We start from the raw sequence: 42,164 nt of genomic DNA on the forward strand, positions 1-42,164 counted from the left end.
TCGTGGAGAGGTCCAGCCTGGAAGGCTCAATGGTTACTAGCCAGTATTAAGGATGACATCGGTTTAACTGCTCCGAATTATCTGTATTCTAAAAACTACCCTTATGGAAAACACCCATCAAACGACTTGTTGCTACTGCGGCGTGGGTTGCGGTATTGTGGTGAAAACCGAAGCTTCGGGACAGCTTTCCGTACAGGGCGATCCGCAACACCCTTCCAACCGGGGCCTGCTTTGCTCGAAGGGCATGAACCTGCACTATACAGTGATGGATCAGTCCGACCGCTTGCTCTACCCGCAGATGCGATACGGACGTTCGGCTCCCCTCGAACGCGTCAGCTGGGACGCAGCTTTGGAGCGTACCGCGGCGGTGTTTAAAACGTTCATTCAGAAATATGGTCCTGATTCCGTTGCGTTTTACGTGTCGGGTCAGTGCCTGACGGAGGAATATTACCTCGTCAATAAGTTAATCAAAGGCTTTATTGGTTCGAATAACATCGATACCAACTCGCGGTTGTGCATGAGTTCGGCCGTCGTAGGGTATAAACTTTCATTGGGCGAAGATTCCGTACCCGTTTGTTACGATGATATTGAAGAAGCCGATGTGTTCTACGTGCAGGGAGCCAATCCGGCCTGGTGTCATCCCATCCTATGGCGTCGGATTGAAGCTCACAAAGCCGCGAATCCGCAGGTAAAAATCATTTGCGTCGATCCACGAATCACGGATACCGCCCGTTCCGCTGACCTGCATCTGCCTTTGCGACCGGGTACGGACATTGTGCTGAACCACGCCATTGGCCGTTTATTGATTGAACAGGAGAAAATCGATACCAATTTCATTCTGGATCATACTGATGGGTTTGAAGCCTATCGGGAAAGCGTTTTTCAACGCAGTATCGCCGAAGCCGCTGAGCTGTGTGGCGTAACGGAAGCCGCCATTCGTCAGGCGGCGGAATGGATTGGTTCTTCCAAAGGCTTCCTGTCTTTGTGGACGATGGGGCTGAATCAGTCGGTCGTGGGGGTTAATAAAAACCTCTCGCTTATTAATCTCCACCTCATTACGGGTCGGATCGGCAAACCCGGCAATGGACCGTTTTCACTCACGGGTCAGCCCAATGCCATGGGCGGTCGGGAAGTGGGCGGACTGGCCAATGCCCTACCCGCTCACCGGGAAGTAACCAATGCCCACCATCGGCAGGAAGTAGAAGAATTTTGGCAGTCGCCCGTGAAAATTGCCGATAAACCCGGCCTGACGGCGACTGAATTAATGGAAGCACTGGCGGATGATCGGCTGAAAGCCATCTGGATTATCAATACCAATCCGATGGTGAGCATGCCGGATCTGAACGCCGCTGAAAAAGCCCTGACTAACGCCCGTTTTGTGGTGGTACAGGACATTTCCAGCCGGGCCGACACGCTGGCGTTTGCCGATGTGGTATTACCCGCCGCGGGCTGGCTGGAAAAGGAAGGCACGATGACCAACGCCGAACGCCGCATTACCTACCTGCCCCAGATTCGGACCGCTCCCGGTGAAGCCCTTCCCGATGTGGAGATCATCTGGCGATTTGCCCGTAAAATGGGCTTTGAACGGGCGTTCCCCTACGAAAAAGCCGAGGAAGTTTATCGCGAATACACCCAGCTTACCGCCGGTACTAACGTCGATGTAACGGGCGTAACGTATGACTTACTCCGTCAAAAACGCAGTATTCAATGGCCCTACCCGGCAAATGCTGACGATTCAACCCAGCGATTATTTACAAATCATCGTTTCTATACGTCCAACCAACGAGCTCAGATTCAGGCCGTACCGGACGGCAATGCTTCTGAACCCACGGATGAAGAATTTCCGTTGGTACTCACGACGGGGCGAATCCGTGATCAGTGGCATACCATGACCAAAACGGGTCGGGTGGCGAAGCTCAACCAGCACCTCCCCCAGCCTTTTCTGCAAATGCATCCCGCCGATGCGGAAGCCCGGCAGGTACGTGACGGCCAACTGGTTGAAATCCGGGGCCGTCGGGGCACAGTACGCGTCAAGGTTCAGCTCACCACGGATGTACGTCACGGCCTTTGTTTTCTGCCCATGCACTGGGGGAAAATCGGCACTGGATCGCTGGGACGGGCTAACAACCTGACCAGTACCCTGATTGACCCCAAATCGAAGGAGCCTGATTTCAAATTTTCAGCGGTACAGGTACAGGCATACGTGAAACCGCAGGAAAAGATCCTTATTGTAGGAGCGGGATCGGCGGCCCTTGGGTTTATTCAGTCGTACCGGGCATTGAATCAAAGTGATGAAATTGAGGTCTTTTCGCAGGAAAAATATCCGTTTTACAACCGGGTACTCCTCCCCGACTACATCAGTGGCGAACAATCCTGGTCGCAACTGGTCAAGTTGTCGCCCGATCAGTTTGCGGAAAACCGCATCCGGGTACATACCGAAACCAGCATTGTTCATATCGACCGCGTGCATAAAGTCGTGACTGACAGTACCGGAGCCGAACATACGTACGACAAGCTGATTCTGGCCACGGGCAGCCGGGCTTTTATGCCCAAAGGTGTACCGCCGCTGTCCGGCATTTTCAATATGCGTTCCCGCGTGGATGCGGATACGCTACGCCCCTACCTGCGTACACCCAATGCCCGAATCGTAGTAGTCGGCGGTGGTTTGCTGGGGCTGGAACTGGCGGCTTCACTGCGGCACCTGGCTTGTTGGTCACCGTCATTCAACGTTCCGGACGATTCATGGAACGGCAACTCGCGCCCGAGCCAGCGAAATGCTCTATCAGGATCTGCGGGACCGGGGTATTGATATTTATTTCAACGAAGAAATTCAAACGTTTCACGGGACCGCTTCCGTAGAAGGCATCCGGCTCAAATCGGGACGAACGATTGATTGTCAGGCTGTTATTTTAGCCATTGGTACTACTCCTAACCTGGAATTAGCCAGGGCGTGTGGGCTGGAATGCGGTCGCGGCGTAGTCGTGAATGACTACCTGCAAACCTCCGATCCGGACATTTTTGCCGCCGGAGAAATTGCCCAGTGGCGGGACCAGATCTGGGGTATCACACTAGCCGCCGAACAACAGGCCGAAGCCGCAGCCCGCTTTCTGAGCGGTGATGGTACCCAGCCGTATCGCGGCAGTGTTTCGATGAACATTTTGAAAATGGAAGGTTTGCACCTCTGTAGTATCGGACTGGCTGAAGCTCCGGATGCTTCCTACGAAGAAATTGTCTTTCTGGATGCGGCCAAACGCTATTACAAAAAATGCATCGTACATCAGGACAAGCTGGTCGGGGCCATTCTGGTGGGTGATAAAAATGAATTTCAGGAGTTTCGGGACCTGATCGCTCAGGGTACGGAGCTTTCCGAAAAACGACTTCAGGTGTTACGCAGCAGTCAAAAAGCCGATCCGCTGGAGGGCAAGCTGGTATGTTCCTGTAACAGTGTCGGACAAGGCAATCTCGAACGGGCCATTCAGGCGGGTTGTACTGATTTTCAGCAATTGTGTCAGAAAACCGGGGCTGGTACGGGTTGCGGCTCCTGCCGTCCCGAAGTACGTAGTATTCTCCAATCGTTTTTAGTAAGCGTGTAAAGCCATGCGGGATTATTATACTCTGAAAATCAACGCTCCGGGCGGTATTCTTTCCCCCGGAACATTCCGACACGTCCTGGCACTGGCCCAGGAAGCGGGGGTTCGAGACATACGTTTTGGTAGCCGTCAGCAGGTCTTGATGACGGTTCACTACGAACAGTTACCGGCTCTGGAAAAATCGCTGAAAACGACTCCCATTACGTACGAAATTACCACGGATCAGCAGCCGAATATCATTAGTTCGTACTGCGGCGAAGACGTATTCCGGAGCGGCGACTGGCTGCGGGAAAGTGAGTACCATACCATTCTGGATCAGTTGACGTTTCAGCCTCGACTTAAAATTAACCTTTCCGATGCGGGACAGAGCTTTACGCCTTTTTTTACGGGTCACCTCAACTTCATTGCTTCGCCCGAACCCCATTTCTGGTACGTCTACCTACGCAAGCCGAAAACCAATGCGATTTTCCGCTGGCCTGAATTACTTTATACGAACGAAATTGGCCGTTTCGCCCAGCAAATGGAAGAACGGCTGACGGCCGACGCAGATGTTTCGTTTCTGTACGAAAGGATGGACACTTCGTTCATCACGCGTCCGGCTACGCAGGAAGTGGAACTACCCGAATTTTCACTCCCCTATTACGAAGGTTTCAACCGGTACGGCTCGCGTAGCTGGCTGGGACTGTATAGCCGGGAAGACTGGTTTTCCGTCGCTTTTTTACGGGAAGTTTGTGAGTTATGCCTGCGAACCCGCATTGGCGAGATTTGCACCACTCCCTGGAAATCACTGATTATCAAAGGCATTGAAGAAAAAGACCGTTCGAACTGGTCCTACTTACTGGGGAAGTATGCCATTAATGTACGCCACGCTGCCCACGAACTGGCCTGGCAAACGGAGGATCATACGACGGAAGGAACGACGCTGAAAAACTACATCCGTCGCCATTTTGAGAAACTGGATATCCGCACCTTCGGACTCTGCTTCGGCATTCAGACCCGTCCCAAGTCCGAGGTATTTGGTTCGGTACTCATTCGGAAACGTTCCTGGTTGCAGTGGGGGCTGTTCTCACTGGGAACGGTCTATGATATCTACGTGACGGAGCAGTATAATCCCAACAGCCGACAGCTGATTCGGGTTGAAAAAGGGATTTTTAAAATGCACGTCCCGCATCAGGTAGAACGCATTTGCCGCCAGTACACGAGCAAACGACACCAGCCCAGCCCAATTGCCCTGACATTGGCCGAAGACCGTCCTGCCGTGCCCGATCCTACAGTATATGAATGTCCGCACTGCCTGACGCACTACGATGAGCGGTACGGCGACGCCCGACAGAACATTGCGGCAGGCACTTTGTTTCAGGCTCTTCCCGCCCACTACGTATGTCCAACCTGTGAAGCTCCCAAAACCGAATTACAAGCGATTACTAAAATGGCTTCCGCGTAAAATCGCTTCTCAACTAGTTAACACCGAACGTTTTAGCCGTGTAGCTACCAATATTTTTGATTTCGTTGTTAGCCGCCCGTACCTCGATGTCGTACAGGGTTTTGTTGATGCGTTCGATGGTAAACGATTCCAGAATCTCTTCTGCCTGATCCTGCCGTAGTTTGAAACGATTGATGAGGCGGTCCATAATGGGCGTTACGTCAATCGCACTCGATTTGCTGGCGTAGGCTACTTCAAACACAACCCGCTCCACGGGTTTACGCCCCCGACCGGCTTTTTCGCCGTATACAGGCGTGTAGGTGAACGTTAAATCCGTATTGCCATTAATTTCCCGCATGGCGATTTCCAGCACTTCCCGGTTGAAATGTGTCCATTTGGGGTATTTATCTTTTCCCGTTTTTGCATCGATAATGGCCAGCATGGACTTTAGTTCCACCACACTGCGACTGAAGGTTTTATTCTTCATGTTTTGTACATACACAGCAATTCGTAAATGCGTTTGGCGTGTATGGACTGCAGCATCATCGCTGCCTGTAACTGAATTTTGGTAAACTTCTCCTTAAGTTCGACGTAAAAGGGGCGGATTTTTCGGGAAAGTTCGATTTCAATGATTCCCGTTCCTTTTTTGTACGTTGCTGAAGCAGCGAAGGTGGTTTGGAGAAAGTCTCCGTTGGGCAAGTACCCTTCCACCAGACGCGTCACAATCTTAGCCGTGGCTTTTTTGTAAGCGTCGTAATAGATTTCTTCACTTCCCATCACGGAAGCAATCTCTTTAATCGATACCTGATAGATTTTATTGAGGGGATCGTCCGGACGTACCTGCGAAATCACCATGTACATGATATTCCGCTCCGTTTCCGTCATTTCATAGCGAGCTTCCGTAATAAAGTTATCCTGATACAGTTCAATCTGTTTTTTCATAAAGCCATAGGTTGCTGACAGTGAGACAAATATAGGAGTCTGATTTAATTTGTTGTACAATATTTTACAAAACACAACTTTTTACCGATTAAAACACAACTTTTTACCCCCATTCTACCGATCAAAACACAACTTTTTACCCCTCTTTCACCGATGAAAGCTCAACTTTTTACCGATCAAAACACAACTTTTATAAGTTATCCACAGGATAATTTACTGGTTATCAATTGTTTATTTTTTAAAAATTTCCTTTCAAGAGAATAACAAGAGTAATTGAAAAACCCAATTACTTGATTATAGCGTTTATAGGGCTGTTGTAACGTCCTCCCTCCCCCGCTTCTTTCTTCTTTTAAAGCGAGTAAAAAACAATAAAAATCAAAAAGCAAAGCGGGCAGGAAAAGAAAAAAGAAGTCCGGCGTGAACTAAATATTTAGTTTTAAAATACTAGCGACTTTTGAATTTCAGAATATAGACAAATGTATGCCGTCCTATAGCCTTCTCTGTAGCTTAAGCTGATACCGGACGTCATTAGTAGGTACGATCGCCTCTCTACGCAGGTTTTGAAAGGCTTCTGGGCTATTTTCGGTTGCCGTTGACATTACTGCTTTTACTCAATCATCTTTCTTTGGGAGTCCGTTTACGAATACACACCGATCAAAACACAACTTATTATTGCCTGAAAGCTTTTTGCCAGAGTACGGTACTTTTCCCTGGTTTACTGGCTGCGAAACCTACCGATGAAACCACAACTTTTAAAACCACCGATCAAAACACAACTTTTAAGGTAGATCCAGTAGCCGGATGTTCGTATAAAGCCAAGCCTAAAGGGAAGCCCGATCTTGTTCTAAAAACCGCCAATTGAAGTACAACTTATTCAGCCCTACAGCGTGTATTCACCGATCAAAACACAACTTATTCGTACCTTTTTTCACTGCTCAACCCGCTGATTTACAAGTATTCCTTCTTGGCTTGAAATTTGCTCGAATTAACTACCGGAATCAACCCGAATGCACCGATCAAAACACAACTTTTAAAACGGATCTGATTACTTACGGTAAGTTCATAACGAAATTATCACTCTGTTTTTCAATAGATTATGTATGATCACAAGCGTTGTATCTGACCGATTAAAACACAACTTATTCATTATTGCTATACACTCCATATCACCTCATCGGTAAGTACTATTCCAAGTTCACCGATCAAAACACAACTTTTTAAATATTGCAATCCTTTTTTCATCTTTCCTGTATTTGAAAACCCAAACGTAACTATCGGAAATGTCTGTTACTCAGAACGCCATGCCTATGTTACCAAGAAAACGCTATACAATGGTCTATAAACGGCGAGAGCGGTGAAATTCACCGCTCTCGTTTACTTTTTACTTTTTAACTGCCTCGCGATTCGTATAATCGAATTGAGGAGTTCGTCATTGGGTTCACTCAGTCGGGTTAGCTGACTTAACTTCTTCCGTAACTGATTCATCAATACCTCAGGATCGTCTTTTATTTCGGTTTTCTCCTCCACAGCTGGTTTGGCCAAGGCCTGACTTACGGCATCCAGCGTGGGTAATGATTCGACGGGTAAAGAAGCCAATTGCTGAATATCTCCCTTACTGATTTTTACCTTACCACTCAGTACATCCTTTTTCAACTCCGGAGTTAGCTTATCGATTCCCTGAGAGAATTCCGCGTCGCGTTTGATTGTCTTTTCACTAACATTGAAACGTTCCGCCAAACGCCCGGAAGTAGTACCTTTTTCATAAGGGACATTTTGACCTTTATGATCGAGCTGACCTTCTTCACTGGCATAAGGGTCAAATTGTCCCTTATGGTTTTCGAGTTCTTCTGTAGCATAAAGGTCATTTTGACCCTTATGTCCGGAACGGTCATATTTACCCTTCGCCTGACGTTCCGTGCGATACCGCAAGCCCCGCAAATACGAAGCCTGTTCCGGCGTAAGATTTCGTCTACCCAACTGATTTTCAATCATGAAGAAGTAAACGGCTTCTTTCGTTGGGAATTGAACCAGATGAATTTTAAAGTCGATCTGATGCGTATTGCAAATGGCGTAACGATTGTGTCCATCAATCAATACGTAGGCCGGAGCGTCGCTGTCCGTTCCTTGGGCTACAGCTTCCGTCGTTTCCCAAATCAGCAGGGCTTCCCGACAACCTTCTTTCTTAATGTTGGCTTCCAGCTGGTTATATTCTTCCGGTAACAGGGGCGGTATGAAGGCTTCCAGTTCCGGTAAAACCAGAATCCGATTCTTGATCTCTTCGTGCCGTAGCAGACTCTGATCCTTAATGATTTTTTTGTCGTTCAGACCAATCTGATATTTTTTCATCGGAGAAGGGATTAAGCTCGGGATTGCATAAATTCGGTAGCCAGGTTTTTGTAATCAATCGCACCGTTGGAATCTTTATGATACGTAAAAATATCCTGTTGGGCTACCTGGGATTCTTTCAGGGCTACGTTCGTCCGGATTTCCGTTTTGAAGATTCGGAAGTTGCTCAACGCTTCGTGGATGTTCTGAATCATATCCCGGTGAACGTTCAGACGTTTATCTACCATCGTTAATAAAATCCCTTCTACTTTCAATTCGTAGTTGATCCGGTCCCGTACCTGAGCAATACGATCAAAAAGATGGTTTACCCCTTTCATCGAGGACGCTTCCGGCTGAAGGGTAATCAGGCAGCTATGGGAGGCAACTAAAGAAGAGTTCGTGAAAATATTCAAAGCGGGGGGACAGTCAATAAAAATGAAATCATAGTTCCCGCGAACCGGAGCCAATGCATTTTAAGCTGATTCACACCACCTACGACTTGAACCAGCTCCAGATCGGCATAGGCCAACTCGAGATCACTCGGGGCTAAGTCCAGGTTTTTCGCAATGGGGATAATCGGCAAGGGTTCGTTTTTAAGTAAGGCGTGTACAACCTGTTTGTCCAGCTCATCCTGTCCGAGCGATTGCGTCAGGTTGCCTTGTGAATCCATATCGACCAACAACACACGAAAACCTGCCAGTGAGAGAGCCTTACCCAGATTGAGCGTAGTCGTTGTTTTGCCTACACCACCCTTGTGATTCACTACCGAGATGATACGGGCTTTACGTTCAGCCATTTCAGCATAACCGTATTCCAGCAATACCGGGTACAAAGCAGCCAAGTGTTTGTCATTCAGCGTACGATCCCCGGAAATGGCCTTAGCCAAAGTTCCGGAAGGTAAGCCCGCCTGCTTTTCAATGGCTGAGACCGAAAGAGCGGGTTTTCGGCGAAAAAATAAGAGCGTTTCTTCGTGAGTGAGCATACAACAAGAGAAGATGGAATAATATTCGGACAAATAAATAGTATTTGTCCGAATATACGGACTAATCGTATCATTTTTTTAAGAAATGAACGAGAGGATTTTTAGACAACGGAAGATATAGACCGATCAAAACACAACTTTTAAATTGCTTTAAGAAAGTTTGATTAACCTTTTAGAGTATGTAAATGTCTGATTTACAATACAAATTTTAAAGCAAAATGCTTGAACGAAAAGACCGATTAAAACACAACTTATTCATCGGAAGAAAGGAAGGCCCTTAGTCAAACAAAGACAATTGTTCCGTGTGCGTAAGTCGTTCGGCTTTCAGTTGTGCCGGGTCGAAAGGATGTAATAGCGATTGAATTGCCGGATCGGAAAAGGGAAGGGTAGAATTCCAGAGCGGTTCTGCTTCGGGATCAATGATGACCGGCATTCGCTGGTACTTGTTATTAAGGAAAGCCAGCAGCGAATTTGCTGGTGTGGTCAGTAAGGAAAACGTTGGAATGGTCTGCGTATCCTGCTCCCAGATTTGGAAGATACCCGCCAGAGCAAATAGCTGATTGTAGCGGAGGGAAATCTGATATAAGACGCGGTTTTTGCCTTCATGCCGATGAATGTAAAAGCAGTCTGCCAAGACCAGACATCGTTGCCCCTGTTCCAGCGGTTGATTACTAAAGGTACGCTTCACTACCTCCTCCGTGGGCAAATGCAGGCGTCGCAGGGGTGTAGATTGAACTTGCTCCGGCCGGGTATCCGGACTTAGTAAGCCCCAGCGGAACAGTTGTAATTCGGTAGGATTCGCAGCCGTAATGACGGGCCAATAGGGGAGGTCAGTACCCGACACCTGAGGAGTGGGTTTAAAAGCCTTAGCCGTCACGGTGAGGCCAGGAGCCTGAAAGCGTTGTTGAAGATCTTTTAACTTTTTTCTGATACCTAAACCTATGTACATAGCTTATGTCGTTGGTCCCTGCCTGATGTCTCCTCCGTAAAACCTTGTGCCGATGAGCTACGTAGGGAGTCGAACGTTAATGGGATACTGCTACTGAACGGTCAAATAGTTTTGGATGTGGTTCCCAAGAGCCTCGGAAAGGATAGCCGGATTCTGAACAGCTAATCGGTGAGTTTCCAGGGTGTCGAGATCCGTATACAAAGCCATTTCGGTATCAAAATGTAGGAGTCCTTCCTTAAAGACACGTTCCTGAGAAGTTTCGTTCCGGGTCATAGAGACAAACGTTAACCGCTGTATCTGAGTATCGCGAATCAGCAGCCAGTAATACAGCTGGCTGGGATCTTTTTCATCTGGTAAATCCAAACGTTTGATTTCTATTAAATCTATCGTTTCATCCAGTAAATGGAAAAGCGTTTGAAAAGGAAGCATATAAGCAATAAGTAGTTACCCTGGCAAACTTACGAAATAATAAACGGAACATTTTTGAAGAAACAGGGTTGCCTAAATCTTGTAAGCAAAAACAATCAGGCTTTACGTAGAAATACGTGAATACTAATTTTCGCTAGGTTAAAATTCGATTGGTGACAATACAGTTTATTTTTTTAGTCTATTAACAAATATTATACTGGTAAGTAGTTGATCAGTAGCTAGTTGTTAAACTGATTATGAATAAAAAGGAAAATTAATTTATGTGAGTAATCCTGCTAAATGAATTTGAATAAGTGCTGAAAGGTTTTAAAAGCCCGGTTACATATATCAAGTGTTAAAGTGAGATAAATTATTCTTATGTATATACAGAAGTAAGTAAGAAGCATTAATTTTACCCCTCTGAATTTGTTAATGCATCGCCCTCATTTTTAACTAATCTTCATGGAAAAACATCTACGTGGGATCACTATTTCCTTTCTAAAACTCTGTTTATTCCCGCTTATTCTGCTGGTAGTTAGCTGTGGTAAAGACAAATTCCCACAACGGATTTTTCCGAAATGCGAGCCCATTACTGCCCAAATTGCAGCCGCGACTAATCAGTTGAAAGTTGATTATTCATTAAACGTCAATGCCGCTGATTTTGATAAAGTGGAGTGGAGTTTCGGAGACGGGGGTACGGCAAGCACCTTCAATCCTAGCTATACGTACAAAGAAGCAAAGACGGTTCAGGTATCGGTCAAACTGACGAACAAGTGCGGTGAACAGGCTACGATTACCCGATCCGTTACGGTCGTTCAGGACGTTGTACCCAGTGTGGCTACCGGAAGCTCCTCACGGGTGAACAATACTACGGCCAACGTAACCTTCCAACTCCTCAACGTGGGCTTACCGGCTGCTACTCAGTACGGAATCTGCTATTCTTACATTAATAGCTCCCCACAAGTAGGTACTGCTGATACAAAGTCTTTGTCATCGGTATCAGCGGGAGATTCAGCTGTGATAGCCCTATCAAATCTTACCCCTGGAGTATCTTACTACTACTGTTCTTATATCATGGATAGTAATGGAAAATATCATTATGGGGAAATCAAGAAGTTCGAAACTACCAGTGCGGATATTTGGACAGGCTTGGTAGCCTATTATGATTTCAATACGGATACGGGTACGCAGATTAAGGATTTAAGCGGAAAGAATAATACTGGAACGCTTAAGATTGGTGCAGATATTATAACTACTGGTAGAAACAATAAGACTGAAAAAGTTCTAAGACTTGACGGAGAAAGTGGTTATCTAGATGTTAATGATCATGAATCACTTAGACCTAACAAACTCTCTATTAGTTTATGGTTTAGAATCCCAGAAGGTTTAGATACATCGTCTACAGCTTTAAACAAACAGTTGTATTATAAATCCGATTTCACTACAGCAGAATTTGAATTATATAGTGCATGGATTAAATCAGAAGGGCGAGATCACAATTTAAGAATTCATGCTGATGTTAAGCCGCAGATCAATAATGACTGTAGTAAGTCAGTAGTTTGGGGGGGGCTCATGGCATAAAACCTATGGATGAGAGAAGTTGGCACCACTTTGTAGCCGTATTTGATGGAGCAGTTGGAAAAACGTATGTGGATGGAGAATTATTGGCAGTAACAACGAATATTGGAGGTTCAGGTATCCGAAATTGTATAGGCGGGAATCTACGTTTCGGTGCTCAGCATCAAAGCCATGAATATAATCTGAAAGGTTATATGGATGATATCCGTGTTTACAATATCCCCCTTACTGAAGCACAAATCCGGGAACTCTCCAAGCATTAATCATGAATACTTTCCTAATCAAAAGCCTCCTCACCGGGCTTTTCCTACTAGGCTGTCTGTCGCTCAGCCTTGCTCAGCCCGTCGTTTCCAATATCCGTACGGACTACACGGCGGATCGCATGAAGATTACGTACGACGTACAGAAGCTCACCGAGCAGGATTCCGTCTACCTGCAAATTGCCAGTCGTACCAAAGGTTTACTGAAGATTCGTACCGTTACCGGAGACGTGGGCAGAAACCTGTCGTCTGGAACTAATAAAGTCATTTACTGGGATTTTGCTTTGGACGGCTTTACCATGGGCGACGAAGCCATTCAACCCATTGTTGGCGTGAAAGAAGCTCCCCGCCAGCAACCCATTGGCCGAGGCCCCCTGAGTGCTCTGGCTTCGATAGCCGTACCCGGTCTAGGAAATATGCTGGTACACCGGAAAGTGGGCTACCGGCCGCTCATCACGGTCGCGTACGGTGGATTGCTCGTTTACGGTTTCCTCGAACGACAAAAAGCCAACGAACAATACGACCGCTACATGACCGAGCCCTACGAGCGGGACGCGACGCCTTATTACGATGCGGCTAACCAGCACCGCAAACGCTACATGAATGCCTTTCGGGGAGCCGGCCTGATTCTGGCGGCGGATGTGATTTACAGTGTCATCAAAGGTGTTCAGAATGATCGTCTCAGACGGACCGCTTCGCAACGCATTACGGTGCAGTACTTTGGTAATACACCCACCCTTGCTTATCACTTAACGTTCTAACGGCAATGAAAAAAACGTTACTTCTGGGAATACTCCTGGCGGGGGCTCAGCTTAGTCAGGCCCAGCATGATCATAAGTTTAAAGGCGAGTGGGAAACCCCCAAGGTGCCTCTCAAAGCTCCGGGGATCGTTTGGCAGTACCCATCCACGCCCCAGCTGACGGTCGAAAAACCGCAGTTGAAAGTTACCGTATGCGTACAATCCACCGAAGCTGTTTCGCAGTACCAGTTTGTATTGAATGGTAAAGCGTTTAGCAGCAAAGCCCGGGGATTTAAGAAAGTAAGCTGCGGTCAGGAAATCAGTGAAGAGCTGACGCTGACGCCGGGTGCGAATGAATTGCATTTCGTGGCCGTCAATAGCGGGGGAAAAACGGTTTCTGAATCGCATTACATTACCTATCAAACCGGTCCGACTTCACCAACCGGAATCGCAGGGTTGACCAAACGCACGGCCTTGATTATTGCCAACGATTCGTACACGAAGCACCCGCTCAAAAATCCGGTCAATGACGGGAAAGCGTTGCAGGAGCACCTGCAAAAACTGGGATTCAGCGTCATATTCCGCGAAAACCAGAGCCGGAAAGAGCTGAAAAAATCCATTGACGAATTCACGAACGGATTGACCGACAAAGGCGTCAGTCTGTTTTTCTACGCGGGCCATGGCCTAATGGTCAATGGAGACAATTACGTACAACCCGTCGATGCCGATCCGGCCAGTGAATCAGATGTTCAGTTCGACTGCTTTCCGCTGCGTCAGCTCGTTGCCCGCATGGAAGAAGTGAATCCCAATGGCTCCAATCTGGTGTTCTGGGATGCCTGCCGGAATAACCCGTACCGTTCCTGGAAACGCGGCATCGGAGAGATGAGCCATACCACCATCAACCCACCCGTGGGTACCATGATCGTGTACGCGACCGAACCCGGCAAAACCGCTCAGGATGGGGAAGGGAAAAACGGATTATTCACCAGTGAACTCATTCAACACATTGATACGCCGGACCTCGACATTCGGGAACTGATCGAACGTATTGATTTTGGGCTGGAAAAAAGAGGTTTCCGTCAGCCACCCTACATTGAAGGACGCTTCCGGGGTAAATTTACGTTCAACCCCAGCGAACGATGAAAAAAGGAATACTGCTGTTGCTGGGAATGTTCTTTCAGCAGGTAATACAGGCTCAGACGCTGCATGCCCTGTTCGTAGCTGATACGAAAGATCCCCTGCTGTCAACGGCCTGCCAACGCGACCTGGAAGTCATGCACCGGCAGTGTACGCAGATTGCTTCGGCCTTACGGGTGCGGCTGAACGAGCAAACCTTGTCAGGGGACGCTCTGAATCGGTCGAACCTGAATCGCCTGATCGATTCACTGAAGGTGGAACCACAGGACGTTATCTTCTTTTATTACTCCGGCCACGGCTACAACGAAAGCAAGCGGAGCGACGCCTTTCCTTTGCTGTACCTGCACAAAGAAGCAGCGGAGCGGAGTCAGAATCCTTCGCTAAAGGCCTTACACACCGCTCTTAAAAGTAAAAAAGCTCGCTTGTGTGTCAGTTTTGGGGATTGCTGTAACAATTTATCCAACAATATCCGGGGAATGGTGGGTCGCAAACCACTGATCCGGGGTCTTACGCTGACGAACGATTCACTCAATGCGGCGTATCGGAAACTGTTTGGGGAAGCCTCAGGAGACGTTCTGATTGCTAGTAGTCAGCCGCCGCAAACCTCCTGTGCCCACGCGGATTCGGGCAGCTACTACACGCGGGCTTTCGACGAAGCTCTGGAACTGGCAAGTCGGTACAACCGCAGTATTTCCTGGCAAGCCCTGTTAAAAGATACGCAGGGCCGACTCAATCAGCACGTTGCCACGCGGGATCGAAAATCCATCTACGAAATTCACCTGTCGGGTCAGCCATTCGCTGTCGTAACCGATCCCAAGCCGGATTTTCAACGCATCAATCAGTACCTGAATGCACTGACGGACATCCAGCGGCCCGAAGCCGAGCGGTACGCCCTCTTGACGCAGGTGAAAGAGTATTTCACGAAGAAAGCCCGGATTGATATTTACGTCAATACGACCTTAGGAGAAGTACAGCCCATTGAACAGGTTATTCAGCGGCTGTACCTCAACGCCGGTAAAATTCAGCGAATCAATCTGATTGAGCGGTTGTCGACGGTTTCGTCAGATGGTGTACACTACGAACGAGCTGCCATTCAGGAAATCTGGTAAGACCTTAACCTTGTACAAGCCCATGAAATATGTAGTTAGTCTGGTAGTCGCTGGTTGGCTGGCTTCCGTAGCCCAGGCCCAGCCCTTGCCCGTCACGAAAGGGTTAGAGGTACGCGATGATCAGTTGTCGGAAAAACAGCTGAAGGATTTCCAGCAGCTGACTCAGCAGAAAGTAGCCGAATTTCAGCGGTACTTGTCCATCATTGCTGATCCTACGCAGTCCGGACAGGTACGGGAACTGGCCATCGAAAATGCCCAGATGCTGTTTTTACCGGATTCCCGGATGCAGGTGGGTTCAGTAAAGGGCAAACTCCTGGTCAAAGAGTATCCGCTGACCGTATACCTGCGTCGGCTACGGAATCTGGAGAAAAGGTATTTCGACGTAAACATTACGTTCTACGACCTGGCTCTGGTGGGTGATTGGGAGAAAACCCAGACGGGTTACGTAACCACGGCCACGTATTTCCAGCATTTTCAGGGACGAGGAAAGGATGGCCGGATGCAGTACGAAGACAAAACGGTTAAACAACTTGGAATAGACCTGCGGAATCGGAAAGATCCGTTCTACGCCGAGCACCGATGGACCGTACTACTGGGCGATGTCCGCGTGACGGAAGTCCAACCTAAAAAGCCCAATCAGTAAATGCCACGCGGGCTGCTGCTGGGACTACTGCTGGCGGGGGTAGGGGAGGTGTGGGCTCAGGAAACGGATTCGCTGTTCCTGGAGAACCGTCGGGATACGGCAGCTGTATCATTCATCCAGATTCAGCGGAAACCTGCCGAACCCTTCATGAAAAGTCGCATTCATTTCATGAGCGATTTTTTCAGGAAATTCAATGATACAACGGCTTTGGATGAAAACCCCTCCGCCGCCCGACACCTGCGGATTCTGGAACTGATGGATGCCTCCGTACTGTCTTCCAAAGCTTCGCTCGTTCAGCAATGCCTCGAAACGCTTGGCGAACAGCCCATCCAGCCCACGCAGGAAGGCCTGTACGCCGAGGTGAGCCTCCAGATTCGCTGGCAGCAGGACGTACGAAAGGTAAAGTTGTATCTGAAAAAACAGCAGCAGGCCGGTAACTGGTCCTGGCAACTGTTGGACGTGGATACCGAGTGGCCATCCAGCTCCGGGGCCTTAGTACCCGCGACGGACTCGCTCGTATTCATTCCGCCGAATGCTCATGAACTTAATTTCATGGGTTTATCCCGGATCATGCGGGTGGGCGTGAACTTCGGCTCCTGTATCCATCCGGACCGTTCACCGCGATTGATGGCGTTGGTACGGGCTATAGCCAATCAGGAAGCTCAGGTACTGCTCTCGCTCGATAGTCAGCTTTGGTGGCCCATCCATCAGGGCTGGTGGCTGAAAATTCAGTCGTTCAGCCGGGAAACCGAACCTTCGGGTTGGTTGATCAGTGATCTAGGGCAAAGTCCACAAGACCTACCCCCCGCGTTGCGAGCGTTCTGGAAGCCCGAATAAAAATTTATAGATTGAAAATGATAACCTTAGGCTAAGGGGAGTGATGTTTGAGTAAAGCTCATTTTAACAAAAGCCCTCGTTTTTGATTCTATGAAAATTTACGCACTTGGCTTCGTTTTGCTGCTGCTCGGAATTCCGCAGAGCCTGAAAGCCCAGAGCCGGGAAGCCATCCATTGGCCGATTGACACCAAGCTTGATACCGTCATGCAATGGCTCAGTGGAAAAACGAAAGGACAGGACCTGAAGTATCTCCAGGAACAGAGTGAATGGTTGTTTGCTCCCTCGGGGTATTTTATCGTGGAATTGCCCAATAAAACCGAAAAATGGATTGCCGTACCGCAGTTCCTGAGTCAGTTGAACCGTTCGTCGGGCGTTCGTTACCAGATGAAATCCGTGAAAGTGATTCATTTTCAGGATGTCAAAAAAGATAAAAATGGGAAATACAGCAGCTACGCATCGATTTACTTTGACGTACAACGTTTCGAGAATCATCAACCCCAGAGTTCGAGCGTCTCGAAAGTAACCATTCCCCTGTCGCAAATACCGCCAGCGAACGATTACTGGCAGATTTACGAATTAAAAATTACGGAAGTCCCCAATACCTTGTCCGCCACCCCCAAACCTTAGTTGGCATGAGAAAAGCTCTACTACTTGCCCTTGTACTGAGTTTAAATACAGTTGTTGCTCAGAAAAAATACCCTACGGGTTTGAAATTTGATGACGCGGCCTACGAAAAATTCCCCCTGAAAGCCGTACTTACCAAAGACAGCTACGACCATCTGGCCAAACGCATTTCCTACGAGGCCTACGCTCCACCCGTCATGAATCAGGGCGAAGGCTACGGCACCTGCGTGGGTTTTGCCAGTACGTATTACCTGCGTACCATGCTCGACAACATCCGCAAACGGCATACAGCCAATCAGGCAGCGTCTTTTTCTCCCAGCTACACCTACGACAAAATCAAGGCTCCCACGGATCTGGAGTGTAAGGAAGGCTCTCGGCTGGTCGATGCCCTGAGTAGTCTTAAAACCTACGGTGCTCCGCAGTACGAAGCGTTTCCGTATCCCAACTGCGGCAATACTACCGAGGATCTGGACGAACTGGCTTCGCCGCACAAAATTGGGGATGTCATTCGCCTGTTTGGCTTACTGGCTCCCGCCGCCCAGAAAACACTTGCCATCAAAAAGGCTCTGAACGAAGGCTACCCCGTTGTGATCGGTATGCAGACGCCGCTGTCGTTTTTTGCTACGCAGACCGTGTGGCAGCCCGCTCCGGGGGATGAACGAATGCCTCGGGAAGGGGGCCACGCCCTGTGCGTGATTGGCTACGACGATGCTCAGTACGGTGGAGCTTTTCGGATCGTCAACAGTTGGGGCAGCGATTGGGCGGATCACGGCTATTGCTGGATTAAGTACCAGGATCTAGCCCGTTTTACCTGGGAAGCGTATCAGGCGTTTCCGGACCTCACCGTACCCATTGCTGAAACGACCGTAGCCTTGAAAGGCCAGATGGAGTTAAGGCTGCGGGAAGGTGGACAATTGCAGGCCCAGCGAAGCTTGCAAAAGGGATTGGTGGTCAGTACTGATCCGCGTGAACTAACGATGTACCGTACCACGGAAAGTCAATCGTCCGGTACGGCGTTTAAGGCTTTGGTCAATACCAGTGAGCAGGCGTATGTGTACATGATCGGTACGGATACGACATTTCGGATGAGCCAGCTTTTCCCCTATGCTCCAGGCATCAGCCCCGCGTTAGGCCCCCATACCACCGTTGCGTACCCGGCCGATCATAAATCCATCACCCTGGATGATACCAAAGGGACTGACTACCTGATCGTTCTCTTTTCGAAAAAACCACTGACGTTCAACACGATACTCAATCAGCTTCAGCAAGGTTCAGGGAATCTGACGGATCGGCTGCAACAGGCTCTTCAGGACGAATTAATTCCTGCAGCCCAAATCAAGTACCGTACCGACGCAGTAGGTTTTGAAGTCGATCCCAAAGCCGTTGGCTCGGTAGTACCTCTGGTGGTAGCCATTGATCATCAGTAGCCTATGAAGAAATTTTTGGGAATTCTCGGCTGGTTTTTGGGCGGTTTATCCAGCCTTTGGGCTCAGTCGTATACACCTGCCCAACAGACCGAGATTATACAGAATGCCCGTCGGCTGATTACGGATCAGTACCTGACGAATCTCGAAATCCTGACCCATTACGAAGCCAATCAGCCCTTCGATGCCCTGCGACCGCAGCTCAAAGGGCTGATTACGGGTGCATTGCGGGACAAGGAAGTTCTGGTATTCAATGAGTTTCGCGAACCAAAGGGGACCCAAACGTCAGTCGAGGAGTATGTGAAAGACTGCCGGATTTTCTCGGGCGGAAAACCGATCATTCATGCACTCGACTGGTCAAAGGTGCAGTACGACTTTCAGCGGACGACCGCGGGGGAGCCGTATCTGAATGTATACCTGATCAAAACACTTCAGGGGCAGAATGCTCAGAACAAGGCTTTTACTTACGAAAACTTAACGGAGTTTCGGGTGCAGTTTTCCTTTCATGCCACCCTGAACTCTTTCCTGAATTTCAGGATTGTAGGGATCACTAAAGTTGGACAGCGACCCACCACGGCCTTTACCAGTCAAACGCTGGCTAGTTCAGAAAAACCCAAAGACCTTTTGTCGGTGCTCGATACCCTGACGGCTCAGGTACAGAAAGACCTGCCTCCAAACGTCAAACGGCTGGTACTGGAGCGATTTACGTACAAAAATTGCGGGATCAACGATGCCTTGTCGGATCAGGTGTTCGCCATGCTTAGTTCCTGCTGGCAACGGCATACTCAAATACCGGTACGATCAGTGGCCGATTCCGACGAAAAATCCTGGATTATTCGGGGTTCGTACGAAGAAGACCTCAATCAGTTACGCCTACGCATGGAAGTGGTGGATGGAGCCAGCCGGAAAGTACTGGCTCAGGCCCGTAGTTCCGAGCTTCCGCTGAGCTGGCTGGTAGAGCAGAAGTTGCCGTTAAAACCCGAAAACTACGAACGGGTTCGAAACGTACAGGATACCTTACGACAGATTACGACGACGACTAAATCGGCTCTGAAGATCGAAATTCGTACCGATCGGGGCCGTACCGGCGTGGAGTACTGGGCGGGACAGCAAATGATTCTGGAAGCTACAGCTAACCGACCCTGTCACCTGCGACTCCTGTATCGCCTGGCAGATGGTACTCAAACGCTCCTCGAATCCGATTTTGTCATTAAACCCGGTCAGGAAAATACCCCCGTTCGCATCTCACCCGAGTCGGCCTTTATCTGCTCGCCTCCTTACGGCACGGAATACCTGCTGGCATACGCTTCCGAGGAAGCCTTTTGTCCGTTACCGACGGCTCCCAGTCAGCAGGGTTACGTGCGAAACGAAGGCGGTTACCGGATTTTTGTCGGTTCGCTGGCGGCCTTTCAGACCCTCATGAAGTGCCGGAAGAACAACGATGGAAAAATTGCCGAAGATCATATTCAAATCACTACCCGCGAAGCCAAAAACTTCTAACCTTACCAACCAGTTATGCGATTAACCAAAATAGGAAAAGTTACCCTGATTGTATTGATTCTGGGATTACTATCACTGGTGGGCTGGACCCTCAGTAAACTAACCACAACACCCACACCCGGCCTGACGGTACGGATTGCCAAAAAAGGAACTTCTCAACTGACCCTTAGCACGCAAGGGGGTGACGGTACGCCCATCGTGTTTATCAACGGTCGGTCGGGGCGTTCGCAGCTCGATAGCGTATTTCAGATTCCGGTGGCTCAACGCAACGGCCAGCCCATTACGTTTTATGCCGTACAGGGCAAAGATACGGTGGAAGTACAGGCCGCATTTAAAGCCCTACGAAGCGGGGAAAAGACAGCCGAACGGACGTCCCTGCCCGCCGGAACGAAGGTCAAAGGAAGTGAGTATTGTCTGGACTGCGAGTCCTTTTTTCTGGTTAGCGACGGTCACGGTGGTACGCAGATTCAGACGGATGGCTACAATACCCGTTGCTGCAAATGTGGCTCGAAAGTGGCCTTCAGTGATGGCTACTATTACGAAATCATCTGCGAAGGCGACCGGATTACGGCAAAGATGGGCGAGAAGGTTGAGCAGTAATGCGTGGATTTTCAATACACCTGATCGGAAAGACTGTACAGCTCTATTTGCAGGAGTCACGCTTAGGATCATGAACTAATATAAAGTATGCGTAATGGCTGATCCAGCGAAGGCCCTACCAAATTTTTTGGTAGGGCCTTCGCTGGATCAGACGTTGAATAGGGGCGTGAATGCTAATCGTCAACGCGTTCACGATCCGCCGTACGAATGTATGCTTCCAGCGTTTCCATATCCTGGAAAATAGGGCTGAGCGTATGCACAAAGGCTAGTTGACTGGCTTCGGAATCAGCCACTGCGTAAAAGCCACCCGCTTCCGGATCAAATTCAATATGAGCCAGTAAGTCCGGATTGACCTTCTCTAAAATCTGAATGATATGCCCTTCCCAGCAGTAGCCATTGGGTTCGTACCCGTGTTTAGCAAACAGCATCATGTACTCGGGTAATAACTCGATTTCAGCTTTGATCAGGTAATAGTCGTCAGCTTTGATTTTAAAAGGAGCGTAATTTTCCACGGATCGGTTGTTCAGTTTTATGATTTTAAGTGGAGCAAAGATGTGTAATGAATCAGGGAAAGCCCGCACAAGCTCAGGATCTGGTTGGTTAAGGAAAGATTGGAATCCTGAGTCAGCGATACAGACCTGTCGGTGGAAAGACGTAAAGTCAGGGCGTTTTAGTTCGCCACAAACCCATACTTCACAAAGCGGGCCAGGTCGCGGTAGGTTACCCAGCAGAAACCATGATCGGCCCAGTCGTTACCAAAACTGTTGATAACGCGGAAGGCTCCGCCGTGAAGGTCGTCGTCGTAGCCAATAACGCAGAGGGCGTGACCTTTCAAATCCGGATTTTGGGGATTGTCACCCGGAGCCGCCTGCCACACTTTCTTGGTGTAGTAAAACGAAGCCGGAATCACCATCCCAACAACAGTTGGTTTGCCTTCGGCGAGGGATTTTTTCAGCGAACGTATTTTGACCGCATCGGGGTCCTGTAACTTGAAAATTCGCTCAAAGCCTTTAATGCGGAACCGGGCGGCCAGCTGATCGGCTCGGGCCGTTTTTTGTCCGCAGGCGGGGTAGGGGAAGCTTCGCATGGGTGTGTTCCCCACTTCCTGCATGATTTGCAGTACTTTCACCAGCGAAACGCCTTCCGTACAGCTATAATCCTGCTGGACCTTTGCCTTTTCGTACAGATAACTCGGCGAAAAGGCGAGCTGATCAATCATAGCCCGTTTGTTCAGTCCGCGAGCTTTAGCCTCCAGAATCGTTTGCAGGTAATAGCCACAGGCAAAGCCTACGCAGGTACTATACGGCCCCTGAGCCTGAATGGAAGGGCAGTAGGCTTCGTAACTGACGCGAGCCGGAAGGGGAGCTTTCGTCAACACCAGCTCGTAGGGTAATTGCTCGTAGGCCTCGTCGTCAAAAACCAGTCCGGTTTTGGGTAAGGGCTGGGCCAGACCTTTTAAAGCCAGACCACCGAAAAAAAGCAGGGCAAACCAGAGGCGTGGATTCACTAGCGGGCAGTTTGATGAGCAAATTGTTCGGCCAGCTGCTGAGCTTCCCGCTGGTAGGGATGGCCGGTCGTCTCGGCAATGGAGTCAACCAATACCCGAGCCTGCTGCGACTGCTGATTTTTCAGATAAGCCAAAGCCAGATACCACTGGGCACTGGCGTTCCAGTGATTCGTGATGTGCTGCGTGAGGGGTTTGAGCTGGGAAATGGCGGCATCTACCTGACCCGATTGCAGCAGGGTTACAGCCTGTTGCAACTGCATGGAATCCTGCTGTACCTGGGTAGTGGGGAGCGGTGCTCCGAGCCGGTCTTCGTTTTCGTCGATGCGTGAGGGAGCGGACTTGGGGGTATGGATGTACTGATCAGCCAACTGGGCTCCCGTATCAACCGGACGCAACCAAAGCCAGCCTAAACCGAGCAGGAGTACCAGCGAAGCCGCTGCTGCCCAACCGTACCAACGCTTGAGGCCTGCTTCCGGACGGGGGGTAAAATCAACCTTTCGGGCTTCAGACTTCGGAGCCTGGGGTAACACGCCCTGAGCTCGTAATTCCTGATGAATCTGTTGGAAACGTTCTTTTTCTTTCAGCCACACAAGGCCCTGTTTCAGTTCACGCTGAATGTGTAACTCCTGTTGCAGCTCGGGGTTTTGCTCGAGCAGACGTTCAAATTCCAGTCGCTCCTGCGTATTCATCTGGTTGTTTACGTAAGCTCCAACCTGGCTAATGGATTCTTCGGATAAAGACATGACTTATTCTTTTTTACGGTACGTGAGGTAGAGTTCCCGGAATCGCTGCGTACAGCGGAATCGTTTTACTTTGGCTGAACCTTCCTGAATGCCCAGGCGGGCACCGCATTCAGCCAGTGATTTTTCTTCGACGTAAAAGCACTCAATTAGGGTTCGGCAGGCGTCGGAGAGTTCGTCTTTTGCCCGTTGCAGTGCCTGCAAGTCGGCTTCTACGGTTTCATCTCCCCACAGGCTGCTATCGGCCCAGTCGGCCATGGCCGAAGCGGTTGATTCAGTGTCATCGTCCAGAAAGGGGTTATCGTCCTCCAGGGACCATTCCTGATAGGAGTCGGTCGGTTTCTGTCTTTTTACAAAATTAATCCAGCGATACCGACAGATCGCAAAGGCATAGGCCGTGACGGGCTTACCCTGAAACTGAAAGTGACCGCCTCTGATTTTCAGCGAACATTCGATCATGGACTCCTGAAAGAGATCATAGGCATCGTCTTCCGAAATGGAGCTTCGCTGTAACGCATACGGAATGAAAATCCGTGAGACTTCCAGGTACAGATCACGCCAGGCTATATCGTCGTTGGCCTGCAGAGCTTCAATACGCTTTTCTTCATTACTTTTTGACGAATCCGGTACGGGGTTAATTGGAGGCATAGGGCTACTACGTATTCATCCTAAAGTGAGTCAGTTTTTGTTCGCTGACAGAAGGTCGTAAAATACAACCGAACCTTTATCCATACATCTGCGGATGAGTCGAAAGGTTATCAGTTACAAAAAAATATTTTTCTAAAAGCTGAAATTCTGCGTAGTAATGGAAAAGATTGAAATCGTTAAAAAGCAAGATTATCAGCAATCAGGATCTTTAGAACAAAGAAAAATTTATTATAAAAGCTTAATAATAACGAATGAATTAGGCAGGTAATTAAAAAAATAGAGTTTTTTTTACGGATACGTGTTATCCTTCTGCCCCTGACGGTGATACATGAAAAACGTCAACGCTACTAAACCTTCTGTATGGCTGTATTCATCATTCACCGGGCTGCCAGGGGCGAAGGGTATCAGTTTACGCTTGAATCAAGCCAGGGGGAAGCACTGCTCATGAGCGAAGTCTACGAGGATTTTGAAACCTGCTGGCATGACGTTGAACCCATACGCATTTACGCCCCGCTGGAAAGTCGTTATGAACGGATCAATCGAATCCATGAATATACGTTCTGGCTAAAATCGGCCAATCAAAAACTCATTGCCCGTAGTGCTCGAAAGTACGCATCTGCGGCCAGCCGGGATCAGGCCATCGAACGTGCCAAGTGGGAAGCTCCGCTGGCAAACGTTCGGATCGAAAATTAGAACCAGTCTCAGGTGAAGCAAGTGGTACAAGCCACGTATGTACTTTCCAGAAAAGAAGGGGATGGATGTTCAACATCCATCCCCTTCTCAATGTCGGTATGAACAGACTAGAGTAAAAGCGAGTCAATCCGGTGAGCGTGTACCATTTCTTCCGCTGGCGACCAGACAAATACCGTAAAGCGACCATCCTGCGAGGCCACCAGAGCGACAGCATCGCGTTGATCGTAGACAAACTGGGCCGCCGACAAATGCCGTGTACCGCCCGTTTGCGTGGAATGCACAACCGTACTGGTCTGATCGACGATGGGTTCGGATACAAGAATCTGTTCGACGCGGGCACTCGTATCCGAGCGGCCAATCTTCGCTCCAAAACCCAGTAGTTCGTACTGATCGTTGATGATGGTAGCACCGTCCACTGCCGTAAGTCCGGCCATACTTTCGATGGACAAATCCAGGGATTTCTGCCAGCTGTACTGGGTTGTTTCGTACAGGTTATGTTGCATTAAATCCGCCAGTTGCGAATGCGGCGGAACAATGGGATAGGTCATGGGCTGTATGATGGATTCCCGCCAGGCTTCTGAACTTGAGGGTACTACCAGTAACGAACCACCCCGTCCGTGGGCCCGCATCGAAACGGCCAGCTGCACGAGTACATTTTTACTCTGCGAAGTCTGAAAACCCGGCATACAGGTCAGGGACGCCAGGTAGTCGGGAAGATCGGTAAGACTGTTATCTACAATTTTCACCTGATCGCCTTTCAGAATGGCTACGTTCACAAACTTTCCGTATCCGGCCAGGCGGCGGTGTTTTACCACCAGCAGACCTGGTTCAATCACTTCCAGTACAAAACAGTTTCCCGGAATCTCCCGGGTAGTTCCCCAGACAAACAGCTCATCGTTTTCGTAGCCAATGCCCAGGTGAATACCGGGTCGTTCGACGGCCGGGGCCAGTTTGGTTAGTACCGCTGGCGTCAACGGCAAACGATGCTCGAATACCAGCGGCTGATCCGCCTGATCAATCGAAATATAGGCCAGTGAAATTTTCGGTGAATACCCTTCTTCGTGCCGTAAGCTGGCCCAGAACGCCGCGTCGATCATCGCTTCAATGACGCGAGCCGGCGGGTTGGGAGCCAGTGGCTGACACTTGGCTTTACAGGTGGAAGTGAGTTGCTGGGCAAAATGCGTTTCTATCGTTGCCGCCACTAGTCGGGCTGCCTGGTAAGTTGGTTCCAGGATCATACGGTTCGCGGAAAAACGTTCGGAATAGGGAATAGAGCGTTGCACGATAGTTATCAATAAGGGTCAAAGTAGGGAGTTAGGCCTATAACCGGAAAGTTTTCCGTATCGTTCGTGATTCGGGACGCAGCTCCCGTTCTGTTGGTCATAGATGCCATTTCAAAACTACGAAAGCGGATCGTTTTTACCTTATTTTGAGGAAATTAGAGGGAACTAATGCGAAATAGAAGTTTTAAGCGTGGGAATGCATTCAATGTTAAAAATTTAGGGTAAATTGGCCTGATACTCGCCCTGCGTCTTACCTTTTTATGAAAGCTTTCTGGAGTGTACTCCTGCTTTTGCTGACAGGTACCGTTGCCCTGTCGCAAGAGATTCCAATCCGTTTTTCCCACCTGACCACCGATCAGGGACTGTCGGAAAGCAACGTGCAATGTATCGTACAGGATAGTCAGGGTTTTGTGTGGCTGGGTACGTACGATGGCCTGAACAAATACGACGGGCAGCACATGACTACCTACCGGAATGAACCGCAGGATCCGCATAGTTTGAGTGGTAACAATGTCCGGTGCGTCTATGAAGATCATCGGCATCAATTGTGGATAGGTACGCCGGATGGCCTGAATCGTTACGACCGTCAGCATAACACCTTTGTTCGGTACACCCACCGACCGGGGGATGCGACTTCGCTGAGCAGTAATGAAATCATGTGCATCTACGAAGATCGTCAACACACGCTTTGGGTGGGTACCTACGGCGGTGGCCTGAATCGTTTTGATGCGGAGACGCAAACGTTTAAAAACTACCGTCATGATGCTTTCAAGTCGCATACGCTCACGCACGATAAGGTAACGTGTCTGTTGGAAGACAGCCGGGGCAGCTTCTGGGTGGGTACCCAGAAAGGCCTCAACCTGTTCGACCGGAAAAAGCAGCAATTTTATTCTACTCCGGCAGAAATGGGTTTCGACCAGCCCCTGAGTCATGAGTATGTCCGGTGCATGTCCGAAGACGCAAAAGGAAATCTGTACGTGGGTACCTACGGCGGGGGGCTGAACGTCATCAATCCGAGTCTGAAACAGTTGCGGGTCTACCGGTATCAGGTGGGCAATCCCCGCAGCATTGCGTCCGACATGCTCATGAGTATCATCGTTGATACGCCCAGTAAGATATGGATAGGGACGGAAAACGGCGGTTTGAATCTGTTCAATCCGCAAACGGAAACATTCAGCAGGTATCAGTTCGACTATACCAATCCCCTGAGTATTTCCAACAATACGGTTACCAGTTTACTGAAGGATCGCACCGATAACATCTGGGCGGGCGTGCAACGGGCCGGTGTAAACCTGTTTAACCTGAACGCCAGCCTCTTCGATTTTTATTACCAGACATCTTCACGCAATAGTCTGAGTCACAATGAAGTAAAAGCTTTTTGTGAAGACCATGAAGGAATTATTTGGCTGGGACTCGATGGGGAGGGGGGCCTGAATCGTTTCGATCCGAAAACCCGAACCTTTACGCATTACCGGCATAGTGATCAGGATGCAACCAGTCTGAGTGGCAATTCAGTACTCAGCATTTTGGAAGACCGCCAGGGCAACCTATGGGTCGGAACCTGGAACGGACTTAACCTGCTGGACCGCTCCACGGGCCAGTTCAAGCGGTACCTGTACGATGCTAACAATCCCAATTCCCTGAGTTCGGATCACATCTGGAAACTTTTTGAAGACCACGAGGGAACCTTGTGGGTAGGTACTTTTTTCGGTGGACTCAACCGCATGGACCCCAAAACCCGCCAGTTTTCCCGCTTGTCAACCGACGCGTATCAGCACAAATTTTATGGCGAAAACATTACCGACATTACTGAGGATCAATCAGGAAATCTCTGGATTGGAACAACGCAGGACGGGCTGAGTCGCTATCATCTTTCAACCCGGAAGCTTTCGCGTTTCGTTCAATACCAGCGTAGTGAAAACAGTCAGAATAATCACTATATCAAGGCTTTGTACGTGGATCGGAAAAACCGCGTCTGGCTGGGACAGAAAAAACTAAGTCAGTACGATCCTAAATCCCAGACCTTTATCACGGTTCCGCTACCGGCTCTGGAAGGGATTCAGTCCATTGAAGAAGATACGCAGGGGAATTTGTGGTTGGGTACCTTGCAGGGACTGGTTAAGTTTAATCCTGAAGAACGCACTACCCAGCAGTTTACCAAAGCCGATGGCTTGCTGAGTAATAATTTTGTACAGAATGCCCACGTTCGTACCCGCAATGGTACGCTGTATTTCGGTAGTAATAAAGGCTTTGTAACCTTCAATCCCAGCCATATCATCGTCAACCGGTTTGTACCGCAGGTGTATATTACGGGCTTTTCTTTATTTAACAGACCCGTTGACGTAGGAGACAAGGATTCGCCTCTGACGACGGCGATTACGGAGGCGAAAGAAATCCGATTATCTCCTGAGCAATCCACCTTTTCCTTTGATTTCGTAGCGATTAACTATACCTCTTCGCATAAAAACCAGTATGCCTATCAGTTGAAAGGGTACGACTCAGACTGGAACTATGTGGGTAATAACCATACGGCTACGTATACCAATCTGGATCCGGGAACGTATACTTTTCACGTAAAAGCTGCGAATAACCACGGCCTCTGGAATCAGAAAGGAGCGAGTATTGAGGTGATTGTCATGCCCGCGTATTACCAGACCTGGTGGTTTCGGGTGCTGGTCGTTTTGCTGTTGATCGTAGTCTTATACGGTATCTACCTATGGCGAACCCAACGCATGCAGGCCCAGCGGAAGAAACTGGAAGGCCAAGTGCTCGAACAAACCCAGGCCCTGCGGCAGGTTAATGCGGAAGTGATGGTGCAGAAAGAAGAACTCCAGAGTCTGGCTACTGATTTGCAGGTAGTCAACGAAGAACTACGCGAGCAGAAGGAACAGGAAGCCGAAGCCCGTCAGCAGGCAGAAAAAGCCAACCAGGCGAAAAGTATATTTCTGGCTACCATGAGTCACGAAATCCGTACCCCACTCAATGGAGTACTGGGCATGACGACGTTGTTGCAGGAGACTCCACTGACCACTGAACAGCAGGAATACGCCGAAACCATTCGGCAGTGTGGTCATAATCTGCTGGGCGTCATTAACGATATTCTGGACTTTTCGAAGATTGAATCCGGCAGTCTGGAAATTGAACACCAGGAGGTAGACCTACGCCAGTGTATCGAAGAAACGCTGGACATTTTCGCCAACAAAGCCTCCGCTATCGGTCTGGATTTGATTTATCAGATGGATTATGATGTACCGCCTTTCATCAAAAGCGATAGCCTGCGGCTGCGTCAGGTATTGACCAATCTGGTGAGCAATGCCATCAAGTTTACACCGGCCGGAGAAATTTTTGTCCGCGTCATGCGTCTGCCTGCCTCTGAACCGGATACGCTGTTGCTTCAGTTTAAGGTAGTGGATACGGGGATTGGCATTCCGGCCGACAAAATGTCACGGCTGTTCAAATCCTTTTCGCAGGTTGACTCCTCCACCACGCGTAAGTACGGGGGGACGGGTCTCGGGCTCGCCATCAGTAAACGGTTGGTAGAGCTCATGGGCGGGGAGATCAGCGTAAGCAGTACCCAGGGTCAGGGCACAACGTTTACCTTTAGCATTCGTACGGAAGTTAGCACCACTTCCCGCCGCCAGTACGTAGTGCTGAATACGAACGATTACGAAGACAAGAAAATACTGATCGTAGATGATAATCAAACGAATCTCCTCATTCTAAAATCTCAACTGGAACAATGGCGGCTCATTCCTGTACTGGCCAGCTCGGCGGCCAAAGGTCTGGAGGCCTTGCGGCAGGAAGGCCCGTTTGAGCTGGTAATTACGGATATGCACATGCCCGATTGCAATGGGGTGGAGCTGGCCCGGGTCATCAAACCACTACATCCGGGCCTGCCCATTATTTTGTTGAGTTCAGTAGGCGACGAAACCCGCCATACGTATGCCGATCTGTTCGAAACGATCCTGACCAAGCCCGTCAAACAAAATCAGTTGTACCAGGCCATTCAGCAACAACTCAAGCGATTGACCCCGCCGCCGGCCCCGTCGGAAGCTACGCCGCACTTGCTCGACCAGCTATTTGCCGCCGAATACCCCCTGCGTATTCTGGTCGCTGAGGATAACCTCTTCAACCAGAAAGTAGTGCTGCGTACGCTCAATAAGCTTGGCTACGAAATTACTCTGGCGGGTAACGGCCGGGAAGTGTTGGACATTCTGGAAAAATCGAGTTTTGACGTCATCCTGATGGATGTACAGATGCCGGAAATGGACGGGCTGGAGGCTACCCGAGTGATCCGCTCCAGACCCTGGCTCCAGCCCATCATCATTGCCATGACGGCCAATGCTTTGCCCGGTGACCGGGATACCTGCTTACAGGCGGGCATGAACGATTACCTATCGAAACCACTGCAAGTCAATGAGTTAAAAACCTGCCTGATTCGGGCATCTTCGCTGAAAACGCCCTTGGTCTAATCAGCATGGATACGTCAACGACGGATTGTCAACGAATTCAGAAAGCCTATCGCAACTACTCATAACCTAACGGAGCCGTAGACTTGACCCAATTGTTAAGGTTGGATTTCAACCCAACCTTAACAATTGCGGGGGTAACGCGACAACAGAGCGTTAGCCTCACCTCTAAAAAGCAACAAGCCGAAAGGGATCCACCTTCGGCTTGTCAAACAATATTCTAAAAGGCTTTACTTACCAGCTAACCATTTCCAGCTTACCCGAGCCGTGATTCAGCACGTAGTATTTATTCGTGCCTTTGTTTTCAATGTCGGTTGGCATCGAAAAGCCCGTTGCAACGGCTTTACCTTCTTCATTTAGCAGGTTCCCGGAATTGGGTACAAAACCGGGGGTAGGAGCAAAAGCAAATCTTGCCAGTTGAACAACCACGGGTTTATTGGCTCCCGAAAGCGTAATGTCAGTCAGGGTAGTGAAGCCGGTTTTGTAGTCGCTTACGTTGCCCGCCAGATCGATCTGGAAGATTTTCGATGTACCGTCAATGAAAGGGCCACCACTCAACGCAGTTACCAGGAATTTTTGTCCATCAAATACGATGCCCGTGGGTACGGCTTCGGCCGTGGCCGTAACTTTCGGAATTTTGGCAAACAGACTGAGTTTACCCGTACCTTTTTCGCGTTTCAGTACAATGTTTGTACCCGCATCGGTGATGTACAGATCTCCGTTGGGTCCGGCCGTCAGGTTGTACACATTGGAATTCAACGGCGTCACCAGCTTGAGACTATCCACAAAGGGCCGCACAAACTGGCGGGTAATGGAGCTGGCCGCCAAAGGCTGGTTCGGATTCAGTGAAGAAGCCTTTACGCTGTAAATCATCCCTTCGATGCCGTGGAGAATGTACAGGGAATCGCCGTGGAAGTACAGGTGACCAATACCTTCGATGGTACCTTCAGCAGCTATCGATTGCATCCCCGTAACTACGGGCATGGTTTGACCATTCATAACCATGGAAACCCGGGCATCCTGATTACCCGTACCGGCTTCCGTTACGAAAATCTGATCCTGAGCGTTGAAGGCCAGGCCAATGGGACTTTTCAGATTTTCAGCGACGGTTTGGCGACTAACTTCGCCGGGATTGGGTACTTCGTGATCGGTACAGCTAAACAGCCCTACCAAAAGAGCAGACGAAAGGAGGGAAAGGCTACGCTTCATGAAGAAGAGATTTGAAAGTGAGCAGATGGGCCTTTGGCAGAAGGCAGGTTGAAAAGACTTCCGAAGATAGGTTGGTGAACGGAAGATTTGGCAAGATAAGTAACTGAACTAATGAATATTAGCAGTGAACTGCGAAATTTTGATAGTGAACGGGAAAGTCCGTTGAAAAGCGTATGTACTTCGCAACGGACTTCAGTATATGAATATCTTTAATTGGAACTGAGTAAGCTGAGCAAATCCTGGCGGGTAAGTGACTTGAGCAATGACTGATCCGTACGAATCAGGTCACTGGCCAGTTCCTGTTTGGACTCCTGCAATTGCTGCATTTTTTCCTCGATGGTATGCGGACAAATTAGCCGAACGGCTACCACCTTTTTCGTTTGGCCGAGGCGGTAGCTCCGGTCAATGGCCTGATTTTCCACGGCCGGATTCCACCAGGGATCGACCAGATAGACGTAATCGGCTTCGGTCAGATTGAGTCCCGTACCACCAGCCTTCAAGCTGATGAGAAAGACCCGCACACTGGCATCGGTCTGAAAACGCTGTACGCGGGCCGCCCGGTTTTTCGTTTGGCCGGTAAGGTATTCGAAAGCAATGCCGCGAAACTCCAGTTCGCTTTTAATGAGATCGAGCATACCGACAAACTGCGAGAATACCAGAATCTTGTGCTGAGGAGCCCGGGTTTCAATTTCTTCCAGCAACACCTCAATTTTCGCCGAAGCCCCACTGTAAAAAGTCTCGTCGTTGAGCAGGGCGGGGGAGTTGCACAACTGCCGAAGCTTGGTGAGTCCCTGTAAAATGTGCAGCGACTCCCGCGGAATATCGCCTTCTTTTCTGGTCGTCAGGAAGTTGCGAAACTCCTGTTCGTAGGCGTGGTAGACCCGACGTTGCTCGGTGCCCATCTCGCAGTACAATACCATTTCGGTTTTGTCGGGTAGCTCGGACGCCACCTGAGCTTTGGTACGTCGCAAAATAAACGGACTTACTTTTTTCTGAAGTTCCTGAGCCCGCTGCCGATCCTGAAAACGGTCGATGGGCGTGGAATAGTAAGTCTTGAAGGACTGTTTGGAACCCAGCAATCCCGGACACGCGAACGAAAGCTGTCCATACAGATCAAAGGTATTGTTTTCCAGCGGCGTACCCGTCAGCACGATCCGATTCCGGGATTGCAGCAGGCATACGGCCTGATACCGCTGTGATTCCGGATTTTTGATGGCTTGTGATTCGTCCAGAAATACGTAATTGAAGGCGTAGCTTTTTAATTGATGAATATCCGAAATCAGGGTTCCGTACGAAGTGAGGATGATTTCATACGCATCGAACGTTTGCGGATCACTTACCCGACCCGAGCCGTGCAACGTAAGCACCCGAATGGAAGGAGCGAATTTGGCTACTTCGGCCTGCCAGTTAAATAGCAGTGAGGTGGGTACGACGATGAGATTCGTATTTCGCTGAACTTTCGCACGTTGGGACAGAATAAAAGCAATGATCTGGATGGTTTTTCCCAGCCCCATATCGTCGGCCAGACAGCCGCCAAAGCCAAATTCATCCAGAAAGTTGAGCCAGTATAAGCCCTGTTTCTGGTAGTTACGCAGGTTGGTTTGCAAGCCTTCGGGCACGGGTACTGCTTCAATGGCGTCAAAATTAGCCACTTTAGCGGCGTACCGGGCCCACTGCTGTCGTACCGATTCGCTCAGTAGTTCTTCCTCGTACAATTCCCGGATGCTGGGCAATTGAATCGCGGGTGTACGCAGGCGGTCTTCGATCAGATCTGCTGCCTGAAAATAGCGATCAAACTTTTCCAGCCATTCGGTGGGCAAAATACCTACCGTGCCATCGCCCAGGGTCACGTAGCGGCTTTTGTTTTTAACCGATTTGTGCAGGTGTTTCAACGAAACTTTTTGGGCTCCAAAAGAGACCTGAATCGAGGTTTCAAACCAGTTGAGACCACTGCTGACGTGTACCGAAATTTTGGCTTTATTGCCATTCAGACGGTTATTCCCGAGCTCATTAAAACCCAGAATGGTAATACCCCGACTCTGCCAGGCTTCAAATGCCGAGAGAAACCAGTCTTCTTCGAGAAAGCGACTTTTATGCAGGAAAAAATAGTCGCGGGGCAACTCACCCTCTTTGGGCAATTGCTCGTAAAAATCCGGATGTTGCTGGAGTAGCAAACTGATAAAGTCGAGTTCTTCGGCGTCGTCCCGTTCGAGCGTAAAGGGAGCCCCCAGCGGATCGAGTGAATAAATTTGCCGCCTGGAAAGCACGGGTACTTCCACGGGACCGTATTTCAGGACGGGCGTCAGGGAAATAAAGGAATCCTTTTCCGAAAGGTAGAGCATCCACTGGCGGGGCTGGTCGAAACCACTTTCCTCAATCTGTTCGGGCGTAGCGGGTTTGAGGTACGTATACGTCACCCGAATGTGGTTTTCCAGCCGAACCAGCACCTGCTGACGGAATTCCTCGAACTTGGATTCGTGGAGTAACAGCCGGTACTGATTCAGTTTCAGGAAATTGAGCACCCGCAGTAAATCCGGTGAATCGATGAGGTGTAAGGTCTGATCCAGCAGAAAAAAATAATCGTACGCAATCGTAACCGTGGGTAACTCATACGGCTGGTCGTTTACCAGCAGTTGACCCAATACCTGATAGAACGACTCCCGCTGGTGTACCGTCAGGTGTAATTGCAGGGCCGACCGCTGGATGCGTACGGGCGTCAGCCCCTGAGCAATGATTTTTTCCGAGGATTGGGAAGGGTGATAATACACATCCAGCTCCAGCGGATTCTGGACCAGTGCTTTTAATGCTCCCAAATCAGCCAGTGCGTTTTTGGTTCGGTGCGGATTCTGAAAGCGGGTCAGAGCCGTATAGAATTTCAGCAGGTCAGTATCGTCGGTTTGCCAGACAAAATCCATGGGATTGATCGTCCGCAGGGGATTCTTGATTTTTCCCTCTTTCGTCGTGGCTGCTTCGTAGTATTCAATGAAAAAATGTTCGTAAAAACGATGCCGCCGAAACACGATAAACCGTTTCTGTATATCGGGCTTGGGTAGGGGAGGCGTCCATTCCGCTCCCAGTTTTTCGTACTGCTGGGTCGCCTCCTCAATCGATACCAGCTCCTTTAGTTTAGGTTTTACCCGTACCGAATAATCCTGGTATTCGAGGTCGAAGTACTCATCCAGATTTGTTTCTTTCTCCAGACCGTACTCCTGAGCCGTTCGGTAAAAACGCTCGTACCGCATCTGACGGTCGAAGAAAATCCGTAGTTCCGGTCGCTGCATGAGGTTCAGCAACACGTGCGTCTGGTGCGGACACAACGAAGTCGTGGGCAACTGGCAGGCACAACTCAGGATTAAATCCTGGTCCGTCTGCTCAACGCTCACCTGGGGGAAATACGTCAGCCGGGAAGCCGAAGTAAAGGTTCCTGAATTAACCGAAATCTCCCGCGGCTGAACGGGCGTATAGTCACGCTGGTTCGTAGGCAGTAGCTCCAGGGTATGGTGGGAAAGAAAGGTTTCCGTCAGCGTGGCAATGCTTACGCCCGGCAGGCGATACGGCGGCTTGCCAGCTTCCGGCAGTTCATAAGAATTTGGTAACATAGTGGGGTGGCCAGACTATCCTTCACGGGCGAATTCACGCCAAGATTAAGCGAAGATACGAACACTTTTTTCGACCCACTGCCTGAGAGCCCTGACATTGACTTTTCTTCGCTGTAGGAACAGATAATCAACTCATCTTCCGGATGATTTTAATGTAAAAAACGGGTCACGGAATTTAAAAAATCCATAACCTGATCGCTATCGGTTCGGCTCCTGTACTGTTCTTTTTTTGCAGCCTCAAATCAAGCGGGTTCGTTTTCTGCTCTAAAATCTTTCCTCCTTATGAAACCAATTTTACCAAGCCGAAGGTACGGATGGGTGCTCCGTTGTCTGGCTCTAGCTGTCTTGCTACTGGTAGGTCGAGACCCTTGGGCCCGACCTACGCGGATGCAGACGATTTCCGGTAAGGTGACCGACGAAAAAGGTGAAGCCATGGCCGGAGTGAGCGTACGCGAAAAAATACCGTTCGCGGTACTATCACCGATGCCGCCGGACGGTATCAGCTTACCGTGACGGATGGAAACGCTGTACTGGTGTTTAGTTACGTGGGCTACCTCCCGCAGGAAGTGACCGTAGGTAAACAGAGTACCCTTGATCTGGCCTTGCAGGTGGATCCGAAAAATATGCAGGAGCTGGTCGTCGTAGGGTATGGTACGCAGAAAAAAGCGAATCTCACCGGAGCCGTATCGCAGGTAGGGGCCGAGACGCTGGAAAGCCGCCCGATTGCCAACATCAGTCAGGGTTTACAGGGAGCTTTACCGGGGATGAACGTGACGTTCGGTGACGGACGGCCCGGTTCGGCTGGTACCATCAATATTCGCGGTTACGCTTCCATCAACAGTAGTACGGGCTCGCCGCTGATTCTGATTGACGGCGTACCGGGTTCGCTCAACTCGATCAATCCCCGCGATGTCGAGAGTATTTCGGTACTGAAAGATGCGGCTTCGGCGTCGATCTACGGGGCTCGCGGAGCCTTTGGTGTCGTACTCGTTACAACGAAAAAAGCCAAAGGCGGCCGGATGTCCGTGAATTACGGTACCAATTTCGGTTTTTCTACGCCCACGGTTCGCACGGATTTCATTACGGATGGCTACACTTCGGCCAAGCTTAACGACGATGCGTTTATTCGGGCGACGGGTAAATCCTATACAGGGTATACGGACGAAGATTACGAAGAACTTCGCAAACGCCAGACGGATCATTCATTGCCTTCCGTAGTCGTTGACAACCGCAACGGCAAGGATATGTACATCTACTACGGCAATACGGACTGGTGGCGAACCATGTTTCGCGACTGGTCCCCTTCGATGGAGCACAACCTGAGTTTTAGCGGAGGCAATGATAAAACGGATTATCTGGTGTCGGGTCGGTATTATCAGAAACGGGGCGTGATGCGGGTGAATCAGGATATCTATAATGCCTACAACTTCCGGGCCAAACTCAACACAAAAGTTACCGACTGGTTTACGCTTAATACCAATACGCAGTTTAACGCCAATGATTACAGCTATCCGGGCTGGGGCGTAAACAACAACTTTGTATCCGTAACGGTACACGCCCTGCCCTCGTACGTACCGGTGAATCCCGACGGTACGGCTACGTATCGGACCGAACTCAACAACTATACCATTGGTGACGGTATCTACGCCGATCTGTTACACGGCAAATCCAAGGGTGGTGAAAAACGCTTTGAACTGACGCAGACCATCGGCGGTACTTTGCAACTGGCCAAACACATTACGGCTGTGGGTTCCTACAGTTATACGCTTTCCAACGGGGTTTTCAACGTGAACCGAAGTGCCTGGGAAAGTGGCAATACCTTCCTGCGACGTACGCCCGCTCCATGGTCCATTTTTCCAGGTGTGATGAGTACGGTGGGCTACGATCAGTTGTCGGAAACGTCCAACCTGTCGCAGTACCACGTCGTGAATGCGTATGCTACCTACGACAACACCTTTGGCGACCACGCCTTCAAGGCCATGGTAGGGTACAACCAGGAACTATACCAGCAGAAAAGTCTGTCGGGCAACCGGAAAGACCTTTTGTCTCAAGATCTCAACGACGTGAACCTTGGTTCAGGGGCTCAGGAAATCAACGGTGGGCAAACCGAATGGGCCTTACTGGGATATTTTGCACGGATCAACTACGACTATCGCGGCAAGTATCTGCTTGAACTGAACGGTCGCTACGATGGTACGTCCCGATTCCGGCCCAGTGATCGCTTTGGCTTTTTTCCTTCCGTTTCGGCGGGATGGCGGGTGAGTGAGGAAAGCTTCTTCGAGCCGATTAAGTCCTTCGCCAATGAATTTAAAATCAGAGCGTCGTATGGATCACTAGGCAATCAGCAGGTGGCGAACTACGCCTATCTTTCGACGATGAGTCGGGGTACCTCGTCTTACCTGATGAACGGACAGAAATTGGAATTCCTGTCGGTTCCGGCACCCATATCCTCAAGCCTGACCTGGGAGAAAGCCACTTCCGCCGACGTCGGCGTGGACGTAGCTCTGCTTCGCAACAAGCTGAACGTTTCCTACGACTGGTACCGCCGGGCTACTACCCGAATGCTGACCAAGGGGCGGACGTTGCCCACCGTATTCGGAGCCACCGAGCCCCGCGAAAACGCCGCCGATTTATTAACCAAAGGTTTTGAGCTGTCGGTAAACTGGAAAGACCGCTTTACTGTCGGTGGAAAGCCGTTTTCCTACAACGTGGGCGTAGTCCTGTCGGATTACAAGGCTGCAATCACCCGTTTCGATAACCCCACTCAATTACTGAATAGCAATTACGTAGGCCAGCAATTGGGTGAAATCTGGGGTTATACCATCGACGGTATGTTTGGGAGTGATGAAGAAGCTGCCGCCTGGCAGGCTGCCATTCCGTTGAGCAATTCGGTGGTACACAAGCAAATTTCAAGTGCTCCCGGCGAGTGGGGTAAGCTGCGGGCCGGTGACTTACGATACGTGGACATCAACGGCGATGGCAAGATCAACGTTGGGGAGAATACCGTAGCCAACCACGGCGACCTCCAACGCATCGGCAACTCACTTCCCCGGTATTCGTTCGGTGTAAATCTGGGAGCGAACTGGGGTAATTTCGACCTGTCCGCTTTTTTCCAGGGCATTGGTCGTCAGAACTGGTATCCGGGCAGTAACGCGGATAAATTCTGGGGACCGTATTCGCGGCCGTACTATTCGTTCATTCCCAAAGATTTCGAATCGCAGATCTGGACGCCTGAAAACACGAACGCTTATCTGCCCGTCCTGCGGGGCTACACCGCCCTGAACGGCGGGGGCGATTTGCAAGCCGTGAACAACCGCTACCTGCAAAACCTGGCCTACGTACGCCTCAAGAACCTGACGCTGGGTTACTCCCTGCCCTCCACGCTGCTGCAACGCATCAAAATGGCCCGTTGCCGCATTTACGTGAGCGGTGAAAATATGGTTACCCTGACCAAACTGAAGACTTCCTACATCGATCCGGAGATGGCGGCTGCTGAGACCAACGGTCGCGTGTATCCCTTCAGCAAAGTGTATTCATTCGGTTTGGACATCTCTTTTTAATTGGCTCTATTCATGAAAAGGCTTATTCCTGTATTCGCTCTGGTTCTGATGGGACTGGCGGGCTGTAAAGGTTTTCTGGACCGCGAACCGCTGTCGGAGATCGCTCCTGAGCAGTTTTTTACCAGCGAAAGCGATTTACGACTGTATACCAATTCGTTCTACAACGTAATTCCCTCGGCGGAAGACATCTATAACGAAGACATTGACAACATCGTCAAAACCACGTTACCCGATGCCGTAACGGGTCGCCGCACGGTGCCAACTTCCGGTGGGGGCTGGGACTGGGGCGAACTCCGGAAGATTAATTACTTCCTGGGAAATTATAACCGTCAGGGACTGAGTTCGGCAACGACCAACAAGTACGTAGGGCTGGCCAAGTTTTTCCGGGCCTGGTTTTACTTCAATAAAGTAGTGCGTTTTGGCGATGTGCCCTGGTACAACAAGGTCATTAATACGACCGACGAAGCGTATCTGACGCAGGCCCGCGATCCCCGGACGGTGGTCATGGATTCAGTACTGGCGGACATCAACGAGGCCGTGGCCCGACTGGCTACAACCAAATCCACGGAGGAGGTTACCAAATGGACGGCTTTGGCCCTAAAATCCCGGATTTGTCTGTTTGAAGGAACCTTCCGGAAATACCATACGGAATTCAACCTGCCCAATGCCGACAAATTTCTGAACGAAGCCGTAACGGCTTCCGAAGACTGATGACCAAAAGCGGCTATCAGATTTATTCGACCAGCCCGGACCTGGCGTATCGTGATTTGTTTGCTTCGCTGAAAGCCAGTCCCGAGGAAGTGATTCTGGCTCGGAAGTTCAGCAGTGATTTGCAGGTTTTTCACAATGTCAACTACTACACCATTACGGCTTCGTACGGAAAACCCGGTCTGGAAAAACGGCTCGTGAACAGTTACCTGATGAAAGATGGCAGCCGGTTTACCGATAAACCCAATTACAACACCCTGACATTTTACGAAGAGGTGCAGAACCGCGACCCCCGTCTGGCACAAACCATCCGCACGCCCGGTTATACCCGGATCGGCAATACGAACAAGCTCGTACCGGACTTTGGAGCGACCGTAACGGGCTATCAACTGACCAAATTTGTGACGGCCGAAACCGAGGATTCGTACAACAAGTCGCTCAATGATATGCCCGTGTTCCGCTACGCCGAAGTGCTGCTCAATTACGCCGAAGCCAAAGCGGAACTGGGTACCTTGACGCAAAGTGATCTGGATAAATCGATTCAGCTCATTCGCAAACGCGTCGCCATGCCCGCCCTGGAACTGGCCAACGCCAACGCCGATGTAGATCCTTACCTGGCGGCTCAGTACACGCATGTAAGCGGAGCGAACCGTGGGGTACTTCTGGAAATTCGCCGGGAACGCCGGATCGAGTTAGTGATGGAATCCTACCGCTGGAACGATTTGATGCGTTGGAAAGAAGGTCATCTGGTAGCTGATCAGTTCAAGGGCATGTATTTTCCGGGCCTGGGTAAGTATGATCTGGATAATAACGGTACGACCGACGTGGTCATTTACGAAGGAACCAAACCCACGGAAAAGGGACCGCAGTACCTGAAACTGGGTTCGGAAGTGGTGCTGGAAGGGGGCAAGAATGGGGGACTGGTGCTGATTAATTCCAACCAGACCAAATCGTTTAACGAAAACCGGGATTACCTCTATCCCATCCCCATTCAGGAACGACTGCTCAATAAAAACTTAACGCAGAATCCCGGCTGGCAGGACGGCCTTTAGCGATTCTTCAAAAATGAGTACATTCACAACAGGTGTTTGAGTCCCAAAGGCTTAAACACCTGTTTTTATCTCGAAACCTATGAAACGTTCTATCGATTCCCGCCGGAAATTTCTTCAGCAGGCATTGGCCCTGGGGGTTACAAGCTCTATCACCGCTACTAAAGCTACGGATGCTCCCCGCTTGGCTTGTGAGCCGTATTTACAGGATCCAAAACCAGACGCCATGACCATCCAATGGATTTGCGAACGACCGTCGTACAGCTGGGTGGAGTTTGGTACCACCGAACAATTAGGGCAGAAAGCTCATCGCGTTACGAACGGGCTGGTAGATTCGTACAACCGAATTAACCAGATTACGCTTCAGGATTTACAAGCTGGTACTACCTACTATTACCGGGTCTTTTCCCGCGAGATTACGGAATTCAAACCCTACAAATTAACCTACGGGGACACGGTTCAGAGCAAACTGTACCAATTTACAACGCCAGCTCAACAACCTACGCGGGCACGGGCTCTGATTTTGAATGACATTCACGACCGGCCCGAGTCTTTTGCCCAGTTACTAAAGCTCGATACGCACCCAGGCCGTGATTTTGTGTTTTTGAACGGTGATATTTTTGATTACCAAACAGATGAGCATCAACTCATTGATCACTTGCTGAAACCCGCCACGGAGCAATTCGCCAGTCAGACGCCTTTTTACTACGTGCGGGGAAATCACGAAACACGGGGCAAATTCCGCCGCGAGTGGTTCGACTACTTCCGAAATCCCGAGGGGAAGCCGTACTTCGACTGGACCTGGGGACCAGTACATTTCATCGCCCTAGATACGGGGGAAGACAAACCCGATGCGGAACCTGTATACGCCGGCCTGGTCGATTTTGATGCGTACCGGCAGGAACAGGCTCGCTGGCTCAAGCGGGTGATGCAGGGTTCTGCATTCAAAAAAGCGGCTTTTCGGGTCGTACTGATGCATATTCCGCCACAGTACTCGGGCGACTGGCACGGGGCCACACACGTCAAACAATTGTTTTCACCTTTGTTTGATCGGTACAAAATCGATGTCACCATCAGTGGGCATACGCATACGTACGGAGTGCATTTACCCGTGAAAGGTCAGCATTCGTATCCGGTAGTGATTGGCGGCGGTCCAAAAGACGGCAACCGTACCCTAATCCAGCTTAATGCCGATGCGAAAAACCTCTCTATTCGCCTGATCCGCGATGATGGACAGGAAGTGGGCATGTATACCAAGACAAGGTCTGGGAAATAACATGCTTGAGCCTAAGACGTAATGGTTTCTTACTCCGTTGGGGCTATTCGTTGATGAAGGAAACCATTACGTCAGTTACCGAAAAAATGAACGTACCGATTGAACCGTTATTTAATTTTCTCGCAGCTGAAAGCGTCAAACAGGATTTTATCAGTCCTTTTAATCATAAATATTTTAGGTCGAATCAAAATAAAATAAGAACTTTTTGGGATATTTTGCTTTTTATTTTTAAGAGATCATTTACCTAATTATCCGCTATGATCCAACCGGCAATCCCAAGTAATGAATCCGCTCGCTTAGCAGCACTGGAAGAATATAGAATTATGGATTCCCTGCCCGAAATGGCCTACGAC

General features: G+C 49.7%; 33 protein-coding genes and 1 pseudogene. 20 read left to right on the forward strand and 14 right to left on the reverse strand.

The window, feature by feature from the left end; genetic code table 11:
- Window positions 1-103 precede the first annotated feature (103 nt).
- Both BWI93_RS13635 and BWI93_RS13640 read left to right on the forward strand, forming a co-directional pair.
- Window positions 104-3,593, forward strand: a pseudogene (locus tag BWI93_RS13635) (molybdopterin-dependent oxidoreductase).
- A gap of 4 nt (window positions 3,594-3,597) precedes the next feature.
- The gene (locus BWI93_RS13640) at window positions 3,598-5,034 is read left to right on the forward strand and encodes a rubredoxin domain-containing protein (RefSeq protein WP_094812192.1); all 1,437 of its coding nucleotides are present in this window, start codon (window positions 3,598-3,600) and stop codon (window positions 5,032-5,034) included.
- Window positions 5,035-5,047: 13 nt separating this feature from the next.
- Here BWI93_RS13640 and BWI93_RS28815 read toward each other — a convergent pair whose 3' ends face one another.
- The 7 genes from BWI93_RS28815 to BWI93_RS13665 form a co-directional block, all read right to left on the reverse strand.
- A complete protein-coding gene (locus BWI93_RS28815) occupies window positions 5,048-5,500 on the reverse strand; it encodes a replication initiation protein (protein WP_255157859.1) in 453 nt (150 codons plus the stop codon).
- The gene (locus tag BWI93_RS28820; RefSeq protein WP_255157860.1) at window positions 5,497-5,955 is read right to left on the reverse strand and encodes a replication initiation protein; all 459 of its coding nucleotides are present in this window, start codon (window positions 5,953-5,955) and stop codon (window positions 5,497-5,499) included. Before BWI93_RS28820 ends, BWI93_RS28815 begins: the two co-directional genes overlap by 4 nt.
- Window positions 5,956-7,329: 1,374 nt before the next feature.
- Window positions 7,330-8,301, reverse strand: coding sequence for a hypothetical protein (locus BWI93_RS13650; protein WP_094812194.1), 972 nt, complete (start codon window positions 8,299-8,301; stop codon window positions 7,330-7,332).
- Between the two features lie 11 nt (window positions 8,302-8,312).
- Complete coding sequence (locus tag BWI93_RS29575) at window positions 8,313-8,747, reverse strand: ParA family protein (protein WP_369679154.1); 435 nt, start codon at window positions 8,745-8,747, stop codon at window positions 8,313-8,315.
- Window positions 8,690-9,262: a ParA family protein gene (locus BWI93_RS29580; protein WP_369679155.1), complete on the reverse strand. Its 573-nt coding sequence runs from the start codon at window positions 9,260-9,262 to the stop codon at window positions 8,690-8,692. The genes BWI93_RS29575 and BWI93_RS29580 overlap by 58 nt, the downstream gene beginning before the upstream one ends.
- 277 nt (window positions 9,263-9,539) lie before the next feature.
- A complete protein-coding gene (locus BWI93_RS13660; protein WP_094812196.1) occupies window positions 9,540-10,211 on the reverse strand; it encodes an SOS response-associated peptidase in 672 nt (223 codons plus the stop codon).
- Between the two features lie 90 nt (window positions 10,212-10,301).
- Window positions 10,302-10,574: a hypothetical protein gene (locus tag BWI93_RS13665; RefSeq protein ID WP_176454221.1), complete on the reverse strand. Its 273-nt coding sequence runs from the start codon at window positions 10,572-10,574 to the stop codon at window positions 10,302-10,304.
- Between the two features lie 507 nt (window positions 10,575-11,081).
- Between BWI93_RS13665 and BWI93_RS13670 the strand changes: the two genes are divergently transcribed.
- From BWI93_RS13670 to BWI93_RS13720, 11 genes are all read left to right on the forward strand, one after another.
- Window positions 11,082-12,200, forward strand: coding sequence for a PKD domain-containing protein (locus BWI93_RS13670; RefSeq protein ID WP_094812200.1), 1,119 nt, complete (start codon window positions 11,082-11,084; stop codon window positions 12,198-12,200).
- Between the two features lie 5 nt (window positions 12,201-12,205).
- On the forward strand, window positions 12,206-12,460 hold the full coding sequence (locus BWI93_RS13675; RefSeq protein WP_094812202.1) for a LamG domain-containing protein: 255 nt from the start codon (window positions 12,206-12,208) through the stop codon (window positions 12,458-12,460).
- 2 nt (window positions 12,461-12,462) lie between these two features.
- Window positions 12,463-13,218 carry a hypothetical protein gene (locus BWI93_RS13680; RefSeq protein ID WP_094812204.1) on the forward strand — a complete coding sequence of 252 codons (756 nt, stop codon included), beginning with the start codon at window positions 12,463-12,465 and terminating at the stop codon, window positions 13,216-13,218.
- Between the two features lie 5 nt (window positions 13,219-13,223).
- Window positions 13,224-14,339 (forward strand): caspase family protein, encoded by a 1,116-nt coding sequence (locus BWI93_RS13685; RefSeq protein WP_094812206.1) that lies wholly within the window; start codon window positions 13,224-13,226, stop codon window positions 14,337-14,339.
- Window positions 14,336-15,442 (forward strand): caspase family protein, encoded by a 1,107-nt coding sequence (locus BWI93_RS13690; protein WP_094812208.1) that lies wholly within the window; start codon window positions 14,336-14,338, stop codon window positions 15,440-15,442. Before BWI93_RS13685 ends, BWI93_RS13690 begins: the two co-directional genes overlap by 4 nt.
- 22 nt (window positions 15,443-15,464) lie before the next feature.
- Entirely contained in the window at window positions 15,465-16,085 is a 621-nt protein-coding gene (locus BWI93_RS13695) for a hypothetical protein (protein ID WP_094812210.1), read from the forward strand.
- On the forward strand, window positions 16,086-16,922 hold the full coding sequence (locus BWI93_RS13700; protein ID WP_094812211.1) for a hypothetical protein: 837 nt from the start codon (window positions 16,086-16,088) through the stop codon (window positions 16,920-16,922). It begins immediately after the preceding gene.
- A 90-nt stretch (window positions 16,923-17,012) separates the two neighbouring features.
- Complete coding sequence (locus BWI93_RS13705) at window positions 17,013-17,549, forward strand: hypothetical protein (protein ID WP_094812213.1); 537 nt, start codon at window positions 17,013-17,015, stop codon at window positions 17,547-17,549.
- A gap of 5 nt (window positions 17,550-17,554) precedes the next feature.
- Entirely contained in the window at window positions 17,555-18,973 is a 1,419-nt protein-coding gene (locus tag BWI93_RS13710; RefSeq protein WP_094812215.1) for a C1 family peptidase, read from the forward strand.
- 3 nt (window positions 18,974-18,976) lie between these two features.
- The gene (locus BWI93_RS13715) at window positions 18,977-20,470 is read left to right on the forward strand and encodes a DUF4384 domain-containing protein (RefSeq protein WP_094812217.1); all 1,494 of its coding nucleotides are present in this window, start codon (window positions 18,977-18,979) and stop codon (window positions 20,468-20,470) included.
- A gap of 15 nt (window positions 20,471-20,485) precedes the next feature.
- Window positions 20,486-21,070 (forward strand): hypothetical protein, encoded by a 585-nt coding sequence (locus BWI93_RS13720; RefSeq protein WP_094812219.1) that lies wholly within the window; start codon window positions 20,486-20,488, stop codon window positions 21,068-21,070.
- A 173-nt stretch (window positions 21,071-21,243) separates the two neighbouring features.
- On the opposite strand, the gene BWI93_RS13725 is transcribed toward BWI93_RS13720, so the two are convergent.
- From BWI93_RS13725 to BWI93_RS13740, 4 genes are all read right to left on the reverse strand, one after another.
- Complete coding sequence (locus BWI93_RS13725) at window positions 21,244-21,651, reverse strand: Imm51 family immunity protein (RefSeq protein ID WP_094812220.1); 408 nt, start codon at window positions 21,649-21,651, stop codon at window positions 21,244-21,246.
- A gap of 89 nt (window positions 21,652-21,740) precedes the next feature.
- Window positions 21,741-22,577 carry a C1 family peptidase gene (locus BWI93_RS13730; RefSeq protein ID WP_094812222.1) on the reverse strand — a complete coding sequence of 279 codons (837 nt, stop codon included), beginning with the start codon at window positions 22,575-22,577 and terminating at the stop codon, window positions 21,741-21,743.
- Window positions 22,577-23,320 (reverse strand): tetratricopeptide repeat protein, encoded by a 744-nt coding sequence (locus tag BWI93_RS13735; protein WP_094812224.1) that lies wholly within the window; start codon window positions 23,318-23,320, stop codon window positions 22,577-22,579. Before BWI93_RS13735 ends, BWI93_RS13730 begins: the two co-directional genes overlap by 1 nt.
- A 3-nt stretch (window positions 23,321-23,323) precedes the next feature.
- Window positions 23,324-23,965, reverse strand: coding sequence for an RNA polymerase sigma factor (locus BWI93_RS13740; protein WP_094812226.1), 642 nt, complete (start codon window positions 23,963-23,965; stop codon window positions 23,324-23,326).
- A 360-nt stretch (window positions 23,966-24,325) separates the two neighbouring features.
- On the opposite strand from BWI93_RS13740, the gene BWI93_RS13745 reads away from it, so the two are divergent.
- Window positions 24,326-24,658: a DUF1508 domain-containing protein gene (locus BWI93_RS13745; RefSeq protein WP_094812228.1), complete on the forward strand. Its 333-nt coding sequence runs from the start codon at window positions 24,326-24,328 to the stop codon at window positions 24,656-24,658.
- Window positions 24,659-24,765: 107 nt separating this feature from the next.
- Here BWI93_RS13745 and BWI93_RS13750 read toward each other — a convergent pair whose 3' ends face one another.
- Complete coding sequence (locus BWI93_RS13750; RefSeq protein ID WP_094812230.1) at window positions 24,766-25,896, reverse strand: putative sensor domain DACNV-containing protein; 1,131 nt, start codon at window positions 25,894-25,896, stop codon at window positions 24,766-24,768.
- Between the two features lie 305 nt (window positions 25,897-26,201).
- Between BWI93_RS13750 and BWI93_RS13755 the strand changes: the two genes are divergently transcribed.
- Window positions 26,202-30,413 (forward strand): hybrid sensor histidine kinase/response regulator, encoded by a 4,212-nt coding sequence (locus tag BWI93_RS13755; RefSeq protein ID WP_094812232.1) that lies wholly within the window; start codon window positions 26,202-26,204, stop codon window positions 30,411-30,413.
- Between the two features lie 231 nt (window positions 30,414-30,644).
- Here BWI93_RS13755 and BWI93_RS13760 read toward each other — a convergent pair whose 3' ends face one another.
- On the reverse strand, window positions 30,645-31,619 hold the full coding sequence (locus BWI93_RS13760; protein ID WP_094812234.1) for a ScyD/ScyE family protein: 975 nt from the start codon (window positions 31,617-31,619) through the stop codon (window positions 30,645-30,647).
- 209 nt (window positions 31,620-31,828) lie between these two features.
- On the reverse strand, window positions 31,829-35,218 hold the full coding sequence (locus BWI93_RS13765) for a DEAD/DEAH box helicase (protein WP_094812236.1): 3,390 nt from the start codon (window positions 35,216-35,218) through the stop codon (window positions 31,829-31,831).
- A gap of 282 nt (window positions 35,219-35,500) precedes the next feature.
- Here BWI93_RS13765 and BWI93_RS27455 point away from each other — a divergent pair, with 282 nt between their 5' ends.
- The 5 genes from BWI93_RS27455 (at window position 35,501) to BWI93_RS13780 (ending at window position 41,811) form a co-directional block, all read left to right on the forward strand.
- Entirely contained in the window at window positions 35,501-35,731 is a 231-nt protein-coding gene (locus tag BWI93_RS27455; RefSeq protein WP_141217460.1) for a hypothetical protein, read from the forward strand.
- Window positions 35,728-38,778: a TonB-dependent receptor gene (locus BWI93_RS13770; protein WP_255157861.1), complete on the forward strand. Its 3,051-nt coding sequence runs from the start codon at window positions 35,728-35,730 to the stop codon at window positions 38,776-38,778. Before BWI93_RS27455 ends, BWI93_RS13770 begins: the two co-directional genes overlap by 4 nt.
- A gap of 12 nt (window positions 38,779-38,790) precedes the next feature.
- Window positions 38,791-39,489: a RagB/SusD family nutrient uptake outer membrane protein gene (locus tag BWI93_RS28825; RefSeq protein WP_255157862.1), complete on the forward strand. Its 699-nt coding sequence runs from the start codon at window positions 38,791-38,793 to the stop codon at window positions 39,487-39,489.
- Entirely contained in the window at window positions 39,489-40,538 is a 1,050-nt protein-coding gene (locus BWI93_RS28830) for a RagB/SusD family nutrient uptake outer membrane protein (protein ID WP_255157863.1), read from the forward strand. The genes BWI93_RS28825 and BWI93_RS28830 overlap by 1 nt, the downstream gene beginning before the upstream one ends.
- A 79-nt stretch (window positions 40,539-40,617) precedes the next feature.
- A complete protein-coding gene (locus BWI93_RS13780; protein ID WP_094812240.1) occupies window positions 40,618-41,811 on the forward strand; it encodes an FN3 domain-containing metallophosphoesterase family protein in 1,194 nt (397 codons plus the stop codon).
- Window positions 41,812-42,164: the final 353 nt, after the last annotated feature.

Origin of the sequence: Siphonobacter sp. BAB-5385, assembly GCF_002261125.1 — a bacterium.
Lineage (GTDB): Bacteria > Bacteroidota > Bacteroidia > Cytophagales > Spirosomataceae > Siphonobacter.

Bases quoted from the DNA above. Each gene is read 5' to 3' on its own strand.
- BWI93_RS13640 (WP_094812192.1), top strand. From the start codon at position 3,598: ATGCGGGATTATTATACTCTGAAAATCAACGCTCCGGGCGGTATTCTT.
- BWI93_RS28815 (WP_255157859.1), bottom strand. From the start codon at position 5,500: ATGAAGAATAAAACCTTCAGTCGCAGTGTGGTGGAACTAAAGTCCATG.
- BWI93_RS28820 (WP_255157860.1), bottom strand. From the start codon at position 5,955: ATGAAAAAACAGATTGAACTGTATCAGGATAACTTTATTACGGAAGCT.
- BWI93_RS13650 (WP_094812194.1), bottom strand. From the start codon at position 8,301: ATGAAAAAATATCAGATTGGTCTGAACGACAAAAAAATCATTAAGGAT.
- BWI93_RS29580 (WP_369679155.1), bottom strand. From the start codon at position 9,262: ATGCTCACTCACGAAGAAACGCTCTTATTTTTTCGCCGAAAACCCGCT.
- BWI93_RS13660 (WP_094812196.1), bottom strand. From the start codon at position 10,211: ATGTACATAGGTTTAGGTATCAGAAAAAAGTTAAAAGATCTTCAACAA.
- BWI93_RS13670 (WP_094812200.1), top strand. From the start codon at position 11,082: ATGGAAAAACATCTACGTGGGATCACTATTTCCTTTCTAAAACTCTGT.
- BWI93_RS13675 (WP_094812202.1), top strand. From the start codon at position 12,206: ATGGATGAGAGAAGTTGGCACCACTTTGTAGCCGTATTTGATGGAGCA.
- BWI93_RS13680 (WP_094812204.1), top strand. From the start codon at position 12,463: ATGAATACTTTCCTAATCAAAAGCCTCCTCACCGGGCTTTTCCTACTA.
- BWI93_RS13685 (WP_094812206.1), top strand. From the start codon at position 13,224: ATGAAAAAAACGTTACTTCTGGGAATACTCCTGGCGGGGGCTCAGCTT.
- BWI93_RS13690 (WP_094812208.1), top strand. From the start codon at position 14,336: ATGAAAAAAGGAATACTGCTGTTGCTGGGAATGTTCTTTCAGCAGGTA.
- BWI93_RS13695 (WP_094812210.1), top strand. From the start codon at position 15,465: ATGAAATATGTAGTTAGTCTGGTAGTCGCTGGTTGGCTGGCTTCCGTA.
- BWI93_RS13700 (WP_094812211.1), top strand. From the start codon at position 16,086: ATGCCACGCGGGCTGCTGCTGGGACTACTGCTGGCGGGGGTAGGGGAG.
- BWI93_RS13705 (WP_094812213.1), top strand. From the start codon at position 17,013: ATGAAAATTTACGCACTTGGCTTCGTTTTGCTGCTGCTCGGAATTCCG.
- BWI93_RS13710 (WP_094812215.1), top strand. From the start codon at position 17,555: ATGAGAAAAGCTCTACTACTTGCCCTTGTACTGAGTTTAAATACAGTT.
- BWI93_RS13715 (WP_094812217.1), top strand. From the start codon at position 18,977: ATGAAGAAATTTTTGGGAATTCTCGGCTGGTTTTTGGGCGGTTTATCC.
- BWI93_RS13720 (WP_094812219.1), top strand. From the start codon at position 20,486: ATGCGATTAACCAAAATAGGAAAAGTTACCCTGATTGTATTGATTCTG.
- BWI93_RS13735 (WP_094812224.1), bottom strand. From the start codon at position 23,320: ATGTCTTTATCCGAAGAATCCATTAGCCAGGTTGGAGCTTACGTAAAC.
- BWI93_RS13740 (WP_094812226.1), bottom strand. From the start codon at position 23,965: ATGCCTCCAATTAACCCCGTACCGGATTCGTCAAAAAGTAATGAAGAA.
- BWI93_RS13745 (WP_094812228.1), top strand. From the start codon at position 24,326: ATGGCTGTATTCATCATTCACCGGGCTGCCAGGGGCGAAGGGTATCAG.
- BWI93_RS13750 (WP_094812230.1), bottom strand. From the start codon at position 25,896: ATGATCCTGGAACCAACTTACCAGGCAGCCCGACTAGTGGCGGCAACG.
- BWI93_RS13755 (WP_094812232.1), top strand. From the start codon at position 26,202: ATGAAAGCTTTCTGGAGTGTACTCCTGCTTTTGCTGACAGGTACCGTT.
- BWI93_RS13760 (WP_094812234.1), bottom strand. From the start codon at position 31,619: ATGAAGCGTAGCCTTTCCCTCCTTTCGTCTGCTCTTTTGGTAGGGCTG.
- BWI93_RS13765 (WP_094812236.1), bottom strand. From the start codon at position 35,218: ATGTTACCAAATTCTTATGAACTGCCGGAAGCTGGCAAGCCGCCGTAT.
- BWI93_RS27455 (WP_141217460.1), top strand. From the start codon at position 35,501: ATGAAACCAATTTTACCAAGCCGAAGGTACGGATGGGTGCTCCGTTGT.
- BWI93_RS28825 (WP_255157862.1), top strand. From the start codon at position 38,791: ATGAAAAGGCTTATTCCTGTATTCGCTCTGGTTCTGATGGGACTGGCG.
- BWI93_RS28830 (WP_255157863.1), top strand. From the start codon at position 39,489: ATGACCAAAAGCGGCTATCAGATTTATTCGACCAGCCCGGACCTGGCG.
- BWI93_RS13780 (WP_094812240.1), top strand. From the start codon at position 40,618: ATGAAACGTTCTATCGATTCCCGCCGGAAATTTCTTCAGCAGGCATTG.